At 45.5% G+C, this 57,671-nt stretch carries 43 protein-coding genes, 1 pseudogene and 1 riboswitch (2 of these 45 cut by a window edge); of the genes and pseudogenes, 14 read left to right on the plus strand and 30 right to left on the minus strand.

Annotated elements, in window-relative coordinates; all coding sequences use genetic code 11:
* Window positions 1-1,732 carry the 3' portion of an excinuclease ABC subunit UvrA gene (gene uvrA / locus NI455_RS03890; RefSeq protein ID WP_253112514.1) on the plus strand. It extends 1,100 nt beyond the left edge of the window, so 1,732 of the gene's 2,832 nt are visible here — the last part of the coding sequence; its start codon lies beyond the left edge, outside the window; its stop codon occupies window positions 1,730-1,732.
* Between the two features lie 116 nt (window positions 1,733-1,848).
* Window positions 1,849-2,715 carry an AbiJ-NTD4 domain-containing protein gene (locus tag NI455_RS03895; RefSeq protein WP_253112517.1) on the plus strand — a complete coding sequence of 289 codons (867 nt, stop codon included), beginning with the start codon at window positions 1,849-1,851 and terminating at the stop codon, window positions 2,713-2,715.
* Window positions 2,716-2,837: 122 nt separating this feature from the next.
* Here the strand turns inward: NI455_RS03895 and NI455_RS03900 are convergent, their stop codons facing one another.
* On the minus strand, window positions 2,838-4,544 hold the full coding sequence (locus NI455_RS03900) for a GGDEF domain-containing protein (RefSeq protein ID WP_253112522.1): 1,707 nt from the start codon (window positions 4,542-4,544) through the stop codon (window positions 2,838-2,840).
* 1,131 nt (window positions 4,545-5,675) lie between these two features.
* On the opposite strand from NI455_RS03900, the gene omp33-36 reads away from it, so the two are divergent.
* Window positions 5,676-6,551, plus strand: coding sequence for a porin Omp33-36 (gene omp33-36, locus NI455_RS03905; protein ID WP_253112663.1), 876 nt, complete (start codon window positions 5,676-5,678; stop codon window positions 6,549-6,551).
* Between the two features lie 68 nt (window positions 6,552-6,619).
* Here omp33-36 and NI455_RS03910 read toward each other — a convergent pair whose 3' ends face one another.
* The 4 genes from NI455_RS03910 to NI455_RS03925 all read right to left on the minus strand — a co-directional run bounded on the left by NI455_RS03910 (window position 6,620) and on the right by NI455_RS03925 (window position 11,766).
* Window positions 6,620-8,590: a glycine betaine transporter gene (locus NI455_RS03910; RefSeq protein WP_253112525.1), complete on the minus strand. Its 1,971-nt coding sequence runs from the start codon at window positions 8,588-8,590 to the stop codon at window positions 6,620-6,622.
* 172 nt (window positions 8,591-8,762) lie between these two features.
* Window positions 8,763-9,479, minus strand: coding sequence for an ion channel (locus NI455_RS03915; RefSeq protein ID WP_253112527.1), 717 nt, complete (start codon window positions 9,477-9,479; stop codon window positions 8,763-8,765).
* A gap of 246 nt (window positions 9,480-9,725) precedes the next feature.
* Complete coding sequence (locus tag NI455_RS03920) at window positions 9,726-11,432, minus strand: cation acetate symporter (protein WP_253112530.1); 1,707 nt, start codon at window positions 11,430-11,432, stop codon at window positions 9,726-9,728.
* Window position 11,433: 1 nt separating this feature from the next.
* Complete coding sequence (locus tag NI455_RS03925; protein ID WP_155861672.1) at window positions 11,434-11,766, minus strand: DUF485 domain-containing protein; 333 nt, start codon at window positions 11,764-11,766, stop codon at window positions 11,434-11,436.
* 181 nt (window positions 11,767-11,947) lie between these two features.
* Between NI455_RS03925 and NI455_RS03930 the strand changes: the two genes are divergently transcribed.
* Window positions 11,948-15,439: a hybrid sensor histidine kinase/response regulator gene (locus tag NI455_RS03930; protein WP_005108125.1), complete on the plus strand. Its 3,492-nt coding sequence runs from the start codon at window positions 11,948-11,950 to the stop codon at window positions 15,437-15,439.
* 410 nt (window positions 15,440-15,849) lie between these two features.
* Window positions 15,850-16,611 (plus strand): hypothetical protein, encoded by a 762-nt coding sequence (locus NI455_RS03935; RefSeq protein ID WP_253112532.1) that lies wholly within the window; start codon window positions 15,850-15,852, stop codon window positions 16,609-16,611.
* 89 nt (window positions 16,612-16,700) lie between these two features.
* Here NI455_RS03935 and NI455_RS03940 read toward each other — a convergent pair whose 3' ends face one another.
* Window positions 16,701-17,351, minus strand: a complete 651-nt coding sequence (locus tag NI455_RS03940) for a response regulator (RefSeq protein ID WP_004281370.1) — start codon at window positions 17,349-17,351, stop codon at window positions 16,701-16,703.
* Window positions 17,352-17,727: 376 nt separating this feature from the next.
* Here NI455_RS03940 and msuE point away from each other — a divergent pair, with 376 nt between their 5' ends.
* The 3 genes from msuE (at window position 17,728) to NI455_RS03955 (ending at window position 21,158) form a co-directional block, all read left to right on the plus strand.
* The gene (msuE, locus tag NI455_RS03945; RefSeq protein ID WP_253112535.1) at window positions 17,728-18,462 is read left to right on the plus strand and encodes an FMN reductase; all 735 of its coding nucleotides are present in this window, start codon (window positions 17,728-17,730) and stop codon (window positions 18,460-18,462) included.
* Window positions 18,463-18,488: 26 nt separating this feature from the next.
* Window positions 18,489-19,601: a dimethylsulfone monooxygenase SfnG gene (gene sfnG / locus NI455_RS03950; RefSeq protein WP_253112538.1), complete on the plus strand. Its 1,113-nt coding sequence runs from the start codon at window positions 18,489-18,491 to the stop codon at window positions 19,599-19,601.
* Window positions 19,602-19,748: 147 nt separating this feature from the next.
* Window positions 19,749-21,158, plus strand: a complete 1,410-nt coding sequence (locus tag NI455_RS03955) for a cryptochrome/photolyase family protein (RefSeq protein ID WP_253112541.1) — start codon at window positions 19,749-19,751, stop codon at window positions 21,156-21,158.
* A gap of 61 nt (window positions 21,159-21,219) precedes the next feature.
* Here NI455_RS03955 and NI455_RS03960 read toward each other — a convergent pair whose 3' ends face one another.
* Both NI455_RS03960 and acs read right to left on the minus strand, forming a co-directional pair.
* Window positions 21,220-22,401 carry an acyl-CoA dehydrogenase family protein gene (locus NI455_RS03960; RefSeq protein ID WP_253112543.1) on the minus strand — a complete coding sequence of 394 codons (1,182 nt, stop codon included), beginning with the start codon at window positions 22,399-22,401 and terminating at the stop codon, window positions 21,220-21,222.
* Window positions 22,402-22,529: 128 nt separating this feature from the next.
* Window positions 22,530-24,476 (minus strand): acetate--CoA ligase, encoded by a 1,947-nt coding sequence (acs, locus tag NI455_RS03965; protein ID WP_004647260.1) that lies wholly within the window; start codon window positions 24,474-24,476, stop codon window positions 22,530-22,532.
* A 270-nt stretch (window positions 24,477-24,746) separates the two neighbouring features.
* Here acs and NI455_RS03970 point away from each other — a divergent pair, with 270 nt between their 5' ends.
* Complete coding sequence (locus NI455_RS03970) at window positions 24,747-25,325, plus strand: DUF805 domain-containing protein (protein ID WP_253112545.1); 579 nt, start codon at window positions 24,747-24,749, stop codon at window positions 25,323-25,325.
* Between the two features lie 106 nt (window positions 25,326-25,431).
* Window positions 25,432-26,412 carry a mechanosensitive ion channel family protein gene (locus NI455_RS03975; protein ID WP_004281355.1) on the plus strand — a complete coding sequence of 327 codons (981 nt, stop codon included), beginning with the start codon at window positions 25,432-25,434 and terminating at the stop codon, window positions 26,410-26,412.
* Here NI455_RS03975 and NI455_RS03980 read toward each other — a convergent pair.
* The 5 genes from NI455_RS03980 to prfB form a co-directional block, all read right to left on the minus strand.
* A complete protein-coding gene (locus NI455_RS03980; RefSeq protein WP_253112546.1) occupies window positions 26,386-27,099 on the minus strand; it encodes a 16S rRNA (uracil(1498)-N(3))-methyltransferase in 714 nt (237 codons plus the stop codon). The two genes, NI455_RS03975 and NI455_RS03980, sit on opposite strands and share 27 nt — an antisense overlap.
* Before the next feature lie 257 nt (window positions 27,100-27,356).
* On the minus strand, window positions 27,357-28,637 hold the full coding sequence (locus tag NI455_RS03985) for a 3-deoxy-D-manno-octulosonic acid transferase (protein WP_253112547.1): 1,281 nt from the start codon (window positions 28,635-28,637) through the stop codon (window positions 27,357-27,359).
* Window positions 28,638-28,719: 82 nt separating this feature from the next.
* Window positions 28,720-29,805, minus strand: coding sequence for an alkene reductase (locus tag NI455_RS03990; protein ID WP_004729181.1), 1,086 nt, complete (start codon window positions 29,803-29,805; stop codon window positions 28,720-28,722).
* 15 nt (window positions 29,806-29,820) lie between these two features.
* On the minus strand, window positions 29,821-30,120 hold the full coding sequence (locus tag NI455_RS03995) for an ArsR/SmtB family transcription factor (protein WP_004281346.1): 300 nt from the start codon (window positions 30,118-30,120) through the stop codon (window positions 29,821-29,823).
* A 146-nt stretch (window positions 30,121-30,266) separates the two neighbouring features.
* Window positions 30,267-31,362 (minus strand): peptide chain release factor 2 gene (prfB, locus tag NI455_RS04000; RefSeq protein ID WP_101627160.1). Its coding sequence is split into 2 segments (ribosomal slippage): window positions 30,267-31,289 and window positions 31,291-31,362, totalling 1,095 coding nucleotides; the frame shifts between segments, so codons are not numbered across the junction.
* A 500-nt stretch (window positions 31,363-31,862) separates the two neighbouring features.
* Between prfB and NI455_RS04005 the strand changes: the two genes are divergently transcribed.
* A complete protein-coding gene (locus NI455_RS04005) occupies window positions 31,863-32,642 on the plus strand; it encodes a putative porin (protein WP_004647252.1) in 780 nt (259 codons plus the stop codon).
* Window positions 32,643-32,817: 175 nt separating this feature from the next.
* Window positions 32,818-33,696 carry a putative porin gene (locus NI455_RS04010; RefSeq protein ID WP_253112548.1) on the plus strand — a complete coding sequence of 293 codons (879 nt, stop codon included), beginning with the start codon at window positions 32,818-32,820 and terminating at the stop codon, window positions 33,694-33,696.
* Between the two features lie 51 nt (window positions 33,697-33,747).
* On the opposite strand, the gene recJ is transcribed toward NI455_RS04010, so the two are convergent.
* The 10 genes from recJ to NI455_RS04060 all read right to left on the minus strand — a co-directional run bounded on the left by recJ (window position 33,748) and on the right by NI455_RS04060 (window position 47,372).
* Window positions 33,748-35,448 carry a single-stranded-DNA-specific exonuclease RecJ gene (recJ, locus tag NI455_RS04015; protein ID WP_253112549.1) on the minus strand — a complete coding sequence of 567 codons (1,701 nt, stop codon included), beginning with the start codon at window positions 35,446-35,448 and terminating at the stop codon, window positions 33,748-33,750.
* A 2-nt stretch (window positions 35,449-35,450) separates the two neighbouring features.
* Window positions 35,451-36,107 (minus strand): pyridoxamine 5'-phosphate oxidase, encoded by a 657-nt coding sequence (gene pdxH, locus NI455_RS04020; RefSeq protein ID WP_253112550.1) that lies wholly within the window; start codon window positions 36,105-36,107, stop codon window positions 35,451-35,453.
* Window positions 36,108-36,121: 14 nt separating this feature from the next.
* The gene (glmM, locus tag NI455_RS04025; RefSeq protein WP_253112551.1) at window positions 36,122-37,453 is read right to left on the minus strand and encodes a phosphoglucosamine mutase; all 1,332 of its coding nucleotides are present in this window, start codon (window positions 37,451-37,453) and stop codon (window positions 36,122-36,124) included.
* A gap of 123 nt (window positions 37,454-37,576) precedes the next feature.
* Complete coding sequence (gene guaB / locus NI455_RS04030; RefSeq protein WP_004281332.1) at window positions 37,577-39,043, minus strand: IMP dehydrogenase; 1,467 nt, start codon at window positions 39,041-39,043, stop codon at window positions 37,577-37,579.
* A gap of 225 nt (window positions 39,044-39,268) precedes the next feature.
* On the minus strand, window positions 39,269-39,634 hold the full coding sequence (locus NI455_RS04035) for a YkgJ family cysteine cluster protein (protein WP_080591854.1): 366 nt from the start codon (window positions 39,632-39,634) through the stop codon (window positions 39,269-39,271).
* 96 nt (window positions 39,635-39,730) lie between these two features.
* A complete protein-coding gene (locus tag NI455_RS04040; RefSeq protein ID WP_071850272.1) occupies window positions 39,731-40,528 on the minus strand; it encodes an oxygen-binding di-iron domain-containing protein in 798 nt (265 codons plus the stop codon).
* 184 nt (window positions 40,529-40,712) lie between these two features.
* Window positions 40,713-41,288, minus strand: a complete 576-nt coding sequence (locus tag NI455_RS04045) for a TMEM165/GDT1 family protein (protein WP_004729168.1) — start codon at window positions 41,286-41,288, stop codon at window positions 40,713-40,715.
* A 72-nt stretch (window positions 41,289-41,360) separates the two neighbouring features.
* A riboswitch (yybP-ykoY riboswitch) is annotated at window positions 41,361-41,502 on the minus strand.
* Between the two features lie 128 nt (window positions 41,503-41,630).
* Window positions 41,631-43,655 carry a 2-oxo acid dehydrogenase subunit E2 gene (locus NI455_RS04050; protein WP_253112553.1) on the minus strand — a complete coding sequence of 675 codons (2,025 nt, stop codon included), beginning with the start codon at window positions 43,653-43,655 and terminating at the stop codon, window positions 41,631-41,633.
* 2 nt (window positions 43,656-43,657) lie between these two features.
* On the minus strand, window positions 43,658-46,360 hold the full coding sequence (gene aceE / locus NI455_RS04055; protein ID WP_253112556.1) for a pyruvate dehydrogenase (acetyl-transferring), homodimeric type: 2,703 nt from the start codon (window positions 46,358-46,360) through the stop codon (window positions 43,658-43,660).
* A gap of 328 nt (window positions 46,361-46,688) precedes the next feature.
* Window positions 46,689-47,372, minus strand: coding sequence for a M23 family metallopeptidase (locus tag NI455_RS04060; protein ID WP_005245719.1), 684 nt, complete (start codon window positions 47,370-47,372; stop codon window positions 46,689-46,691).
* A gap of 107 nt (window positions 47,373-47,479) precedes the next feature.
* Between NI455_RS04060 and NI455_RS04065 the strand changes: the two genes are divergently transcribed.
* Window positions 47,480-47,920, plus strand: a complete 441-nt coding sequence (locus NI455_RS04065; protein WP_004647242.1) for a DciA family protein — start codon at window positions 47,480-47,482, stop codon at window positions 47,918-47,920.
* A gap of 99 nt (window positions 47,921-48,019) precedes the next feature.
* On the opposite strand, the gene lpxC is transcribed toward NI455_RS04065, so the two are convergent.
* The 7 genes from lpxC to murG form a co-directional block, all read right to left on the minus strand.
* Window positions 48,020-48,922: a UDP-3-O-acyl-N-acetylglucosamine deacetylase gene (gene lpxC, locus NI455_RS04070; RefSeq protein WP_004647241.1), complete on the minus strand. Its 903-nt coding sequence runs from the start codon at window positions 48,920-48,922 to the stop codon at window positions 48,020-48,022.
* Window positions 48,923-49,048: 126 nt separating this feature from the next.
* Window positions 49,049-50,242, minus strand: coding sequence for a cell division protein FtsZ (gene ftsZ, locus NI455_RS04075; protein ID WP_253112559.1), 1,194 nt, complete (start codon window positions 50,240-50,242; stop codon window positions 49,049-49,051).
* A gap of 159 nt (window positions 50,243-50,401) precedes the next feature.
* The gene (gene ftsA / locus NI455_RS04080; RefSeq protein WP_004647239.1) at window positions 50,402-51,664 is read right to left on the minus strand and encodes a cell division protein FtsA; all 1,263 of its coding nucleotides are present in this window, start codon (window positions 51,662-51,664) and stop codon (window positions 50,402-50,404) included.
* 70 nt (window positions 51,665-51,734) lie between these two features.
* On the minus strand, window positions 51,735-52,589 hold the full coding sequence (locus tag NI455_RS04085) for a cell division protein FtsQ/DivIB (protein ID WP_005108153.1): 855 nt from the start codon (window positions 52,587-52,589) through the stop codon (window positions 51,735-51,737).
* A 2-nt stretch (window positions 52,590-52,591) separates the two neighbouring features.
* Window positions 52,592-53,521, minus strand: a complete 930-nt coding sequence (locus NI455_RS04090) for a D-alanine--D-alanine ligase (protein WP_195725300.1) — start codon at window positions 53,519-53,521, stop codon at window positions 52,592-52,594.
* Window positions 53,522-53,578: 57 nt separating this feature from the next.
* Window positions 53,579-55,027, minus strand: coding sequence for a UDP-N-acetylmuramate--L-alanine ligase (murC, locus tag NI455_RS04095; RefSeq protein ID WP_253112561.1), 1,449 nt, complete (start codon window positions 55,025-55,027; stop codon window positions 53,579-53,581).
* A 12-nt stretch (window positions 55,028-55,039) separates the two neighbouring features.
* Window positions 55,040-56,137, minus strand: a complete 1,098-nt coding sequence (gene murG / locus NI455_RS04100) for an undecaprenyldiphospho-muramoylpentapeptide beta-N-acetylglucosaminyltransferase (protein WP_253112564.1) — start codon at window positions 56,135-56,137, stop codon at window positions 55,040-55,042.
* Window positions 56,138-56,560: 423 nt separating this feature from the next.
* On the opposite strand from murG, the pseudogene NI455_RS04105 reads away from it, so the two are divergent.
* Window positions 56,561-57,671: pseudogene (locus NI455_RS04105) on the plus strand (MFS transporter) (it continues 92 nt past the right edge of the window).

The following is a 57,671-nucleotide window of genomic DNA, read 5'->3' on the forward strand; positions in this document are numbered from 1 at the left end:
TCGCCACAATCGGGTCATTCCTTTTGAAGGAATTTTGCCACATCTGGAACGTCGTTACCGCGAAACTGAAAGTAATTATGTGCGTGATGATCTGGCCCAATATCTGTCCAATGCAGCCTGTGATGCCTGTGATGGTTCACGTCTGAATGAAATTTCGCGTAACGTGAAAATTCTGGACAAGACCATTGCTGACATTACCCGTATGTCGATTGGCGATGCTGAAAGCTATTATCAAGGTATTCATCTGGAAGGTGCACGTGGTGAAATCGCTGACAAGATTTTCAAGGAAATCCGTGAACGTCTGCACTTTCTGGTTTCGGTCGGCCTGAACTATCTCAGCCTGTCACGTTCAGCTGAAACTCTGTCTGGTGGTGAAGCGCAGCGAATTCGTCTGGCCTCGCAGATCGGTGCCGGTTTGATGGGCGTCATGTATGTGCTGGATGAACCATCAATTGGTTTGCATCAACGTGATAACGACCGTCTGTTACAGACCCTGATCCGTCTGCGTGATCTGGGCAATACCGTCTTGGTGGTCGAGCATGATGAAGATGCGATTCGTGCCGCCGATCATATTATTGATATCGGTCCGGGTGCCGGTGTGCATGGTGGGCATGTGATTGCCGAAGGAACGTATGATGAAATTCTGGCCAATCCGGACTCGCTGACCGGAAAATATTTATCCGGAAAATTAAAAATTGAAGTGCCGAAAAAACGGATTCAACCGCCTAAGCCTAAAGAACAGATCAAGCTGATGGGAGCATCCGGGCATAACCTGAAAAAAGTCGATCTGACCATTCCTTTAGGTATTATGACCTGTGTTACCGGGGTGTCCGGTTCGGGTAAATCGACCTTGATCAACCGTACCTTGTTACCTTTGGCGGCGACCCAGCTCAATGGTGCCACCACTTTAACTTCGGAAAAGTTTGAATCGATTGATGGTTTGCAGTTCCTCGACAAAGTCGTGGATATTGACCAGAGTCCGATCGGCCGTACCCCACGTTCCAATCCGGCGACTTATACCGGTCTATTCACCCCGATTCGTGAACTGTTTTCACAGACGCAGGAAGCCAAGGCACGCGGTTATGCCGCCGGCCGTTTCTCTTTTAACGTAAAAGGTGGCCGCTGTGAAGCCTGTGAAGGTGACGGCATGATCAAGGTGGCGATGCATTTCCTGCCGGATATGTATGTGCCATGTGATGCCTGTCATGGCAAACGCTATAACCGTGAAACGTTGGAAGTGAACTATAAGGGCAAGAATATTTCCGATGTCTTGCAGATGACTGTTGAAGATGCGATGCATTTCTTTGATGCCATTCCGGTGATTCACCGCCGTCTAGAAACATTGCATCAGGTGGGTCTGGGTTATATTCGTCTGGGTCAGTCTGCGACCACTCTTTCTGGTGGTGAAGCACAGCGTGTCAAACTGGCACGTGAACTGGCCAAACGCGATACTGGTCAAACCCTGTATATTCTAGATGAACCGACCACAGGTCTGCATTTTCATGATATTGCCAAACTGCTGGATATCCTGCATCAGCTCCGTGACAAGGGTAATACCATTGTGGTGATTGAACATAATCTGGACGTAATTAAAACTGCCGACTGGGTGGTGGACTTAGGCCCTGAAGGCGGTTCGGGGGGCGGTATGATTGTCGCGGAAGGCACGCCTGAACAAGTCGTGAAAGTGAAAGCCTCACATACCGGTAAATTCTTGAAGCCGTTGTTGAAATAAAAAATCTCCTCCCAACCTCCTCTTTGATAAAGAGGAGGAATTCCCTCCTTTCGCAAAGGAGGGTTAGGGTGGATTAAAAAAATAAATCTATTCTTAAATTTGTGTAGGGAAACAAAATGCGCTTTTCAGAAAGATATGATTATAAACCTGTTAGAGAAATCATTCAAAAAGAAAGCATGGATGATGCTTTGAAGAATTCCATTTGGAATGTTTTTAAACAAATTATTATTGAACAAGGAAAATTTACCAAACATTCATCATTGCCAAATATACAAGATTATAATCTATACACTTTTTTTAGAGCTTATTGGATCACTTTTCTAAAAAAACCACTCGATGAAATGCCAAATACTGTTTCCAATATTCAAAAGGATATATATCAACACTTTTTCAATCAATTAAAATGGTATGAAATTTACGATCTTATTGAGTTTACTATCGACCATTTGCCATCTGATTGGAAAAAAACTAGATATCAAGAGACCCTTATAAAACTCATAAATGCTGTTTTAGAAAGAGAAAATAGTGCTTATCGAATTATTGAGAATAAAATTATTCTTATCACCTCAGAACAAGAAATCCAATCCATCGAGGAAGCATTAGAAAGTACAAATCCATATTCAGGTGTTCAACAACATCTTAATCAAGCCTTAAAACTGATGTCTGATCGTCAAAATCCCGATTATCGAAATTCAATTAAAGAATCTGTTTCGGCATTAGAAGGTATGTGTCAAAAAATATTAAAGAAAGACAAAGTAACTTTAGGTGATGCAATTGGTCAAATTGAAAAACAATATCCAATACATCCTGCATTAAAAGCCAGTATTAAATCTTTATATGGTTATACATCAGATGCAGATGGTATTCGCCATGCAATGTTAGACGAATCAAATCTTTCTTATATCGATGCAAAATTTATGCTTGTTGCCTGCACAAATTTTATTAACTATCTCATCGACAAAACCAAAAATGATCCAAATTAGATCACATGACTGGCGACGTGGATGTCGCCCGTTCGACTATGCTAAAGGGACTTAGCATCAGTCGAACAAATGCATTTTGCTACTTTTGTGCAATTCAAAAGTAGAGAAAGCAGTCTTTTGAACTAAACCTCTGCCACCGCATTGCGTCCCTTGGCCTTTGCTGCAAACAAAGCATCATCTGCATTTGACAATAAAGCCATCCAGGACATGGCACCAATCGCGACTCCGATACTGACCGAAATCTGAATCTCGTCTCCTGCTGCAGTCACAATATGACGCTCAGCCACTTCAGCCCGGATTTTATCAGCCACAATCAGTGCCTGCTGCATCTGGATATTTTCAATCAATACCAGAAATTCATCGCCGCCATAACGCACCAGCAAATCTGTAGCACGGACATTAGCTTGCAAACGCTCGGCCACCAGTTGAATCACCTGATCGCCAATAATATGCCCATATTGATCATTCACCTGTTTAAAATGATCAATATCAATAATCATCAAACAGGTTTGGCTCAATTGGCCCGGCTGATTTTCCATAAAGCGGATATATTCTTCCAGCGCGAAACGGTTAGATAATCCGGTCAAAGAATCGGAATGGGCAATATTCTTTAAACGGAATTCCAGCGCATCACGTTCTTGCAACATCTGTTGCAATTTCTGAATGGCAGCGAATAAAGAATCAGAATGATTCACTTCACGCAGCCGCATATCAATTTTCTGACGACCCGAGTTTTTAGACAAACTCAACAACATGCGGCGTGCCTGAATCAGCGGCAGAAAAACCTGTTTACGTGCAAAAATCATGGTTGAAATCGCGGTCAGTAATGAAATCAGCGATACCAACACGCTCCAGATCAAACGCTGCATATTGCTGTTCATCTCTTGAATAGCGGCATCTCTGCTATATTGCAGCAGGTAAGTTTGCAGGTCTACCACAGTCGCAAATTTATCTACGATCGCTTCAGTCAGCTCTGTTCCGCTCAAACGGTAGTCACGTTGCTCCAGACTGTCACTGATCAGCTCACTCACAATCGGTAAGCCTTGCTGAATAAACTCGGTTTCTACCCGCCGATGTAAACGGATGAATTCCTCAGTCTTATCTTTAACAGGTTGAATGGTATCAATCAAGGCCCACAAATAACGCACCTGATGTTGGGTCTGTAAAGAGCGGGTAATATTTTCAGTGGGAAGCGGAGCTTCAAAAGTCACATGCGCCATGATAGACGAGGCCACACGACCGGCCTGATCACGTAAATCAGATAAAAATAGAATCTGGCTAATATAGTTATTCAGAGGGGTCGATGAGCTATCTGAAGCTACTGCCACGTCACGTAAAAGTTCGCGGCAACTTTCCCAGGCAGCAAACATGGCCAAAATCGCCTGATCAAGTTCTTGCGCACTACGTTGCTGACGTGGCATCCGGGTATAGGCATCAACCTGTGCACGCCCTTTTTTCAAACTATTTTCAAGCTGTGAAAGTTGCTGACTCAGGTTGTTAAACCTGACCTCCGTCAATACATCCGCGGTCTGGGACAATTGCCGATCCACCTGTTGACGATAGCTGATTAACTCTTGCTGATGCTGGGAAAATTCCTCGGCCGAACTGGACATGGCTTTATTGGCAGGCGCACGCTCACGCGAAATTTTATTTGCCAGATCAGCGACCTGCTGCAAGGCATTCAATTGTTGATAGGTTTGTCTGGATTTTAAATAACTTTGACTACTACTCACAATTAAGGGAATACAGATGCAAAGCAAACATAAAATAATAATCGACATCGACCAGTACAAACGTTTACTGATCCACTCAGAGCGTAAGGTATTCATGCTGTTGTATTACGCCCCAATATGACAAGCAAAGCTAAATAGATTGATTATTATACAAATAAAACAGGATGGTCTTAAAGCCTTTAGTCTTACTTCACTTATGTTTTTAATGAATTTTTATCATCTATTATTTTCAGATACTTAAGTTAGTTCATTTGAAACTTTAATGCAGGGTTTCATAACCACAATTCCCTATAAAGTCTTACAAAAGCAAGGGAATTTAAGCAGCTAAAAAATATAAAAACTTGCTTTCTGCACTATTTACACCTGCAACAAATAGGTGCATAATGCACCGCATTAGGGCGAGTTAAATTATTCCTCAGCAGATATTTTAGTTTACCCGCAAATTTTGGCGAAAAAAGCCCGATTTTCTATGAAAATCGGGCTTTTTTTTAGCTATTGAATTTTAGACCTCTATTTTTACTTTTCAATATGCACTATTTTGGTGCTTAAAATTATTCTAATATTTATTTTTCTCATCTTGTTTTGAGTTGAAGGTTTTTTCAGAAACAGAATGATCTGAATTAAAAAATGCGGGACAAAAAAAAGCCCAACCTTGGGGAAAGCTGGGCGATAAAACAAAAAATTGTGGAGAATCAGGCTAAATCACTATGAAAATGTGAACTCTAACTTGATTTTCATATTATGTAAAATTCCCCTGAAAATGTAAAGCCGATTGCTTCAGTCAAGATTATAAAACATGCCCATTTAGCTCAAAAAACAGACATCTACTCTAAAACCCAAGCTGATGATGCTTTAAAATCAAGCAATCCAATCAAGACATGAGGCGCCAGACACCTTGCACTTCTTGACAAATTTATGAATTAGCTCACCTATTATTAATTGTTTTAATAGATAAATATATTATAATTAATCGTATTAATTGATTAAAATAACAACATAATTTCTCCTTAATCTTTAGTCCCGATTCTATATTTAAAGTCTAGATTTTTGTTATACAAGAGTTTTTATATAAAATACCTTCGGAGCCTAATACTTGAATTTTACACAAAATTAATACAATGATTTAGCTTAAAAAAATAGCGATTTCGAATTGGATTGACTTAATAAATTGTTACAATACAATATGTTCAAAAGTTGTACACATCTTGTAACAAAACGGTAAATATCATGAAAAAACTCGGTTTAGCCACTGCTTTATTATTAGCCATGACCGGTGCTCAAGCATATCAATTTGAAGTTCAAGGTCAATCAGAGTTCATCGACAACACTGCAAATGAACAAGACTTCACTGGTGCAGTTCAAGGTACTTACTACTTCAACAATGTTGATGCTTCTAAAGGTCCTTTAGCTGAAGCTGCTTTTTTAAACCAAGCATCTAATGTTTCTGCTGCTTATACATACGGCGAAGACGGACAAGAATTTGGTGACCGCACTGTACACCATACTTTCGGTGTAAAAGGTGAAGCGTATATCCCGACTAACGTTGTTCCTGCTTATGCAAGCGCTTCTTATAGCCATACCATCGCGGATAACAAAGCGGGCGACGTAGACGGCAATGGTGACCGTTATGCATTAGAACTAGGTGCATTACTAATCCCTAACTTCTTGGTTGCTGTGGGTTATACCAGCGTTGCTGACCAAACTTCTTATGATGCTTTCAACATGTTTAACAACGGTGTTGCTAAAGCTGCTCTTGAATCTGGCACAATCAATGAAGACCAAGACGCAATCACTGCCCGCACTAAATATGTAGGCGCGATTGACGGTACTAACATGTCAATTGGTTTTGAAAGTGGCCTGGTTTATGGTGAAGATACTGCCTACAACTTAGGTACAACTCTTTTCCTTAACCCACAGTTAAGCGTTGGCACATCTTATATGGAATCTAGCTTTGCTGGTTCTCCAGACAAAGCTTGGGGCGCGAACGTAAACTACTTCATCACTCCTGCTGTTGCAGTTGGCGCATCTTATGTAAATGCAAATGCTGAAGGCCAAGCACTGGATACACAAACGATTGGTGTAAATGCCAAATTCCGTTTCTAATTTCTGATTAGATTCTGAATCAAAAAAGGACGCATATTGCGTCCTTTTTTATTGTTTTATGACTTCGTTTACTCAGGCGTACGTACCAGACTTAAGAAGTGCAAATGACGTTCATATTGGTCAATGATGTCCTGTAATAGATCTTCTTGCGTCCATTCCATCACATCATAGCCCTGCCCGCCTTCTCTTAAAAAGACTTCTGCCTGATAGGAATCTACGCCCGCATTCTCCAGTTCAGACATAAAGCTTGGACTTAAAGTCTGGGTGGCATTGACCTGATAGATAAAATTAATTTCATCCTGATGATCAACACGGAGCTGTATACCGTCTTCTAGCGGGCTAATCGCCACGTGTAATCGGCGCCGTTTCAATTCACTTTGAAAGCTGAGAAATGCCTTATTCACTGTATTGTGAATATACTGCTGCACCTCTTCCTGAGTGTGCGGATAATGCATAATCAGGCCTAATCGCTGTTGCCAGCTGCGTGGATTCTGGATTGCACGCGGGGTGATCCGTGCAGCTTGCAGCGCATGCATTTTGGTGACATCCAGATGTAAGGCTTTGATTAATCCCCAGCACATCAGCAGCATAATGAATGTAAATGGCAAAGCACTCATGATCGTGGCCGATTGCAAAGCCTCTAAGCCTCCTGCCAGTAAAAGGATGATAGCCAGTAAAGCCATGAGTACGGTCCAGAACAGACGCTGCCAGGTCGGTGAATTTTCACTTTTTGCTGTCAGATAATCAGTCACCAATGCTCCTGAATCGGCAGAAGTCACAAAGAACAGCATCACCAGTAAAGTCGCAATGATACTGGTCACTGAGCTGAAAGGCAGATTAGCTAAAAATTCGAATAGAGCCACAGAGGAATCACGTTGAACTGCTTCTAGCAAGCTGGTATTGGCTTCATGCATAATGCTATACAGCGCAGCATTGCCCATAAAGCCCATCCAGATCAGGGTAAATCCAGTCGGGATCAGCAATACACCCACGATAAATTCACGAATACTGCGCCCTTCCGAGACCCGGGCAATAAACATCCCGACAAATGGCGACCAGGAAATCCACCAGGCCCAGTACATGATGGTCCAGCCCCCAATCCAGCCACTTGGCTGATAGGCATACAGATTAAAGGTCATACTGAACAGATTTGAAACATACTGGCCGGCATTCTGAATAGTCGTCTGTAACAGATAAATACTCGGACCTGCCACAAAAACAAAAATCAGCAACAGCAGTGCAAGTACCAAATTTAGTTCAGATAAACGTTTAATTCCTTTGTCTAATCCAAAAAATACGGAAGTCGCCGCCATGGCACTGACCACAATAATCAAAATGACCTGAGTACTGGGTGCCTGTTCAATGCCAAACAAATAGTTCAAACCTGAATTGATTTGGGTCACCCCGAAACCAAGCGTGGTGGCGACACCAAATACCGTACCAATGGTGGCAAAGGTATCGACGCCATCTCCAATCGGGCCATAGATCTTTTGACCAATCAGTGGATATAAGGCCGAACGGATTTTTAAAGGCAATTGATGCCGATAAGCAAAATAAGCTAGCGACAGGCCAACAAGCGTATAAATGGCCCAGGCATGTAAGCCCCAGTGGAAAAAGGTGACCCGCATAGATTGTTGTGCAGCCAGCACGGTTTCAGGTTCACCGGCAGGTGGCGTGACATAATGCATCACCGGTTCGGCCACGCCAAAGAACATCAGGCCAATCCCCATCCCTGCGGTGAATAACATCGCGAACCAGGAGGCACTGCTATATTTCGGCTGGCTATGGTCGGGCCCCAGTTTGATTTTGCCCATATCCGACAGGGCAATATACACCAGAAGGATGAGAAATATCGCCACCGACAATACATAGAACCAGCTAAAGGAGGTGGTAATCCACTGGTTCATTTGCTGGGTGAGAACTGAAAAAGTATCGGGTGCAAATACGACCAACGCTAAAAATATCGCAATAATGGCGACAGTACTGATAAAAACATTTGGATTGATATTGGCAAACCAAGATGGTTTTGTGGAAGGCATACATCCTCCATTTTTTAAAAATTGGATCGACAAACAGCGTCAAATAATTATTGGTAAGGTCAAAATGATCAGACAGATTCAGTCTATGGGAGCTAGATCTCCTGCTATTTTAGGGTGTGACACGAAATAAAGCCGTTAAGTTACTGTAACAAATACAATAAAAGAATGAGCTTCATTGCTCAGGCGGGTTTTCTCTATTTTTCACATTCTTTTTATGCGGTAGACGTGCGATATATTGCAAGGCAATTAAGCGGGATACAATCAGCGCCAGATACATCACCCCGACAAACATCTGGATAATCGCCAGCATCCGTGCGACCGGACTGACCGGCATGATATCGGACAGTCCTGTTGCAGACTGTACACTGAAACTGAGAAAAATCAGATCCAGCCAGGGTTGATAGGCTTGCAGATCGGAGTCTGAAAAGCTGTACGGCACCAAGAGCTGGCAGATACTGTAAAGGAAGGCAAAGCCCCAGGCCAGCAAGGTAAATACTGCGCCAGCGGCAAAGAGTTCATCCTTGGTCAGATAACGGTCATGGAACATATAACGTAGCAGGCCATAGGCTGCACTGAAATAAGCACCGGCTTCAAACAGGTTGGCGGTAACATGGATCCAAGTATAATGCAGCCCCAGCACAATCAGGGAGGAGAAGAAAATCGCGCCGGCGACAAAGCTGAGTCCTAAAATGGTAAACATCGGAGTCTGGCGAATGACTCTGGCAATCACCAGTAAAACCAGAACACCCAGCACCCAGGTTCCCGCCCGATAAGACACGCTTCCATAACTCAATACCGACAAGATCAGGATCAGCAATTGCAGGCACAACAGCCATGCTGAAGGCAAATGGATAAAGCTGTTCCAGAACTGCTGCAGAGATTGCTTCATAATGCCCTTCTTGTTGCTCTTCTTGTCACTATCTTTATGTAGGGAACACATTGTTATGGTTAGCAGCTTTTAACATAGCATGCTCAAAGCCGCTTGCAGAGATGCGATTTGTATGAAAATTACTGAAATAACACTGCACAAATCCAGCCAGCTCAATTCAATACGGCGTTTATACTAAAGAAAAAACTTGATGATATCTCCATAAAAAAAGCCCCTGACGGGGCTTTTTTTAGCGTAGCGCAGATCTTAGTGATCCGATGCGCCTGAGATACCAATACCGGTTTGTGAGCGTACAAACTGCGCATCAAAGGCTTTGCGTTCTGCCTGAGCCTGTGCCGAATTATCCGTCACAGAGAACAACCAGCAGCAGAAGAATGACAATGGCATCGCGAAGATTGCAGGACCATTGAACGGGTTTACTGGCGTATCAGAAATACCCAAAGTATCGACCCATACTGCTTTAGACAGCACAATCAAGGTTACTGCGGTTACCAGACCTGCAACACCACCAATCACTGCACCACGTGTCGTCAAGCCTTTCCAGAACATAGACAATACCAGTACCGGGAAGTTGGCACATGCCGCAACCGAGAATGCCAGACCGACCATGAAGGCTACGTTTTGTTTCTCGAACAGAATCCCGAGAATCATTGCAAAGATCGCAAGACCTAAAGTCGCAATCTTAGACATACGTAGTTCAGATTCAGGCGTGGTTTGGCCTTTCTTCAACACGTTGGCATACAAGTCATGCGAAATTGCTGAAGCACCTGACAGAGTCAAACCAGCAACGACCGCAAGAATCGTGGCAAATGCAACTGCAGAAATGAAGCCCATGAACAGGTCACCACCGACTGCATCAGACAGATGAACCGCAGCCATGTTATTACCACCCACCAGTTCCAGCTTGCCAGTCACAGCCATTTTTGCAACATCAAGGAATTGCGGGTTGTTCGATACATACAGAATCGCACCGAAACCAATGATGAAGGTGAGCAGGTAGAAATAACCAATAAAACCTGTCGCAACCACGACTGATTTACGCGCTTCTTTGGCATCTTTTACCGTGAAGAAACGCATCAGGATATGTGGAAGACCTGCTGTACCAAACATCAATGCCAGACCTAAAGAAATCGCATCAATCGGATTAGACGCTAGACTACCCGGACCCATGATCTTGGTGGCATCTGTCAGGCTCAAGTCATGTACTTTTGAATAAACACCAATCGCCTGTTCAAACATGTTGGTAAAGCTGAAGCCCACGCCTTTCATGACCATGAATGCCATAAAGGTCGCACCAGACAGCAACATTACCGCTTTGATGATCTGTACCCAGGTGGTTGCCAACATACCGCCGAAAATTACGTAGGCCATCATCAGCAAGCCAACGATCACGACTGCAATGTTATAGTTCAGACCGAATAGAAGTTTGATCAGCTGACCTGCACCCACCATCTGTGCAATCAAGTAGAACGCAACCACCACCAGCGAGCTTAAAGCGGCCAAGGTACGTACCGGCTTTTCCTGCAAGCGGAAAGACACTACGTCTGACAGGTTATATTTACCCAGGTTACGCAGACGTTCTGCCACCAGGAACAATACGATCGGCCAACCGACCATAAAGCCCAGTGAGTAAAGTAAGCCATCAAAGCCTGACAGGAACACCATCGCGGAAATACCCAGGAATGATGCTGCTGACATATAGTCACCGGCAATGGCCAGGCCATTCTGGAAACCAGAAATACCGCCACCGGCCGTATAGAAATCTGTGGTGCTGGTGGTTTGTTTCGCTGCCCATTTGGTAATGAACAGTGTTGCACCGACGAAAATCACAAACATGATAATCGCGTGCCAGTTGGTCGCCTGCTGTTCTGCGGCACCCAGATCAGGACCAGCGAAAGCCATACCTGAGGCCATTGCGGTTGCAGCAAGGGTAATAAGAGAATTCCATTTCATCTTAGTGGTGTCCTTTTTCATGAGCAATCGCTTCGACTTCACGGATTGCTTCTGCAGTCAATTGATCAAGTTTGTTATTGGCAATGTATGAATACACACCACACAAGATAAACGACAAGACAATGATACCCAGACCGAGTGGAATACCCCACGTGGTCACACCACCTGAAAGTGAAGACAATAGAAATTCTTTGTTGTAACCAACCAGCAACATGAAACCCACATAGATAAATAGCATAATGCCGGTCAACGTCCAGCTGAGCATACTTTTCTTGCGGACCATTTCCTTGAATTTTGGATTTTGTAGAATTCGATCTACTTGTACCTCATCCATAGTTACACTCCTGTAGCCCAACCATGGGCCTACTATTTTTAATTTGAATTATCACTATCACAAGTTAACAAGATTCGTATGTGCTTGTAATTTAGACTTTGGTCGTTAAAAAATGATCAATTTAAACTGCAGCGTTCATGATGCGCTATCATAGCGGCATGCTCAGCACACATCAGGCTATATGAACAGTTGGCTCATCATAGGGGTACTTGCCCTCTATATCGCATTACTCTTTATCTGCGCTTTTTACGGAGAAAAACATGCCAGCCGGCTGAGTACCCGTGGGCGCATGTTATTGTTCAGTTTAACTTTAGGAGTGTACTGTTCCTCCTGGACCTTTTACGGGGCCACTGGTGCGGCGGTACGTGAAGGCATTATTTTCCTGCCGATCTATCTGGGCCCGCTGTTATTCGTGGCTGTGGGCTACGATATCTGGCGCCGTCTGGGACGGGTACGCCAGCATCATGCCATTTCCTCAATCGCGGACTTTGTCGCTGCACGCTATGGTAAAAGTGGCCCACTGGCATCCCTGGTGACCATTCTGGCGGTGGTCGCCATTGTGCCTTATCTGGCCTTGCAGTTACGTGCGATTGCCTTAAGTGCCGCCGTCATTCTGGAACCTTCCGCAGGGGTAACAGGCACGACCAATGGCGTACTGTTTCTGACTGGGGTTCTGGCAATACTGGCGATGATGTTTGGTACCCGGCAGATTGCCAATACTGAACAGCATGGCGGCCTGATGCTGGCCGTGGCATTTGAGTCTTTTGTCAAACTCTTCGCCCTGCTGGCAGTTGCCTGTTTCTTTATGTTTGAAGCACCAGAAAATCTGGCACAGATCAGTAGCGATATCAGCACTACTTTTCATGATGTACAACTGTTTGGCGTGCCACAAAGTTTCTGGATTCAGACCCTGCTCGCGGCACTGGCCATTATCTGCCTGCCGCGTCAGTTCCATGTAGCTGTGGTTGAGCTACGTGATGAAAAACATATTCGTGGTGCGCGGCGTTGGTTTGCAGTTTATTTGATTCTGACTACCTTGGCGATTATTCCAATTGCCAGCTGGGCGCTACATGCTGCACCGCAATATCTGGCCATTCCGGATGTGGCGGTCCTGTCCTTACCACTTAGCTATAATCAGGACTGGTTAACCTTATTGGCATTTCTGGGTGGTTTCTCTGCCTCTACCGGGATGCTGCTGGTGTCTTCCGTGGCACTGTCAATCATGCTCAGCAATGACCTGATCATGCCGGCGTTGTGGCGTTTAAAGCTGATTTCCCGGCATGACAAACGCTTGCCGCTGGTGCTGAAATTTACCCGCCGGGTCTGTATTCTGGGCGTGATGTTGATGGGCTTCCTGTTCTTCAATTTCTTTAATGATATTGACCAGTTGTCGGTTTTTGGTCTGTTGGCATTTAGTGCGGTGGCACAATTCGCCCCTGCCCTGATCGGTGGCCTGTACTGGCGTGGCGGTAGTAAACAGGGTGTCTATGCTGGACTCCTGACTGGTTTTGCCTTGTGGGCTTATACCCTGCTGTTTCCAACCATTTTGCGAAGCCTGCCAGAAGCCTATAGCAGCTTTAGCCAAAGCTTGCTGAATCAAGGGCCTTTTGGCTGGAACTGGTTAAGACCGGAAGCCCTGATCGGTTTTGAGTCTTTTGATCCACTGACGCATGGCGTAGTTTGGGCACTGGGCTTAAATACCCTACTGTATATCTGGATTTCCCGTATTTTCCGCCCAAGTATTGCCGAACAGATTCAGGCCGAAAGTTTCTTCTATTATGAAACCAAGCCACTACCCTCGCAGAGTCCTTCTACCGAGGTCAGCTATTCGCATCAGGATGTTGCCCGTTTAAAAGTCGGCGATCTGATTACCCTGGCCAAACGCATTACCGGCGAAGGCCCAACCACACGCGCTTTCCAGCAATTCTGTACCCAAAACAGCGTTGAGCTGAATGAAAACAGCAGTGCCAATGGCATGTGGTGGCGTTTCACTGAACAGTATCTGGCGGGGACTATCGGGGCAGCTTCAGCACGTACCCTGCTTACTACCGCCATGGTCAATAATGGCCTGGCCTTGGGTCAGGTCGCCAATATTCTCGATCAGGCCTCGCAATGGCAACGCTTCAATCAGAATCTGATCATGACCATGATTGATCACATGACCCAAGGGGTCAGCGTAGTCGATGAAAACATGTGTCTGGTCGCATGGAACAATCAGTATCTGAAACTGTTCGATTATCCGACCGATATTGTCTATGTCGGTTGTCCAATCGCAGACCTGATCCGTTATAACGCTGAACGTGGTGAATGTGGCCCGGGCTCGGTTGAAGAACATGTACGGAAACGGATTCACTGGATGCAGGTCGGCAGTGCCCATGAATTTGAACGGATTCGTAAAGATGGCCGCGTCATTCAGATGCGCGGCAATCCGATCGAAGGCGGCGGGTTCGTTACCACTTTCGCCGATATTACTGCCTTCCGTGAAAATGAAGCCGTGCTTGAAGCCCGCGTTCAGGACCGTACCCAGCAGCTGGCCGATGCATTGTCCGAGCAGCAACTGGCGCGTGAACAGGCCGATAAGGCCAATATGTCAAAAAGCCGCTTCATTGCAGCCGCCAGTCATGACCTGTTGCAGCCAATGCATGCCGCGCGCCTGTTCAGTACCGCACTCGAACAAAGCGTGCAGAATGATGAAGACCGCAAGACCTTACAACAACTGGATCGTGCTTTGCATGGTGCAGAAAGCATGTTGTCTGCCCTGCTGGATATTGCCCGACTGGAAGGCGGCACCATTCAGCCGAAACGTCAGGCTTATCCGCTGCATGACCTGCTCAGCGATCTGGAACTCCAGTTCAAATCCATCGCTGCACAGCGTGGTATCAAGTTCAGTGTGCATGATGCACAGTTCTGGATTGATACCGATCCACAATGGATTCGCCGCATTATCCAGAACTTTGTCAGCAATGCGTTGCGTTATACTGCCAGAGGTAAAGTGGTGGTCGGTGTATTACGTTCGAGCAGCAGACCGAATCATATCCGTATTGGCGTCTGGGATACTGGCCCGGGCATTGCCGAAGAACAGCGCATCAAACTGTTTCAGGAATTTGAACGTTGCGGCCACACCTCGCCTTGGGGTGAACAGGGTCTGGGCCTAGGTTTGGCGATCGTACAACGCATGACCAGCATGCTGGACTATCCGGTACATGTGTCTTCTGCGCTGGGTAAAGGTTCCTGCTTTATGATTGAAGTGCCTGTGATCGAAGCACCGAAAGTGGTCGCAGCACCGGTTCAGGCCGTACCTTTAAAGAGCAAAGCCTTTAAGATTCTATGTCTGGATAATGATGAAACCATTCTGGAAGGCATGTCGACCTTATTGACCAAATGGGGTTATCAGGTGTTTAAAGCCACTGAACCTGAACAAGCAGCCATGCTGATTCAGCAGGAAAATATTCAGGTCTGGCTGGTGGATCAACATCTGAATCAGGACAAGATCGGTCTGGATTTCATTCTGGAACATCGTTCGAAGGATATTCCGGTCGCGTTGATTACCGCCGATTCCGATCCGGAATTGCCGCAACGTCTAAAAGAGCTAAACATTGTTCTGCTGAAAAAACCGCTGAAACCGGCCTCATTACGTTCATGGTTATCTGGACTGAAAATTTCCGACTCCTAAGTAGATAACGATCTGATCAATGCCCATTTCACACCCTGAAATGGGCATTTTTTATACTCAACTGCCACATAAACTTACCTAGCTTGCATAAAATTTATTCTAATGTGCTAAAAGCAGCAAATATGCCGAAAATACAGCTGAATAAATTGACCAAAATGCTCATTTTTTAATTCACTATGGCAAAAACTGACGAATGTATTAATGTACATGTGTACACTTAGTTACAATTAATTATCTTATTGTTTTTAATAAAAATTAAAGAGTAATTTTCCACTACTATAACTTTAGTCGTATTTTTATCCCTTGTACTTGGCTCTAAAAATAGAGGAATAAGAAACGATCAGTTTCCATCTCATGTAGCCTTAATTTTTTTGGTCGCTGATCTATTTCTGCATATCGGAGTTCTTCACATGAACATAGATCAAAACCAGGGCCTGAATCAGACCCAGCAGTTTCACCGTCAATATGGCGCCAACGCCTTATTGCCAAGCATTGACTGGGCACAGATCTTTAAATACAGCAAGCTGAATGATGCCCAGTATCAGGCACTGGAAACGCTGTATCAGAGTGCAGTACCCCTGGCACTGCAAGTCTTTGATGAATTACATTTTGATGTCTTTGAACCTTATGCCTACAAGCCGCAAGGTCTGGGACTATTTGAAAAGATTGCTGAACAGGAAGACAAGCTGATTCAGTCTTTAGAAGCTGAAACAGAGGACCTTCCAGCAAAAACCCGTCATCAGATCTGGAGCATGTTGCTGCGTGGTGGCGCGGTACTGGTCTTTAAGGCCTGGCTGGGTAAAGTCAAAAATGAAGAAGATTGTCTGGACACCAGCCAATTTGATGAGCTGTCTGATCTGTTATTTATCAAAACCTGTCCACATGAACTGGCGCAGCGTTTACATGTCGACCCGAATACGCGCGACGAACATGTCTTCCTGATGTATGACAATGACGTTTATCTGGATCGTTTTAACAGTCTGGAAACTGCAGCGCTGTTTGTCGATCTCGGTGTTTATGATGCGACTTTCCTGAGTCTGCGTGATGATCGCGTGGCGGAATATCTGAAATCGAAAGGTTATGTCACCGAAGAGCAGATTGACGAATTGCAATGTGCCTTAAATCCATTGTTTTGCGATGATTTCACTCGCAAGCAGGATTATATCGCCTAGCTGATTCATGTCTTTTCACTCAATTTTGCAGATTTCGCCCATAAAAAAAGACCTCCTTGGAGGTCTTTTTCAATTCGGTTATGCAGAACTTACATTTTACGGTCTTCAATATTCAGTGCATTGATGGCCAATACCGCTTGTGTGCGGTTTTGTACGCCAAGCTTACGGAAGATTGCAGTCACATGCGCTTTAATCGTCGCTTCTGATACATCCAGCTCATAAGCAATCTGCTTGTTTAATAAACCTTCAGCCACCATCATCAATACCCGGAACTGTTGCGGCGTCAAAGACTGGATCCGTTCTGCCAAAGCCGTTTCATCGGCAGCACGCGGATCAAAGTTCATATTGGCTGGCAGATTTGGCGGTAACCAGATTTCACCTTCCAGCACTTCACGAATCGCTTCACCGATATGACTTGGATGGGCAGATTTAGGAATATAGCCCATCGCACCATGTGCAATGGCACGCTGGATGATACTGACTTCTTCATGTGCAGACACGACAATAATCGGTAAAGACGGATATTGTGCGCGGACATGCACCAGGGCAGAAAAGCCGGAAGCGCCCGGCAGGTTTAAATCCAGCAGCACAAGATCAGGCTCAGGGCCATTTTCTAGACGTTCATAAAATTCATTGACTGCCGCAGTTTCATGAATCTGGGCTTGTGGCAGGCTATAACGTACAGCTTGAATCAAGGCATGACGAAATAGTGGATGATCATCAACGATTAAAATATTCATAGGCAACGTGAGAGAGATCTTGGCACGGTAGCCCCTATTCTAACCACACAACCCGGTTAAGGATATGCAAGACACTACAATTTTTAAAATAATATGCAGTTTTTCTTCAAAATTGCCCATTTTTGCACTATTGCAATAATTGTTTAATTCTCATCACTTTTTTATATATCACTTATTCCTTACTGAAAAAGCTTATCTCTATTCAATATAAATATAAAAATCACTCACTTATCCACAAAGCCCTCCTTAAAAATCAGGCCTTTGTCGTATATCGCAAAATCAGATAACTTTTCAGCTTTTCGTTATTTTACAGCCCTTCGCTGAATCGGGATTAATAGGGCCATTCCGAGATTATCCCTATTTTCAGGTTCTAAATATGTCTAATTTTAATGCGCAAAAACCCTTAAATATTGTTGCCGTATCTGGCGGTTTAAATTATCCCTCAAAAACCGAAGCCTTGGTTCAGGCCATTCTGGATGAGCTTGGGGAAGCGACACCAATCAATGTACATTTCATTAAATTTAGCGAAATTGGTTCGCTTTTGGGCGGCGCGATTTACCGCAATCAGTTGCCGCAACGTGTTCAGGATGATCTGGCAGCCGTAGAAGCCGCAGATGCGCTGATTGTCGGCACTCCAGTTTACCGCGCTTCATTTACCGGCCTGTTCAAGCATTTCTTTGACTTTGTCGAGCAAACGGCGCTGGTCGATGTTCCGGTATTACTGGCGGCTTCCGGTGGCAGTGACCGTCATGCGCTGGTGCTTGAACATCAACTGCGTCCATTATTCAGCTTCTTCCAGGCACAAACTTTACCGATTGGGGTCTATGCCACCGACAGCGATTTCACCCCTGCATATACCATTCACAGTGAATTGCTCCGCGACCGGATTACTCTGGCTGTGGCGCGTGCATTGCCGATTCTGGAATGGGCACCGGCCAAGGGACAACGTGCTGAGGTCATTAAAGAAAAAACCATTCAAGCCAGTCAAAATCTGGGCATTAACAAGCAGATCGAACAAGAAGAAGTATTACCTTCTGCAGCCGTGCCGAGCCTGGATGCCGCAGAATCGCGTTTACATAGCAAAAAAGCACCAAAGACTCAAGTGGCTTGAACACTGCATTGCAGAGGGTGATGAATATGTCGAATGATAAAAATATCGTATTTGCCTATTGGGTACCGAATGTCAGTGGTGGCTTGGTGGTCAGTAACATCGAGCAGCGCACCGACTGGAGCTATGACTATAACGTGCGTCTGGCACAAACCGCTGAACAGGCAGGCTTTGATTATGCTCTGACCCAGATCCGTTTTACTGCCGGCTATAATGCAGAAGGCCAGCATGAATCGGTGAGTTTCAGTCATGGTATTCTGGCCAAAACTGAACGCCTGAAAGTCATTGCCGCGATTCTGCCGGGTCCTTGGAAGCCGGCACTGGCTGCCAAACAACTGGCGACGATTGACCATCTGAGCAATGGCCGGATTGCGATCAATGTGGTCAGTGGCTGGTTCCGCGGTGAGTTTGATGCCATTGGGGAAGAATGGCCGGAACATGATGAGCGTTATGCCCGTTCGGAAGAGTTTATCCGTAGCCTGAAAGGGGTCTGGACCCAAAACAACTTTAATTTTGAAGGTAAATATTATCAATTCAAAGACTATACCTTAAGTGCTAAACCGTTACAAAAACCGCATATTGAAATCTTTCAGGGCGGCAGTTCCCGGGCAGCACGTGATATGGCATCCCGTGTATCTGACTGGTACTTTACCAATGGCAATACCCCGGAAGAACTGAAAAAACAGATCGATGATATTCGTGAAAAAGCCAAGGCCAACAACCACTCGGTGAAAATTGGTGTAAATGCCTTTGTGATTGCACGCGATAGCGAAGAAGAAGCCCAGGCCGTATTGCAGGAAATTATTAGCAAGGCCAATGTGCAGGCGGTGAAATCTTTTGGTGAAGCCACCCGTGAAGCCGGCGCAGCAAGTCAGGAAGGTGAAGGCAACTGGGCCCAATCCACCTTTGAAGATCTGGTGCAATACAATGATGGTTTCCGCACTAATCTGATCGGGACACCGCAGCAGATTGCTGAACGGATTATCGAACTGAAAAAAGTTGGCGTAGATTTGATTCTGTCAGGCTTCCTGCACTTTATTGAAGAAGTCGAATATTTTGGCCAGAAGGTGCTGCCTTTGGTCCGTGAGCTTGAAGCACAACAAGCAACGCCTGTGCAGCAAGAAGAAGCTGAGCCCGTATAATTATTCAAATAAATCTCAGCAGATTCACTCCCTCCCTCAAGGCTCGGCTTGGGGGATTTTTTTATGTGATAAAATTGTTGTCTGGCTAGGTTTAAGACCATCAATTCCTTAAAATTCTGCACTAACGACTTTCCAAGAATTTTAACAATGCAACTGATCTGGTTTCGTCAAGACCTCCGCATTCATGATCATGCCGCGCTCTGGCATGCCACCCAGCAAGGCAGCTGTATAGCACTGGTGGTGCTCTCTCCCGAACAATGGAAGCTGCATCAGGATGCCCGGATTAAAATCGATTTTTATCTGCGCCGCCTCGACGTTTTAAAGCAGCAGTTAGCGCAGTTGAATATTCCATTTATCATTTTAAATATTCCCTTATGGCAAGACCTGCCTGCTGAAATGCGAAGCCTGTGCCAAATACTGCAGATTGATACGCTACATGCCAATATTGAGGTGGGTGTCAATGAACTGCAACGTGATGCACAGCTACAGCAGATGCTGGAACAGCAGCAGATCCGGGTCGAGCTGTATCATGATCGCAGCCTATTTCCACTGACCAGTATCCGTAATCAGTCCAATCAACCCTATCAGGTCTATAGCGCATTCAAGAAAAAATGCTATGAACGACTGATTCAGGATATACCGGGCTGCTATCCCGCCATTCAGCCTCAAGATCCGCTTGAATTACCAGCTCAACTGACCAGCTTTGATCTGGGAAAATTTGCAGTTGATTATAAGGTCGATCATGTTGCCCAGTTCTGGCCTGCGCAGGATCAAGCTGCCTTAGAGCTGCTCGATGATTTTATCGAGGAGAAAATGGCTCACTATAAAACCGAGCGTGATTTACCTGCAGTCGATGGTACCAGCCGCCTGTCACCATATCTGAATATCGGTATTCTCTCGATCCGTCAATGTATGCAGATCCTGTTTAAGGACGGTTATTTCCAGATTGATGATATCGGTCAGCAGACCTGGCTGGATGAACTGCTCTGGCGCGAGTTTTATCTGCATACCCTGTTTGATTTTCCCCGTGTATCCAGACATCGGCCTTTTAAGGAAAATACCGATAATATCCAGTGGCGTAATGCACCTGAAGATCTGGCTGCCTGGCAACAAGGACACACCGGGATTCCGATTGTCGATGCCGGTATGCGGCAAATGCAGGCTACTGGCTGGATGCATAACCGGGTGCGCATGATTACTGCAATGTTCCTGTGTAAAAACCTGCTAATAGACTGGCGCTTGGGAGAAAGCTGGTTCATGCAGCAGCTGATTGATGGTGATCTGGCAGCGAACAATGGCGGCTGGCAATGGTGTGCTTCGACCGGCATGGATGCCGTGCCCTATTTCCGGATTTTTAACCCGGTCAGCCAGTCACAAAAGTTTGATCCGAATGGGGATTATATCCGTCAATGGGTGCCGGAACTGGCGCATCTGAATGCTAAATTTATTCATGAACCTTATGCCAAAAATCCGGATCTTGCACTGGATTATCCAAAACCGATTGTGGATTTAAAAGCCTCTCGTGTAAGAGCGATTGAAGCGTTTAAGCAAATTTAAAACCAAACTTTTTCATCCCGAATAAAACAGCCTCCGATAAAGAGGCTGTTTTATTTTTAGATCAGGAATAAAAACTCGGATCAGGCACTTTTCCAGTCAGCACCCATTCCCCCACTTCCTGATATTTATAATCGATCGGGTCATGCAAGGTCTGGGTGCGGACATTGCGCCAGAGACGGTCAAGATTGAGCTTGGCCATGGTGGCCCGCGCACCCATCACCTGGAAAATATTCTGGGTAATATAGAGAGAGGTATTGGTTGCGGCAATTTTGGCTGTGGCAATGGCAACTGAGACTTCACCGCGCTGCTCAGCTGTTAAATCATTCCCAAGCTCCCAGGCTGCCTGTAAAGTCTGAACCGCTTTATCTGCCAGTAAGCGTACACTTTCCAGTTGTACATAAAACTCGGCAAAATGCTTCTGGATAAAAGGATCATTCACTGCATCGTCTGCCAGTGATTTGGACCAGGCTTTTTGGGTTTGTACGGTCTGCTTGGCGACGTCAAATGCCCCTTCTGCCACGCCCAAAAACAGATGCACAAAAATCAGCTGGGCAATCAAAGGCCGTAGACTGGAATATGGCGTACTCAGTGGACCGGGATTTAACAGCAATTCATCTTCATGAATTTTGACCTGCTCAAAATGGCTGGTACCACTGTCGGTCTGGCGTTGGCCCATATTGTTCCAGTCGCCCAGAAAGCTCACGCCCTCTCGCCAGGTAGGAATCACTCCTATCAGTAATTTTCCTGCTTCGTCATAACCTGAACACAGCAACATATCCGAATCAATCGAACCTGAGCAGAAGCTTTTATCACCATGGAAAATATATTCGTTTTCTGAAACTTTTGTAACTGTGGTGCGATGGTCCAGCGGATTTAGAGTATTACCCCAGAATAGATTATTTTGGGCAGTCTGTTCAAACCACGGGCCATATTGTTCCGATTGGGAAAATAATTGCACGGTCGCAATCAGCAAATGATGAAAGCCATAGACATGCGCCAATGAACTGTCGACTTGGGCTACAATTTGAATAGTTTTAAAAATGGTCTGCCAATCTGTCTCCTGACCGCCATACTGTTTTGGAATGGACAGGCCCAGCAAGCCACTCTGGCGAATCAGGTCACGTTCGGCTTTAGGATTCCCACCTTGCCGATCCCGCTCTGCTGCAGTCAAAGCAAAAATTTCAGCAAGTTTCTGGGCAATATCGACAGGAGACTGATTTAAATATGGGGATTGTGCATTCATTATTTTAACTCATGTTCAGCATGGAAACAGCCTAGCAGATCAGGGTACTGACCTATATCCGAAAGCATGCAGAGCTTATGACTGATATAAAAATACCGGCAGAATGCCGGTATTGGAACCGCTTGAATTTAAACTTTATTACGCTGTACCTCTGCGATCAAATGATCCACCACCTGCGGTTCAGCCAGGGTTGAAGTATCTCCGAGACTATCCAGCTCATCGGCTGCAATTTTTCGCAGGATCCGCCGCATGATTTTGCCGGAGCGGGTTTTTGGCAAGGCCGGTGCCCAGTGCAAGGCGTCTGGTGTAGCCACTGGACCAAGAATCTTGCGTACCCAGCTGACCAGTTCTCCACGTAATTGATCTGAACTGGCAACATCAGCCTGCAAAGTCACAAAGGCACAAATGCCCTGACCTTTAATGTCATGCGGCATACCCACTACAGCGGCCTCAGCCACCGATTCATGCGCCACCAGTGCACTTTCAATTTCTGCCGTACCTAGACGATGTCCGGACACATTCAGGACATCATCGACACGACCGGTAATCCAGTAATAACCATCTTTATCGCGACGCGCCCCATCTCCGGTAAAATAAGTACCGGGATAGGTAGAGAAATAAGCTTCAATAAAACGCTCCGGGTCTCCCCAAATGGTACGCATCTGACCCGGCCAGGAATCCTTAATCACCAGATTTCCCTCAGCTTCACCCTCCAGTTCCTTGCCATCGGCATCGACAATAGCCGGTTGTACCCCGAAGAAAGGCCGTGTCGCAGAACCTGGTTTTAAATCAGTCGCACCCGGCAATGGCGTAATCATAAAACCGCCAGTTTCGGTTTGCCACCAGGTATCGATGACGGGACAGCGGCTTTCACCGACCACGGTGTAGTACCAGTTCCAGGCTTCCGGATTAATTGGCTCACCGACCGATCCTAAAATTCTCAGGCTGCTACGGTCACTTTCCCGTACAAAAGCATCGCCCTCACGCATCATGGCGCGGATCGCGGTCGGTGCAGTATAGAGAATGGTCACGTTATGCTTATCAACAATATGTCCAGTACGCGCCCAGCTTGGATATTGCGGGACCCCTTCAAACATCACGGTGGTGGTCCCATTCGAGAGTGGTCCATACAGCACATAGGAATGCCCGGTGATCCAGCCCACATCTGCGGTACACCAGAATACATCATCCTGCTTGATATCAAACGCTTCACGGAAGGTGCAGTTAACATAAGTCAGATAACCGCCAGTGGTATGCATCACTCCCTTGGGCTTACCGGTGGAACCTGAGGTATACAGGATAAACAGCGGATCTTCGGCATTCATCGGTTCCGGTGGACAGATGTCATTCACTGACATAATTTCTGTGTGATACCACAGATCACGCCCTTCCTGCATTTCAATCGGGTTACCGGTGCGGTGTACCACCATTACATTTTGAATCGAGTCTGTACCCGCCAGTTTCAGTGCTTCATCGACATTGGCTTTCAGTGGAATGGCCTTACCGCCGCGCATGCCGGAATCCGCAGTAATCACCATTTTCGCCTGACAGTCTTCAATCCGGCTGGCCAAAGAATCTGGCGAGAAACCACCAAATACCACGCAATGCACCGCCCCGATCCGGGCACAGGCCAACATAGCAATCGCAGCTTCAGAAACCATCGGCATATACAGCATGACCCGGTCGCCTTTCTGGATGCCATTTTTCTTCAGCACATTGGCAAAACGGCAGGTTTCATCATGCAGCTCGGCAAAGGAAATAATCTTGTGCCGCGAAGGATGATCCCCTTCCCAGATGATGGCCGGTTTATAAGGATGTTCTTTCAGGTGCCGATCCAGACAGTTGGCACTGACATTGAGCTGACCATCGGCAAACCATTCGATTTTAAAATCGTCTTTGTTAAAACTGGTATTTTTGACTTGGGTAAAGGGCTTGATCCAGTCCAGACGTTGCGCCTGTTCTGCCCAAAATTTATCTGGCTGTTCTATAGAATACTGATAACGTTCGAAGTACTGGTCTTCGAGCGTACGTGCTGTTTTTTTAAATTCTTCGGGTACTGGATAGATCTCTTGCATAGGTCACTTCCTTGATTTTGTTCTATCTCATCACGAGAGGTTAATGCTGCGTTGTTGATTGTTTTTTATGCATAATGGCAGTATGGCCTGCTTATTTCAAATCCGGCAATCATGCTTTCGTCGTAGATTATTTATACAAATTCAATCAAAATAAACCACAACTTACAGTACAGAATCTTCTGCGCAACTGTGTATGATCTGTAGCACAGCCCTTTAAAAATAAAATTGACCGCTTGTGGTTATTTCATCTGATTTAGCAGGATACACTTTATGAAATCGCCTGAATCTCCCTACTTTAACCCGCCTGCGCTGCCTGCAACCGATCATCCCCTGTCAATGAAAGGCCGCTTCGGACGTTTGAGCTTTATTGCCTGGTCGGCATTTCTGTATTTCATCTTTTTATTTGGTAGTATTGCACTGGGTCTCAGCATTGATATAGTGAATATTTCTATCCACTCCATGGATCCCAACTGGCTGATTTCATTGCAAGGCTTGGCCAGTATCGGTGTACTGGTCATGGTTCTGGTCTATGTGTATTTCGCTTTAGTGGTGACTGTTCGCCGTTTGCATGATATGAACCGCAGTGGCTGGTGGGCGCTATTATTTTTACTGCCGCTAGTCAACATTTTTGTATGGCTTTATATCGTTTTTGGTTCGGGCGATCGAGGCAGTAATCAGTATGGTCCGGCACGGATGACCTTGCTCTGGGAAAAAATTCTGGCCTGGCTGATGATTATCCTGACCCTGCTTAGCTTGTTGGGATCTATCGCTTTATTCAGTTATATGAGCGGTGAAGAACAAACACCTACCCCTACTGAAATGATGCAAAAAACCACCAAATACTTTTAACAACAGCGCCGTTATTTTTAAAATTATCCACTGGTGACTTCAAGCCCTTATTAATTTTTTGCTAAACATCAGGCAAAATAGGCAAAATTTGAATTGTGGAATTTTTGTGGCAGAGCAAAACAATACCTTAAGCCAGGTAACTGAGGGCACCACGGAGTTGTTACATCAGGCAACTGAAAAAACGACCCAGACCGTGATTGAACATACCGCCAAGTATAATGATGCCTACAGCACCATTGACAAGATCATGGAAGGTTTCTGGGAACGTGTGCCTTATTTCTGTATCGCACTGATCGTGATTACGATTTTCTGGTTACTCTCCAAAGTCTTCAAGTTTTTCGTACGTAAAACTTTGGAAAACCGTTCTTATACCCGCCAGAATCTGGTGTTGGTACTCAACCGTGTCGGCAGTACCTTTATTATTTTCTTTGGTATTCTGATTGGACTGGTGATTGCGGTTCCTGGCTTTACCCCGGGTCAGCTGATGAGTGCCCTCGGAATTGGTTCGGTCGCGATCGGTTTTGCCTTCAAGGATATTTTCCAGAACCTGCTTTCTGGCGTGTTAATTCTGCTCAGTGAACCGTTCAAGATTGGCGACGATATTATCGTGAATGGCATGGAAGGGACGGTTGAAGATATCCAAATTCGTGCGACCTTTTTACGCTCACCGGATGGCCGTCGTATTGTAATTCCGAATGCAACGGTCTACACCAGTGCGGTCACGGTGAATACTGCCTATACCCGTCGCCGCTGCGAATTCGTGGTTGGTATCGGCTATGAAGATGACATCCAGAAAGCCAAGGACCTGATCACCGCTATTTTAGATAAAGATCCAACCATCCTGAGCCAGCCTGGCTTTAGTGTCAATGTCACGGCGCTGGCTGACTTTTCTATTACCCTAAAAGCCTTCTGGTGGGTCGATACCACTGAAACCGGCACCGGAACTTCAATCAGTGCGGTGCAGGAACGGGTGATTCAGGCTTTTGCCGAGCATAATATTTCGATTCCTTATCCGGTACAGGAAGTTAAAGTCTATCGTGGTGAGGGCAATGAAGAAGCTTCAGCACGTGCTAAACAGTCGACCTAAAACATAAGGAATCACAGTTTCTGTACGGATAATACGGTTGCCCAAGCTCACAGCCTGGCAGCCGTTTTTTATGAGTAAATCAACTTCATAAGGAATAAATCCGCCTTCCGGACCAATAACAATCGTACAGGGATGCTCAATCGCAAATGGCATCGCCTGCTTTGCATAAGGATGTGCCACATAAGCCGGACCATCCGTACGAATCAATCCTGGCAAGATATCTTCAACAAAGGGTTTAAAGCGTTTATACAGCTCGATTTCCGGAGCAACGGTATCCCCTGCCTGTTCCAGTCCCAGCTCGATAAAATGATTTAACTGCTGTAAAAATGGAGTTTGCCAATAACTTTTATCGACGCGGTAGCTATGCAGTAAAATGATTTTTTCAACACCCAAGGTGACACTGTCCATGATCAGACGGCGCAGCACTTTCGGACGTGGCAAAGCCACAATTAAAGTCACTGGCAATTTTTCTGGAACCGCTTCTTCTTGCAGCGGTTTCAAGCGCACTGCTTTTTCAGAGATTTCGACAATCTCAGTTAGATAACGCTGACCTTCCCGAATTCCGACTTTTAATGTATCTCCCACCTGAATCTGTAGATGTTGCTGTAAATGTTCCAGTTGCCGAGTTGAGGTAATGGACCAAAGTTCAGTTTCGGTTTGACGTGGATCAAGCAGGACGATATTCATAAAATTAAAAGAAACCAAAAAAATTTAGAATAGGATTATGACCAAAACTGCAGATACTAAAAAAACCTTATTAGAATCTCAGACGACATCCACTATTTAGACCGGCGGCAAGGATGCCGCCCGCGGTACTGAGGTACAGGAAGTACCTTCAGTACCGCAAAGGATTTTTGCTACTTTTAATCCCTTAAAAGTAGAACTCCTCTACAAATGACCAGTTATCCCAGAAAGGTAGATTGGAGAGTATGACTAGCACACACTTAGAGATACTGATCAATCACCTGAATATGCTTAGCAAGCGATCCCGTATTTAACTGCATAATTTGCTGCGCTGCTGCATTCAAATTTTCCGCCTTGACCTGATCTCGTAAAAGTTCCAGTAATATATCTGTAGCCTGCTGGGCATCCTGCACCACTGCGACTGCGTCTGCCTGAACAAACTCATCTACGATCGTCTGAAAATTAAAATAGTTTTTGCCTAAAACAGTCGGCACATTCAGCGCAATCGGCTCCAGAATATTATGTCCACCACCTGGCTCGTTCAACGAACCACCGACATAACAGGCCTGGCTCAAAGCATACCAGAGCCACATTTCACCCATCGAATCGGCCAGATAAACTTGGGTATCTGCTTCAATACGTTGCCCTAGACTACGACGCTGGATTTTTAATCCCAAAGACTGTGCGGCCTGAAATACCTCATCAAAACGTTCCGGATGACGCGGCACCACAATACAGACCAACTTGGGATCAGCCTCTAAAGCAGCTTTTAAAGCACTCAGAATTTCTTTTTCTTCAGGAGCATGAGTACTAGCTAACGTGATGATCTTTCGCCCTCCTAACTGCCACTCCTGTTTTAACTGATCTGCCTGCTTGATAAAGCGCTCGGGCGCAGTAATATCAAATTTGATATTACCCAAAACCTGGGTTTTTTCGGCTGCGATTCCCAACTGGATATAACGTTGCTGGGTGGCTGTATCCTGTGCCAAAAGACTAGTTAAATTCTTGAGCATGCCTCTAGTCAAACCTTTGACCTTGGCATAGCCTTTGGCGGATTTTTCGGACAGACGCGCATTCAACAATACACTTGGCACATTAAACTGGGGTGCCTGATCCAGCAGATTCGGCCAAAGTTCAGTTTCCATCAGCAATAAAAGTTTCGGCTGATATTTTTGATAAAATTCACGAATTAAAGTTTTCTGGTCAGCAGGCAAATACACGGCTTGAAACAAATCGAGATAAGGCGCTTTTAAAAAAAGTGATTTAGCGCGTGCCTGACCGGTTTTGGTGGTATTGGTGACCAGCACCGGATGGCCAAGTTTTAAATAATGTTCAATTAACGGTTGGGCAGCATTGGTTTCACCCACCGACACCACATGAAACCAGATGGCATGCAGGTTTTTGGGTGGCTGAAACGGGCCGAAACGTTCTGTCAGTTCTTGTTGTAATTGTTCAGGATCGGTCGCACGTTTACGGACACGCGATTGATATAAGGGTTTAACCAGCGCCAAGGCTGCGTTATACCAAAATGGAGTGGCCACATTGCGCCCCTGTCCAAAGATTCAATGGGCAGAATATAGCAGAGCCACATCAACATGTTAATCAATGTGGCTCATTTTTAGATTATTCTACTGTAGTTAAAGCTTCTGCTTCAGCCAATGTCGGATAATCAATATAGCCTTCCGCGACATTGGTTCCGATCATATTTTCCAGCTTCAGTTCATTCAGCGGCGCATCTTCGAGCAGACGTTCGTATAGATCCGGATTGGCAATATACGCCTTACCAAAAGCCACCGCATCAGCCTTGCCTGAAGCCAGTAATTCAATGGCATCTTCACGACTTAATTGCATATTGGCAATATAAGGCACTCCATTTGAGCGCTGTTTCATATATTCAGAAATACTGTCTTCTGCCAGATATTCACGGGTAAAGAAGAAGGCAATCTTGCGCTTACCCAGCTGCTCCATGGCATAGCCAAATGTTTCACGTGGATCATTGTCGCCCATGTCATGGTCATCACAACGCGGCGCAAAATGCACCCCTACACGATCTGCGCCCCATACTTCAATCAGTGCATCAGTTGCTTCTAGCAGGAAACGTGTACGATTTTCCACTGAACCGCCGTATTCATCTTCACGCTGATTGGTTTTGCTTTGCAAGAACTGGTCAATCAGATAACCATTGGCAGCATGTAATTCAACACCATCAAAACCGGCTTCTTTAGCACGAATCGCGGCTTGCTTATATTGCTCGGTAATGGCATGAATTTCCGAAATTTCCAGCGGACGCGGCAACACATAAGGACGTTTTGGACGTAACAAGCTGACATGACCCGCCTGTTGTACTGCACTTGCAGAGACTGGTGTTTCACCATTTAACAGATCCGGATGCGATACACGACCAACATGCCAAAGCTGGGCAACAATCAGACCGCCCTTCTCATGAACCGCTTGAGTAACCTTTTTCCAGCCTTCGACCTGAGCATCGGTAAACAATCCTGGAGTATTTAAATAGCCATTGGCTTCTTCAGAAATCACTGTGGCTTCAGAAATAATCAGGCCAGCACTTGCACGTTGCGCATAGTACTCAACCATCATTGGGGTTGGAACGCGATCAGCAGTTGCGCGGTTACGGGTCAGCGGCGCCATGATGACACGGTTTTTAAGCTCTAACGCACCGAGCGTTAAAGGAGAATTTAATTCAGCCATCGTTACTCCCACCTGTTAAAGGTGTTGTTGTAGGTGTTCGATAAATTGTTGAATCAAAGTTTCATTGCGGGAGAAATATGACCACTGTCCATGCTTGGTCGCAGTGATCAGGCCAGTCTGCTGTAATACAGACAAATGATTGGACATGGTGGACTGGGAAACCTGGCCCAAACGTTCAATTTGACCTGCACAGACCCCACGTTGAAAGCCACCACACTCTTCCGCAGACAGATATTGCTCCGGAGATTTTAACCACTCCAGAATTTGTCGACGGGTCGGATTGGCTAAGGCTTTAAAAATTAGATCAAGGTCCATAGGCACATCACAATCAGTGGCGCAACGAAACTTTATTCACCATGTGCGACCATTATATCGTATTTTTTCGATTTATATATCGAAAATTTTAGATATAATAATCACAATCTGCACAAGCTTTGTTACGCCAGCTTTTAAACGATTTCTTACAGGCCCTGTTTCAGGCTTGCTTCGATAAATTTGTCCAGATCACCGTCCAGAACTGCGCCAGTATTGGAATTTTCCACACCTGTACGCAAATCCTTAATACGTGAATCATCCAGGACATAAGAACGGATCTGACTACCCCAGCCAATGTCAGACTTGGAATCTTCCAGTGCTTGTGCCGCTTCGTTACGTTTGCTCATCTCGAGCTCATAAAGTTTGGCACGTAACTGCTTCCAGGCGTGGTCACGGTTGGCATGTTGTGAACGCTGGTTCTGACAGGCCACCACAATTCCGGTCGGTGCATGGGTTAAACGCACGGCAGAATCTGTTTTGTTAATATGCTGACCACCCGCCCCTGATGCACGATAAGTATCGGTACGAACATCGGACGGATTGATTTCAATTTCGATATTGTCATCAACTTCCGGTGACACAAACACGGCAGAGAACGAGGTATGACGACGGTTGCCCGAGTCAAAGGGCGACTTACGCACTAAACGGTGTACACCAGATTCGGTACGTAACCAGCCGTAGGCGTACTCACCTTCCACACGAATCGTCGCAGATTTAATCCCGGCAACATCGCCATCAGATTCTTCCATCACTTCTGCTTTAAAGCCATGACGTTCAATCCAGCGTAGATACATACGTAGCAACATAGACGCCCAGTCCTGTGCTTCTGTACCGCCTGAACCAGCTTGAATTTCCAGATAGCAAGGATTTGGATCCATCGGATTATTGAACATACGGCGGAATTCAAGCTTGGCCAGTTCTTCTTCAGCCGTGCTCAGTTCAGCCTGTACATCTTCTAGCAAGCTTTCATCATCCGCTTCAACCGCCAGATCAAGCAAAGCCTGTGCATCTTCAAGCTGGGTACTTAAGCGATCCAGCACATTTAATACATTTTCAAGCTCGCCTTTCTCTTTGGCCATCGCTTGGGCACGACTCTGGTCATTCCAGATGGTTGGATCTTCTAATTCACGCAGGACTTCTTCTAAACGCTCTTTTTTCAGATCGTAGTCAAAGATACCCCCGTAGTGTTTGACCACGTTCGTTTAAGTCTTTTAATTGGTTTAGATACGGATTAATTTCCACGTGAATTACTCTCAATCAAAATTAGGCACAAAATTCTTAGCTCGATATTATAGCACAGTCTGTTTCCGCTATTTTAACGATCCATTCAGTCTAAGGCTCGAATGTCTTGAGCATTTAGACCTATATTTCCCTCATTCAATTTTCAACATCTCATAGACTCTTTTGCGTCTTTTTATCCGAAATTTTTATCGGCTTTTTAGCCCCGTTTTATGACCGAAATATAATTTTGCAATTGATTTTATAATTTAGGATTTCTTATTGACCTGTATAAAAAATCAGCGAATTCAATAGATTCCACAATATCTACACACTTTTAATAAAACACTACATTATAAATTTAATTTTATTATTCAGTCACTTGTTCAGCAAAAATTACACAAGATTACGCTATTCACATTACTGTAACTTTCCTTTGATTGACGATCTTTGGAATTGCTCTAGACTGAAAGTTGTAACAAAAAGTGTAATGTTTTTAACTCACGATTTGAGGGGTAGTAACCATGAAAAAATTAGCGATTGCTTCGGCACTACTTTCAGCAATAGCAATGACTGGTACAGCAGCACATGCTTACCAAGCAGAAATTGGTGCATCAGCAGGAGTGGTTGATCCTGACAACGGTGGAACTAGCGGTTCTTTCGGCGTTGATGGTACATATTACTTCAATCCAGTTCAAACACGTAATGCACCATTAGCAGAAGCAGCATTCCTTGATCGTGCTAGCAACGTGAGTGCGCAATATCAATATAATGAAATTGGTGATTCTGAAGCGCATCGTTATGGCGTAGGTGCAGAGTACTTCGTACCGAATTCTGACTTCTACTTAAGCGGTAACGTCAATGGCCATGATCTGCAGGACAATGATGATCTAGAAAATGATTTAACCACCTATGCAGCTGAAGTCGGTTATCTGCCAGCGCCAGGTCTATTGATTGCGGCTGGTGTGAAAGGTTGGGATAACGACAATGATGATGGCGTAGATCCAACACTTCGTGCTAAATATGTGACGACATTAAGCAATGGTAAAGATATCAACCTGGAAGCAGGTGCAGCGTTTGGTGATCTAGATGAATACAATCTGGCAGCAGATTATTTCATCGACAAAACCTTGAGTGTCGGTGCTGATTATCACAATAATGATATTACCGACAAGAGCGAATTTGGTATCAATGCACGTAAGTTCATTAACCAGCAAGTGAGCTTAGAAGGCCGTGTCGGCTTTGGCGAACAGTTTAACAATGACTACAATACCTTTGGTGTAGCAGCGAAGTACCGCTTCTAATCTAAAACCAAAAGTTAGTCATGCATAGAAACCCATCCTCGGATGGGTTTTTTTATTGCACTCTTAACAAGCATTTAGGTAGTTTTTACACATTGACGGGGCGGATATAAACTGTACAATTTGTTACAACTGTTCATCAAACAGTCATATTTTTATAACAAAGAGAGAAACCTAAATGCTTAAGAAACTTGCTCTTGCTACAGCACTTCTTGCTGGCCTGGGAACTGCACATGCTTACCAAACTGAACTTAATGTTGGGTATGAAAACACTGACTTTGAAAATAATCTAGGTGGATTTGAACTTGACTCTGATGGGGATTTATTTTTTGTTAACGGTAAATACTACTTAAATACCGTAAATACTAAAAATGCTCCTCTAGCTGAAGCTGCCTTTTTAAATAAAGCTAGTAATATTGGTTTAGGATACGTTAATGCTCAAAATGAATTGAGCGAAGCTGGTATTAATGCAGAAGAAGAGTTTGAGATTATTGGTGTTAATGGTGAATTCTTTATTCCTAACTCTCAATTTTATATTTCTGGTAGTTTAAACCAAGTGGATTATACAGCTAGCGCACGTGCTCCTGGGTTTACTTATGATGAATCTGATGACACTACTGGCTATTCTTTAGAAGCTGGTTACTTACCAGTTAATGGGTTATTGTTGGCTCTAGGAGTTGCTAAAGAAAGTGTAGATCCTATGCTTGCTTCTAAAATTGGATTTGCTAGCACCCTTGGTTACGGTGTAGCTGTAGGTGAAGACACCGCTGTTTCTTTGCGAGCTAAATATGTGACTCAAATTGGTAATCATTTTACTAATTTCGAGGGAGTAACATATTTCGGTGATGAAACTGCTTATCGTTTAGCTGCTGATCTTTATATTGATCCTACACTTAGCGTTGGTGTTTCTTTTGCTGACTCTACTGCTGATGAATCAGATACTATTTTTAGTGTTCGTACTCAAAAATTCTTTACCCCTGCAATTGCAGCTGGCGTTAACTACACAACTACTGACGGTGCTGACTCTTTCGGTATTAACGGTACTTTCCACTTCTAATCTCTCCGATTAAAAGCAAAAAAACCGCTCACTTGAGCGGTTTTTTATGGCCTATTGTTCTAAATGGATAATCCGCATTTGCAGACTGACATTACCATTAAAGACATTTTTATCAAGCTCATAGACCAAGCGCGTATCTTTCATCGGGTCAAAGTCATATTTATCCGCTGCATTGAAGGCAATCGCATCCACGACCTGCCCATTCTCCAAAGCCACGCGCAATTTAAGATGCACGTCTTTGAGCCAGCGATAGTCCATGATTTTGAACACACCATCAAAAATCGGTTGGGGAAATTTTTGCCCCCATGGACTTAAATTTTGTAATAAATCGACTGTTTCAATGTGAAAAGCAGAAGCTGGCAGCTCTCCATCCGTCCATAAAGTCGCAGTGAATAAATCCTCATCCATCGCAGCAATTAGTGCTTCAAAGACCTGCTTAAACTCGGCGAAATTTTCTTTTTTCAGGGTTAAACCGGCTGCTGCTGCATGTCCGCCAAAATGACTGACTAAATGAGGATATTGCTCCGCCACCTGTTCAATCGCATCCCGGATATGAATGCCTTCTATCGAACGCGCCGAGCCTTTGATATGAAGCCCATCCTGGTCCGCGGCAAAGACAATACTCGGACGATGAAACTGCTCTTTCAAACGTCCTGCAACAATTCCAATCACTCCCTGATGCCAATGCTGTTCGAACATGATCAGCGCAGCAGGCAGTTCAGTTGCATCCCACTGAATTTTATCCAGCTCAAGCAAAGCTTCCTGCTTGATTTTACCTTCCACCTGACGGCGTTCGACATTGAGCTGATTGAGTTGTTCAGCCAGTGGGTAAGCAGTTGCCAGATCAGAAGCCAGTAGACATTCGATGCCGATATCCATAGTTTCCATACGTCCAGCCGCGTTAATCCGTGGGCCCAGAACAAAACCGAGATCTTGGGCTTTTAGACCAGCAGGGTCACGTTTGGCAATATCCAGCAGTGCACTGATTCCTGCACGGCACTGCCCTTGCTGAATGCGTTTCAGACCTGCATCAACCAGAATCCGGTTGTTATAGTCCAGACTGGCGACATCGGCATAGGTACCGAGCGCTACCAGATCAAGATAATTGGTAATTACCGTAGAGGATTTTCCAAGTTTCTTTCGATGGGTAGACAGATTGGCCAATACATAAAAAGCCACCCCGACCCCGGCCAGCGCTTTGCTTGAAAAGTCGCAACCCAGCTGATTGGGATTGACCACCGCTTCGGCTTGTGGTGTCGGCTTGGTCGTCAGATGATGATCTGTAATGATCACCTGCATGCCGTGATCTTGGGCCTGTTTGACTCCGTCATGACTGGAAATGCCATTGTCCACGGTAATCAGTAAATCAGGTGTGAAACTGACAAAGGCCAGATCTGCAATTGCGGGCGTCAATCCATAACCATATTTAAAACGGTCCGGTACCAGATATTCGACATTGGCACCCATATCGCGCAATGCCAGCACCATGAGTGCGGTACTGGTCGCGCCATCGGCATCATAATCGCCAACAATCACGATTTTCTGGCCACGATCAATTGCCTGATCCATCAATTGAATTGCTTCGGGCAATCCTTTCATGGTGGGTGCCAGCAAATGCTTCAGCTTGAGCTCAAGCTCCTGCTCGGACTCCACCCCGCGACGGGCAAGAATCTCGGCTACAAATGCAGGAACACCCGCTAAGTTTTCAGAACGGGTTAGCAATGGCCGTTGTTTGATTTCCAGTTTTTGCATGGTTATGGCATTAAGCGCTCTAAAGTCCAGCCATCATCGCTTTTACGATAACTCAGACGGTCATGTAAACGGTTCGGACGACCCTGCCAGAATTCATAATAATCAGGTTCGAGACGATAACCGCCCCAGAATATTGGCTTGTCCAACTCTTGCTGATTCGCGACCTGGGTATGCAAATCCCAAAAACGTTGCTGCAATTCTTCACGACTGGCCACAACGCCACTTTGCGGGGTACTGATATGCGCGGCAATTTGGCTTTCCCGTGGACGTTTATGATAATAATCGGTCGATTCTTCTTCCGATATTTTCTTTACACGACCCGAAATACGAATCTGACGTTCCTGATCCTGCCAGTAGAACAACAGTTCGGCATAAGGATTTTCAGCCAGATCCAGACCTTTTTGACTATCATAGTTGGTATAAAAGTCATATCCCGCTTCAGTCGCTCCACGTAGCAATACCGTACGCACATGCGGACGGCCTTGTGCATTGGCTGTTGCCAATGACATGGCATAGGGCTCGTACAATTTTGCTTCCAGTGCATGGTTAAACCATTGCAAGAACTGCATATGCGGATTCGGATTGACTTGCTGTTCCTGCAACTCGCCTTTTTCATAATTCAGGCGTAGTTCACTCAGATCCTTGATCAGATCACTCATTATCTATGTTCCCGTTAAGCGGCATTGGCACGCACAGCATCTGCCAGGCTGTTTGCAAGTGTGGTAACTTCGACCAGATCATCACCTTCGACCATCACACGAATGACCGGTTCTGTGCCGGATTTACGAATCAATAAACGGCCACGACCTTTAAGCTGCTGTTCGGCTTTTTCAAATTCAGCTGCCAGTGCAGGCACTGAATAAGGATCAAACATGGCATTTAAACGTACATTGACCAGAACATTTGGCAACAGTTTAAAGTCAGCCACAAGTTCATGCAGGGCTTTTTTCTGCTCGACCATCACGGTTAAAACTTGCAGGGCTGCAATAATGGCGTCGCCTGTGGTGCTCTTGTCTAAAGTCAGAATATGACCAGAAGGCTCACCGCCAATTACCCAGCCATTTTCTTCCAGACCTTGCAATACATAACGGTCGCCGACTTTGGCACGTAATAACGGCACTTGTGCTTTTTCCAGCGCCAGTTCCAGCGCCATATTGCTCATTAAGGTACCGACGATACCTGCCGGTTTTTTCGAGCTTTGAGTCGCAAGAATATAAAGAATATGGTCGCCATCAATCAGATTACCGGCTTTATCTACGAGAACCACACGGTCAGCATCCCCATCAAAGGCAATACCCAAATCCGCTTGATGTTGAACCACAGCTTGTTGCAAGCTTTCCGGATGGGTTGAACCACAGCCCTCATTAATATTTAAACCGCTCGGCTCATTGTGAATCGCAATCACACGTGCACCCAGTTCACGGAACACTGCAGGCCCCACGTTATAGGCTGCGCCATTGGCACAATCCACTACAATGGTAAGTTCATTCAGATCCAGATGATACGGGAACGTCGATTTACAGAATTCAATATAGCGACCATTAGCATCTTTAACCCGGATACTTTTACCCAGATTCGCCGTATCTTCAATCAAAAAATCTTTTTCAAGCTCCTGATTAATTTCGTCTTGTAAAGCATCTGGCAGTTTTTTACCTTCTGCAGAGAAGAACTTAATGCCATTATCAAAATACGGGTTATGCGAAGCGGAAATAACAATACCCAAGCTGGCATGTAAGGCACGGGTCAAGTGAGCAATCGCCGGTGTCGGTAGTGGACCTAAAAGATGAACATAAACGCCAGCGGCATTCAAACCTGCTTGCAAGGCTGCTTCCAGGATATAACCAGACAAACGGGTATCTTTACCCAGAACCACCAATGGTTTGGATTTTTTACTATGGCGTTTTAAAACTTTTCCGGCTGCAAATCCCAGTTTCAGGGCAAACTCAGGGGTAATCGGCAATTCGCCAAACTTTCCACGAATACCATCCGTACCAAAATAACTCATCTTTATCTCACTTCTTAGCGGATGATTGATATCACCCATTTTTTTCCTTGAGTCACACTTTACACCAAAATAAAAAAGCCGTCATTTGCATGACGGCTTTTTAAAATTTTAAATCACAGGAAATTAACCCACGCGATAGTTTGGTGCTTCTTTGGTAATGGTCACATCATGTACATGCGACTCAGACATACCGGCAGAAGTGATTTTCACAAACTTGGCATTCTGACGTAGATCTTCAATCGTCGCAGAACCGGTATAACCCATCGAAGAACGTAGGCCGCCCATCATCTGATGTACGATATTACCCATTGGGCCTTTGTACGGTACGCGACCTTCAATACCTTCAGGAACCAGCTTCTCGGCACCTGCCTTAGAGTCCTGGAAATAACGGTCTGCAGAACCAGTTGCACCTGCCATTGCGCCCAATGAACCCATACCGCGATAGGCTTTGTAGTAACGGCCCTGGAAGAATTCAACTTCGCCTGGTGCTTCTTCAGTACCGGCCATCAATGAACCAACCATAATCGTGCTCGCGCCCGCACCAATCGCTTTGGCCATATCGCCAGAGAAACGGATACCGCCATCTGCGATTAAAGGAATCTGATCTTTCAGTGCATTGGCAACAGAATCAATTGCAGAGATCTGTGGCATACCAATACCCGCCACAATACGTGTGGTGCAGATTGAACCAGGACCAATACCAACTTTAACAGCATCCGCACCCGCATCAAGCAACGCCAGCGCAGCATCACCTGTCGCGATGTTACCGCCAATCACCTGAACTTGTGGATAGTTGGCTTTAACCCAACGCACGCGTTCGATCACACCCGCAGAATGACCGTGTGCAGTATCGACTACAATCACGTCCACACCTGCGTCAACCAGGGCTTCTACGCGGCTTGGCGTTTCTGCACCGGTACCAACTGCAGCACCAACACGCAGACGACCCAAGTCATCTTTACAGCTGTTTGGATAAAGTTCAGCTTTACGGAAATCTGTTACCGTAATCAAGCCTTTCAGCTCTTGCTGATCATTAACCACCAATACTTTTTCAATACGATGCTGTTGCAATAAAGCTTGGATATTTTCTTTCGATTCGCCTTCACGAACCGTCACCAGACGATCCTGACCAGTCATGATATTGCTGACTGGCTGCTCAAGATTGGTTTCAAAGCGTGTATCACGACCGGTCACGATACCCACCACTTTGCCATCTTTCACAACGGGTACACCACTGATATTGTTGGCTTGAGTCAACGCAATCAGTTCACGTACTGTGGTTTCAGGAGTGACTGTAATCGGGTCTTTGACCATACCCGCTTCGAATTTTTTCACACGGCGCACTTCTGCAGCCTGAACCGCGATATCCATGTTCTTGTGCAAAATACCGATACCACCATTTTGCGCCATTGCAATTGCCATACGGGACTCAGTCACCGTATCCATTGCTGCAGACACAAGAGGAATATTCAGGTTAATGCCACGAGTTAAACGTGTCTTTAGGGAGACATCTTTTGGAAGAACAGTAGAATAGGCAGGGAGTAATAGGACATCATCGAAGGTTAACGCGTCTTGAACGATGGTCAACATAACAGTCTCACTGGTAATTTCCGTGCACTATTATAAACAAATATCGGCTTAAATTTCATTGCAATTGCAAAATTATTTTTTTATTCAAGCTTCGTACACGCAGATCTATGTGGGTGCTAAAACAGTATCAATAATACGTCCGATCATGAAGTTCCCTATTTTAAAATATACCCCGATCATTTTAATGAAGTGAAAAGCAGAGCCTAAGCTCTACTTTGGATGGATTTAGCTGACATATTCAAAACTGTCATCATTGTCGGCTTCATCAGTTTCAATCTGGACAAAGGGCAACATATTGTGTGCAATACGTGCCTTATTGCATTGCTCATCGGCAATCTGCACTTCTTTGCAGGATGAACTGCGCTGCTCATACATGCCGCAGCTCACCTGCTGGCCGATGGTGCCATCAAGTGCGATACAGCGTGGATTTTTTTGATTGGTTCCAGCCATACATGAATAGACTGCTGTCACAGGTTCGGTATAGTGCTCAGGCATATGAATACCTTCAGCCCAATAGAACGAAACCCTGAAATAGGCGCAGCACGCCCCGCAGCTTAAACACGCATCCGGTTTTGGAACTTGAGACAACATTTCTTATAAGTTCTCATTATCAAAAAAAGTTTTTTGGAGAAGAAATATAAAAAATGTTGTTTTTCCACACAAGAAAAAAATTATTTTTTGTGTGAACTATTCAGGACAAGTAAAAACCGTTTCATCCATCAGGTCAGTTCCGCATTGCAGCGTTTCAATCCAGTCCAGAAACTGATTAATCTGCTCTTTACCGATAAATGGTGTACCATGTTGCGGCACAATCATCTCGATCTCCATGCTGCGTACCATTTGCACCCAAAGACGAATGACCTTGTTATTGCACATATAGCGTTGATGGAAGCTTTTCATTTTCGGAATATGCGCGGCAAAATTTTCTAGTGGCTTGGCGGCATCTTCGACCATAGACGCGCCCATATCACCTGAAAATAAAATCTTGGCAATCGGATCATAAAACTGGAAATTCCCCACCGAATGCAGAAAATGCGCCGGCACCGCCACAATATTTGATTGGCCCAGCGGAATGATTTGACCATGATCCGGAAGCTCCACCAAGCGGTCTAACCAGTTACCTTTCATCCGGTCACTCATAAAGGCTGAGTTTAAGTGCGGCAAGAAGCGTGCCCACAGTTTGGATGCCACCACTTTGGCGTCCGTATAGACCAGCCAGCGCGGCATCGAGGTGATGATATCCGGGTCCTGGTGCGAGGCCATGACATAATCCAGATTGGTCAAACGGGTATATTTATTCAGCTCCATAGTCAGCGGCACATAGGTTAAATCACCACCCGGATCAAGTACCGCTGCGCGCTCATGATCAATGATCAGAAACTGGTTTGCCTGAACGCCTTCACCTTTAACCAGACTGGTAAAACTGATGCACTTATGTGTCCCGTTATCAAACAGGACCTGCGATGTGGTGCGTTCAAAAGCCATGTAAATTCCCCAATTTATAATAAAAATAACGTTTTTATACCCGTATAAAATATAAGGAATTAATCAAACTTACAATCAATAAAACTAGCCATATCACACTATTTACCAAGGTTTTGAGAGAATTTTAACCATAAAAAATCCTGAGTTTTTAGCTCAGGATTCATGTAATTTATTATTTTATGATTTAAAAGAAATAATGTTGAGCCAGTGTTGCGACACCAATCACCAGGAAAATCGCCGCCCCAATTTTATGAATCAGGCTGATCGGGAGTCTATTCGCCAGCTTATCTCCCAAAAATACTGCAGGTGCATTGGCCAGCATCATGCCCAAAGTGGTCCCAAGCATCACCCAGAATACGCTATCGAAACGTGCTGCTAATGCGACCGTAGCAATCTGAGTTTTGTCACCAATTTCTGCCAGAAAGAACAGAATAAAGGTCGCACCAAATACCCCGAATTTTTGCCATTTATTGATACTGGCATTTTCATCCCCGAGTTCATCCGGAATCAGCATCCAGACAGCCATTGCGATAAAGCCAATCGAGACGATCCACAGCAGCACCTCCGGCCCAATCACCGTGGTCACCCATTGCCCTAATACCGCAGAAAGGCCGTGGTTAATCAGCGTCGCCAATAAAATGGCAACTAAAATAGGAACAGGTTTGCGAAAACGTGCAGCAAGCAGCAAAGCCAGCAGTTGGGTTTTATCACCCATTTCAGCCAGCGCTACGATTGCAGTCGACAGTAGGAATTCATACATGAGGTTTTTCTCTGGCTAGCATCCAATACCAATGACTCACCGCTCCTGCTAGCCAAAATCTGCAGAGTGGTAAATCAAAGGTCTTGCCAACAAAAGAAAGCTTGGAAAAGCTGACTTGGTTCTTTGCTATGATGACCATGCTCGGTTGAGCAAATATGTTGACCATCACCCTTCTGCTTTGCGCAAAAAGCGGCTACTCCCCAATGAAGTGCGCCAAGTATAGAATCAAATAGATTATTTTTCAATGCAGCAGCAAAAAACCCTGCCGAAGCAGGGTTTTCTCTTTACACCCTCTTTATATTTCTCCCAGAGAGAGAAAATAAAGGGCATATACATGATTTTTTAGATCAATAAAGTACGGATATCTTTGAGCAGCTTGGTCAGCTTGTTGGTGAAACGAGCAGCATCTGCACCATTGATCACACGATGATCGTAGGACAATGAAAGCGGCAGCATCAAACGTGGATCAAAGCCTTCACCATTCCAAACCGGCTGCATGGTTGCAGGTGAAATACCCAGAATTGCCACTTGCGGCCAGTTCACTAATGGCGTAAATGCTGTACCACCAATTGAACCCAGGCTAGTGATAGTGAAGTTCGCACCTTGCAGATCTTTCGGCGACAATTTCTTGTCACGCGCTTTTTGACCCAAGGCGCCTAGCTCAGTGGCAATCTGTTTAATTGACTTCTGATCTGGATGACGTAGCACAGGCACGGTCAAACCATCTGGCGTTGCGACCGCGATACCCATATGGATCTCATTACGTAGCAATACTGACTTACCCTCATCGGCCAAGTGACCAGCAAATTCACGCTCTTCTTTTAACAAGTGCGCAACTGCTTTGATGATGAACGCCATAATGGTCAGGCTAAGACCTTCTTTCTTGAAGTTGCCTTTCAGTTCATTACGCCATGCTTCCAGTTCAGTAATATCTGCTGCATCAAACTGGGTCACTTGCGGAATGAAATTATTCAGCGACAACTGTGGAATAGACACTTGTTGCAAACGCGTCAAGGCTTTCTCTTCCACACCACCAAAAGCGCTAAAGTCTGGTAGTTTTGGCAGACCTGCGACTTGAGCAGCAGCGGTGACAGGAGCCACCTGCGGCGTAGTAAGACGCGTTTTGACATACGCTTTCAGATCTTCTTTCATAACGCGCGCATGTGGGCCAGATGCTTTGACATCTGCCAACACGACGCCCAGTTCACGTGCCAGTTTACGCACAGCAGGACCGGCATAGACTTTCGAGTTAGCGACATTCTGCTCTTTGGTCAGCTTATCGGCATTATCCGACGTCGCGACTGTTTGAGTAGAAGATGCAGCAGGTGCCTGTGCTGCTTTTGCAGCAGGCGCTTTTAGTTCTTCTGCTGCTTTCGGTGCTTCTGCTTTGGCTGCAACAGGTGCAGCAGCTGCTTGCGCTTCAGCTTCGATTGTCACCAGTGCAATGCCTTGAGAGACATTTTGACCCAGTTCCACATGAATGGCTTTAATCACGCCGGCTGTAGTGCTTGGCACTTCAACAGTCGCTTTATCTGATTCCACCACGATGATGCTCTGGTCTTTTTCAACCGTATCACCGACCTGAACCAGAATTTCAGCCACAGCCGCCTTGTCTACACCCAGGTCAGGCACCATCAATTCAACATCACCTGTAGGTGCTGCTGGCGTTTGCGGCGCTTCGACTGCTTTCTCTTGGGCCGCCGCTTGAGCAACTGGTGCTTGAGGTGCTTCTGTCTGTGCTGACGCTGCCGAAACAGCCGTTTTCACTTTCAGAATGACTACACCTTCTTTAATGGTATCGCCTTCTTTAATCTCGATGGATTCCACCGTGCCTGAAACCGTACTTGGCACTTCAACAGTCGCCTTGTCTGATTCCACCACTACGATACTTTGATCTACCTCAATTTCATCACCGACAGCGACCAGGATTTCACCTACAGTGGCTTTTTCTACGCCAATATCGGGGATTTGAACATCAACCACTTGTGAGTTTGCTTGCGCCTCAGGAGCAGCAGAAGCTTTTGGCTGATGCGAAGCCAGTTCCTGCATGATTTCCTGATCCGGCAATGAAGTCGGGGTATTTTCTGAAGTTTTTTCAGATGCATCTGCTTGCTGTGGCTCGACCACATCAGTACTGCCGTCTTCAGCTTGTAGCTCAATCAGTACCGCGCCTTCAGCGACTTCATCACCCTGGCTCACCAGAATGCTTTTTACCACGCCTGCTGAAGTGCTAGGCACTTCAACAGAGGCTTTATCAGATTCAAGTAACACAATGCTGTCATCGATCGCGATCGTATCACCGACTTTGACCAGAATTTCGGCCACGGTTGCCTGATCTACACCAATATCGGGAGTCGTAATTTGCATGCTTAGTTCTCCTCTTTGTAGTCAGCAACAGCATGTACAGATGGGGTGTCTTGCGGTGCCCAAGCCACCGGACGATCGGTATCCAGCTCAAACGTCGAGATCGCGTCTTTCACCAGGCGCGGATCAACTTCACCTTCATCTGCCAGTTTTTTCAGAGTTGCCACCACAATATGGGCAGCATCGACACCGAAGTAGCTACGTAAATTACCACGTGTATCTGAACGGCCATAACCATCGGTACCGAGTGCCACAAATGGGCGGCCATCTGGAAGATAGGCACGAATCTGTTCGCTATAGGCACGCATATGATCAGTTGCAGACACCACAATACCTTCGGTACCGCGTAGCTGTTTCGATATCCATGCTTCTTTCACATCCTCAGCAAGTGGATGCAGGCGGTTGTATTCTTCACATGCCATACCATCACGTGCCAGTTCATTGAAGCTGGTGACACTGTAGACATTTGAGTGAATTTGATATTCCTCACGCAGAATCTTCGCCGCCTTGATCACTTCACGCAGGATCACACCCGAGCCCAGTAACTGAACCGTGGCTTTTTCATCTTCTTCCAGTAAGTACATACCACGCTTGATGCCTTCTTCAACACCTTTTGGCATTTCCGGATGCTCGTAGTTTTCGTTCATCACAGTCAGGTAATAGAACACACGTTCCTGGTTCACATACATACGCTGTAAACCGTCATGCACGATCACTGCCAATTCATAACCGAAACATGGGTCATAAGAGACACAGTTTGGAATGGTATTGGCCAAGATGTGTGAGTGACCATCCTGATGCTGTAAACCTTCACCGTTCAGTGTAGTACGACCCGCAGTTGCACCCAGCAAGAAGCCTTGTGCCTGTGCATCGCCTGCTGCCCATGCAATATCACCAATACGCTGGAAACCAAACATCGAGTAGTACATGTACATCGGAATCATTGGCAGGTTATTGGTTGAATAACTGGTCGCCAATGCTGCCCATGCACTCATCGCACCGGCTTCGTTAATCCCTTCCTGCAACATGTGACCGTCTTTGGCTTCACGGTAATGCATCAGCTGTTCTTGGTCTTCCGGGGTATATTTCTGGCCATGCGCGGCATAAATACCGAGCTGACGGAACATCCCTTCCAGACCGAAAGTACGGGCTTCATCAGGCACGATTGGCACAACACGGTCTTTAATCGCTTTCTCTTTAAGAAGTGCAGAGATTAAACGCACCATCACCATCGTGGTCGATTGCTCTTTACCATTTGAACCGGCCAAGACCGAATCAAATACTGAAAGTCCAGGAATCGCCAGCTGTTCGCTTTCTTTACGACGTGCAGGCAGGTAACCACCTAAAGCTTCACGACGTGCCTTCATATATTTCAATTCAGGTGAGTTTTCGCTTGGACGGTAGAATGGTACTTCTTCAAGCTGTTCATCAGTGAAAGGAAGATTGAAACGGTCACGCACGTATTTCAAAGAATTGATTTGCATCTTCTTGATTTGGTGAGTTTTGTTGACTGCTTCGATTTCCTCGGACAAACCATAACCTTTCACGGTTTTCGCCAGAATCACGGTCGGCTGACCTTTGGCCGTACATGCTTCGGCATAAGCAGCAAAGACTTTGTACGGGTCGTGACCACCACGGTTCAGATTATCAATATCTTCGTCACTTAAGTCTTTAACCAACTCAGCTGCTTCTGGATATTTTCCGAAGAATTTTTCACGTGCATAAGCACCACCTTTTACCTGGTAACGCTGGAAATCGCCATCGACGGCTTCTTCCATCACTGCTTTCAGTGCGCCGGATTTATCTTTATCTAGTAGTGGATCCCAATGACGGCCCCACACAACTTTAATCACACGCCAGCCTGCGCCGCGGAATAGTGACTCAAGTTCCTGAATGATCTTGCCATTACCACGTACCGGACCATCCAGACGTTGTAAGTTACAGTTTACTACCCAAATCAGGTTGTCGAGCTTTTCACGACCTGCCAGAGAAATTGCACCCAGGCTTTCCGGCTCATCCATCTCGCCATCGCCCAAATACGCCCAAACCTTACGATCTTCTTCTTTGATCAGGCCACGGTTCATCAGGTACTTTTGAATATGTGCCTGATAAATCGACATGATTGGGCCCAGACCCATCGATACGGTTGGGAACTGCCAGTAGTCCGGCATCAAATAAGGATGCGGATAAGATGGCAGACCTTTACCGCCTACTTCACGACGGAAATTATTTAGATGCTCTTCAGTCAAACGGCCTTCTAAAAATGAACGCGCGTAAATACCCGGTGCACAGTGACCTTGATAATAGATCATGTCGCCGCCAAAGCTGTCGCTGTTGGCACGGAAGAAGTGGTTAAAGCCCACATCATAAAGGGTTGCGGAAGAAGCAAAACTCGCTAGGTGACCACCGAGATCGTCACCGGTTTTATTCGCGCGTAATACCATTGCCAAGGCATTCCAGCGGATCAGCGCGCGAATACGGCGCTCCATGTCCTGGTCGCCTGGCATTGCAGGCTGTTCTTCAACAGAAATCGTATTTAAGTAGGGAGTATTTAAACGCTGAATAGGAACATGCTTTGCAATTGCGCGTTGATAAAGTTTTTCTAACAAAAATGCTGCACGCTCAGTGCCCATGTGCTGCAAAACAGAGTCAAATGCATCTTGCCATTCTTGGGTTTCTTGCGCGTCTGTATCGCCATAAAACGCCATAATCTACAGTTCCTAAAAGCCTAATCTAATGTCTTATATGTACCATATTTGAGACCTCAGCAGGTATGGCCTCAGCTGAATGCGATTTAGCAGTACTATTTAGGAACTAAATGATGAGTGACGTATAATTACACAACATAACAAAAAATAGTCAATAAAGGCGATTTATTATACAATCATTATAATAGTTGGTGATAATATGATATCTAAAAGCGATAAAACAAAAAGCCCTTCAAGTTGACTTAAAGAGCCTTCAGCTTAAACGCTTTAAAATGCTTATTGGAGATTTTTTATGTATAGAGATGCATCTTGTTATTCGGGTCTATACTTAAGGTAACATGGCCAAATAAGTAGATGGGTTTTTACGTTGACCGTCTTTTACTACTTCATAATGCAAGTGTGGACCGGTGCAGCGACCAGTACAACCAACGTTGGCAATATGATCACCTGCTTGCACCTGCTCTCCCACACGTGCAATAAGACGTGAAGCATGAGCATAGCGCGTTAAATAGCCATTACCATGATTGATTTCAACGTATTGACCATAACCTGTACCCCAACCTGATTTGGTCACAATCCCTGGACCTGTTGCATAGATTGGTGTACCACTTGGCGCTGCAAGATCAAGGCCTGAATGATTTTCAGCACGGCCACCCATGGTACGGCCACCGTAATTTGAACTTACGCGAGAATTAGGTAAAGGATGAGAAATTAGCCAAGAATAAGCACTGTTTGCTGCCGCTTTATTGGATGAAGTATTGGCATACTTCTGAGCAAGCGTTCGATTGTTCAGTTCAACTGGTTTCTCACGAAGTTGAACATTCAATTTAGTCTGTGCTGGAATATCGATATCATCTGGATGAGTATATGCACCCTGTGCCAGAGTACGCGTCAATTGCTCGATACGATCTGTTGAACCATTTTCTTGATTTAGATTGACTAAATCTGCGAACGCAACCGAAGCCGCTGAAACTGATAAAGAAAATGCCAACAAAATACGTCGCATATGCATAAAAAACCTCTCTAAACTGCTTTAATCGAGTTCCTTGAAGATCTCTATCCTTGATATCCACTAAAAGAAGCGCATAAGATTAAGACATAAATATGTAGGAATTATGTATGTCGGAACCTGTCAACGTTTTTCAACAAACAAGAAAACAGATAAAAACAGGAAACTTTTCGTTTCTCTCATCACAAGTCGCTGCCTGGCAGAAACTTACGAAACTCGTACAACCGCTATTGCCCCAACCGGAACGCTGGCAAGTTGTCTGCTATCAAAATGGTGTGTTAACGATTACCGGTGAAAACCAGGCCATGATCAGTCAATTGGCCTATCTTCAAAAGCAATACATTTCACAACTCTCTCAAATAAATGAATTAACAGATCTCACTAAACTTCAAGTTTGCTTGCGGAATCCTTCGCAAACATCACCTGTTTCAGCAACACCTGAAAGAGCCTTAAATGCAGAAACACAGGAATTACTTCGTAGTGCTGCTGACTTTATAAGCGACCCTAAGCTTAGCCAAGCTTTACTACGTTTGGCAAGCAATAAAAAGTAACATAGCAATCAAATGTAATAAATTAAAAAGCAAACATTATGTGATGTGTATCACAGTATTAAAGCAATAACAAAAACATAAAGACACAAACACAATGACTTATGTCACATTCACATACATGATTGGACAATTGGCTTCGTCATCAAATGTTACAATTTCATAGCAGCTTGGATCACTTTTCACATTGCGTAAAAGTTGATTATTCAAGGCATGTCCAGATTTGTAACCATCAAATTTGGCAATAATCTGATGTCCGAGCAAGTATAAATCACCCACGGCATCCAGAATTTTATGCCGTACAAATTCGTCCGAGAAACGCAAACCTTCTTCATTAACGACCCCAGTTTCATCCACACCAATGGCATTTTCCAGACTGGCACCCAACGCCAGATTATTGGCTTTGAGATAATCGAGATCTTTCATAAACCCAAAGGTACGCGCTTCACTGACTTCATAAACGAAGGTTTCAGTAGAAAAATCGATACTGGCGGACTGATGTTCTTTTTTAAAGGCAGGATGATCAAAATCAATGGTGAAATTCAGCTGAAAGCCCTCATGTGGGCTAAAAATGGCACGTTTGTCATCAATCAGCGCTTCAACCGGTTTAATAATCTTGACGAATTTTTTGGCGGCATCCAGCTCTTGCAAACCACCCTGCATTAACAGGTAAATAAACGGACCTGCACTGCCGTCCATAATCGGCACTTCAGAGGCCGACACTTCAATAATCAGGTTATCAATGCCCAGACCAGCAATCGCACTCATGACATGTTCAATGGTGCCTACTTTGGCATTTTCCTGAACCAGGTTCGAGCACATGAAGGCTTCCTGAATCAGCATGGCATCGGCAGGAATGTCGACTGGCGGATTCAGGTCAATACGACGAAACACAATTCCCCCATCGGCATGGTGCGGCACAAAGTTAATCATGACTTTTTGCCCACTGTGAAGACCGATTCCGCTCGCTTTCACGACACGTTTCAGGGTACGTTGTTTCAACATGCTTTTATCATCTGTTCATCTATAAAACCGCTATACGTTAGCATATTTGGCCATTGATAAAAAACAAAAAGGTGGCTTAAAAGCCACCTTTCCTGTCTAATCCAGCTAAACACATGATGTTACATGTTATTTACGCTGTTGATTCTTAAGATAATCCTGAATGCTCATTGGCGTTGGGCGCGGGCTAGAAACCGAAGCCGACGCCGGATTCGCTGCTGCACCTGTTTCATGCTGCTGACGCTGAATTGCCGGTACATCATCATCTTCCACCACAGCCTGTGCAGCTGCTGCTGGACGAGTTGCCTGTACGTTAGTACGTTTGGTCGGTTCAACTGAATCCGCTGCATGACGAGTGAGACCTGTTGCAATCACAGTTACGCTGATTTCATCACGCGCATCCGGATCAAAAACGGTACCGTAGAACACCTGACCTTCATCTAAATCGACAATCTGGTTCACGACATCGGTAATTTCTTCAATTTCACCGAAAGTCACATCATCACCACCGGTCACGTTGATCAGAATACCTTTGGCATTCATGATAGTTACGTTGTCGAGTAATGGACTACGGATTGCCTGCTCAGCAGCCTGACGTGCACGGTTCTCACCACGACCCAAACCGACACCCATCATGGCATAACCACGTGTGCTCATCGCTGTTTTCAAGTCAGCAAAGTCAAGGTTGATATGACCAGGACGGACGACTAAATCAAAAATACTGCGTACTGCATTCAGTAGAACATCATCCGCTTTTTTATAGGCATCTTTCATTGAAATATCACGGAAGACTTTCAATAGACGCTGGTTTGGAATAATGATTAATGAATCTACATGCTGCTCAAGCGCTTCAATACCTTTTTCAGCAGACTGTAGACGGCGTTTGCCTTCAAAGTTAAATGGCGTGGTCACGACACCAACGGTCAGGATACCCATTTCTTTCGCAATTTCAGCAACCACTGGCGCTGCACCGGTACCGGTACCACCGCCCATACCCGCAGTTACAAAGACCATATCGGTCCCTTCAAGCTGTTGGCGAATCAGTTCACGGCTTTCTTCTGCTGCGGTCTGGCCGACTTGCGGATTTGCACCTGCACCCAGACCACGGGTACTTTGCTCGCCCAGCTGAATTTTAAATTCGGCTTCCATGCGATCCAATGCCTGTTTGTCCGTATTGGCACAAACAAATTTTACGCCCTGGATATCGGACTGCAACATATGTTGTACCGCATTACCACCCGCACCACCTACACCAAATACAGTGAAACGGGCTTGACCATTGCTATCGCTATGATCGTCTTCGAAAAATTCAAATGAGGCCATGACCTATAAAATTCCTAATTCATAATTGGCAGTCACTAAGCCCGTATACTGCCTTAATCTTAATAAAATTGTTTTTAAGAATGCTGCTCATGCGTTCACTTGTCAAGTACAAGCCCGATTAACTACATCTTCCCAACAATATTCACAATAAAAATCGACTTAAAAGATTGATTTCAGGGTGTCATTAAAGCCAAACAAGGCTCTTTTGACCCGCTTAGCCAATGACAACCGCTCTACATCATCCTGTTCCACAATCGTGTCCTGGGTATCACTCTGACTAAACATCAGCAAGCCAGCCACCGTACTATATTGCGAGCGACGTAAAGCAGCCTGATGTTGTTCGTCTGCATACACCTGAGTCGGCGGATTACCTAAATGCGCCGAGACCCCCATGGTACGGCGAACAAAACTCACCATCCCTTCGATATGACTGGCATCACCGGTCAATACCACACCATGATACAAGCCCTGGATGGCACCATTTTTCACCAGCTCATCACGTACCAGACCCAGAATTTCTTCATAACGAGCCATAATAATTTCAGTCAGTTCAATCCGGCTGATGGTTTGTGGTCCATCAATCCCCTGGAACTGAATCATATGATCCGGCTTGACCACTTTCAGGTCGACACAGCCATACAATAATTTCAGACGTTCAGCTTCTTCGGTCGTGGTTTGCAATACTGCTGCAATATCGCGGGTCACATGTTCACCGCCACGCTGAAAGGTATGGGTTAAGGCCAAACGACCATCTACATACACCGCAACATTGGTCGTGCCAGCACCGATATCCACCAGACACACGCCATATTCTTTTTCGTCTTTCAGCAGGCTGGCTTCAGCAGTGGCCAAGCTCGACACCACCATTTTTTCCACGCCAATATTGGCACCTTTCAGGGCGCGATCAATATTCTGCATGGTACTGATTGGCAGCATCATTAGATGATAATGCCCGGTCATGCTATGTGCCGACATACGAATCGGATTTAGCACCCATTCCGGTGAATCATCCAGCTCAAAACCCAGAGGCACAGCACTGACCAGATAATGATCTGAAGTCAAATGACTGGCTTTGGCCAATTCCAGTGCACGCACCACTTCACTGGTGGTAATCGCATGCTCGCTATTGTCGATCGAGGTGCGACCTGAAGCATAAAAGCTTTTTAATTCGGCACTTGGAATAGAGACCCAGGCAGAATGTACACGACATTCCGCCATATCTTCTGCTTCTTGAACGGCATTTTTAATTGCAGTAATAACTTTATCGAGACTGACAATTTTCCCTTTACTCATGCCTCGGTTACGAGCGGTGGCCATACCAATCACTTGGATATTGTCTGGCGCGTGTACCTTGCCAATCAAAACTGAAACTTTGTGTGTCCCAATGTCAATCGCCACAACCGAGGGAACAGCTTCACTCATTATTCACTACTACCATTACGTGTTTGTTAGATTTATGGCTTTAAATGCCTCTATTTTTTAAAGCCGGTCATTATGGCTTTACTGTTACCTTATTCTCAACGCCCGTGTCATCAATGGTTACAATAAAATGTCCATTTACAATTTTAGGCGGAATTGAATTTTTCCACTGGATCGACAATCCATTGCGATAACGCAGGTCGATGGCCGAAATTTTAGACCAGACCGGCTTCAAATCACTCTGAGACAGATGGCTCAGGCGTTGTAATTTGCTCATGGTCTGATCTTTATCCACAATTATTCTTAAACCCGAATCAAACTGCATAAACCAGGTCATTCGCTCGGTGAGATATAATTCTTTTAGACGAATGCCTTGTGGCAAAAATAATTGATTAATTTCATTATAACGACGCATCATGGTTTCTGCATGGCTCGCCGGCCCATGTAGTAACGGTAATGCCTGATAATTCTTGGGTGTGACTTCCGTGAAAATCACACCACTGTCACTCAATAAACGTCCCGTTCCCCAACGCGCAATCGCATGATGCGGCATCACCCGCACCCGAATGCCATTTGGCCAGGCTCGGGAAACCACAACCCGATCTACCCAGGACAATTCCAGGGTACGATCACGGATCGCTTCCAAATCCGAAGTAAAATAGTTTTCGGTCACAATCGGTGACACATACTGCATGACCTGACGCTGTTCAGCAGCCGAGCGCGTACCCACGACACCCAGCTCTGCCACATCACTATTGGTCATGACTTTATATAAGCCCAATATTCCAAAGGCCAGCACCAGTAGCGCAATACACAACAATAACCAGCCACCAAAATTGGTCAGCTTTTCTTTGCGTGTTGGCGGCTTGTCGTGAATTGAAGTAATCGCAGCACGTTTACGGCGCATGGAAACAGGAAGTTGAGCCATATTTAGTGTGCCGAACCAGTCAAGGTCTGTTCCAGTATCGCCACACACAGCTCATCAAAACTGTAACCGACTGCAGCTGCCGCCTTTGGCACCAGTGAATGACTGGTCATTCCCGGCACGGTATTCACTTCAAGCAACCAGAAGTTGCCCTGTTCATCCTGCATGGCATCAATCCGGCCCCAACCGCTGGCACCGACTGCCTGGAATGCGCGCAAACTCAAGGCTTTTAACTGCTGCTCTTCAGCTTCACTTAAACCACATGGAATGCCATATTGCACATCATTACGCTGATATTTCGCTTCATAATCGTAGAAGGCAACATCTTGAGGCGGTTCAAGACGAATCACCGGTAGCGCCTGACCATTTAAAACCACAATGGTGTATTCACGGCCGGTAATCCATTTTTCTGCCATCACCACGGCATCATGTTCAGTTGCCTTGGTAATCGCTTCGGCAAAGTCTTCAATTTTCTCGACCTTGCTCATGCCGATACTGGAACCTTCATGCACCGGCTTGATAATCAAAGGCAAGCCTAAAGCATTAACAATGTCGGTCGCATCAGAATCTCTGGTGACAATACGATACGGCGCTGTCGGTAATTCCGAACCCTGCCAGACCTGCTTGGTCTTGACCTTGTCCATGCCGATCGCAGAACCTTGTACACCGGTACCGGTATACGGCACGTTTAACCATTCCAGTGCACCCTGAATTTGGCCGTCTTCCCCGCCACGTCCATGCAATACAATAAAAGCACGATCATAATTTACCAGTTCTGTGACACTACGCTCCTGCGGGTCAAACGCTTCCGCATTAACCCCTGAACGCACTAATGCCTCAAGTACCGCCGTACCACTGTCTAGAGAAACCTCACGCTCTGCAGATTTACCACCAAGCAACACGGCAACTTTTCCGAATTTTGAAGCATTTGACACGTTTATATCCTTAAACTTTTTTCAATCTGGTCAATTCAATTCAGTCATGCAAGATGACTATTTTATATATAAGTGATTTTGCGCAAGCTCGACTGAGATTGCTCCAACATTACCTGCGCCCTGGGTTAATAACAAGTCATTTGCTTGCAATACTTTTCTCATGATCTGATTCAGGTTGCCGTCCGCCGCATCGACCAGAATCGGCTCGACTTCACCACGTAGACGAATGCTGCGGGCCAAAGTACGACTGTCCGCCCCGACAATCGGTTTTTCACCGGCAGGATAAACATCCAGCAACAATAACTGGTCTACAGTAGAAAGTACTTCCACAAAATCATCGAAACAGTCACGGGTACGGCTATAACGGTGTGGCTGGAACATCATTACCAGACGACGGTCCGGATGACTCTGACGCGCAGCTTTAATCGTCGCTTCGACTTCTTTTGGATGGTGACCATAGTCATCCACCAGTTTCACATTACCACCGTCAATTTCAAACTCACCCTGAACCTCAAAGCGACGCCCCACACCACTGAAACCTTCCAGTGCACGGCAGATTGAAGCATCAGACACGCCTTCATCGGTCGCTATACCAATCGCGGCCAGGGCATTCAGCACATTATGCAAACCTGGCTGATTCACGGTTACACGCAATGGCTCACGCTCTTTACGCAATACGGTAAAGTGGGTTTGCATGCCATCCTGATCAACATCTACTGCGCGGATGTCATTGTCCTCATTGAAGCCATAAGTCAGTAACGGACGTGCAATCCGCGGCATGATTTCACGGATATTGGCATCATCACCACAGACTACAGCCAAGCCGTAAAATGGCAATTTTTGCAGGAACTGGATAAAAGTATCTTTCAGGACATCGAAGCTACCGCCATAGGTATCCATATGATCGGCATCAATATTGGTCACCACGGCAGCCATCGGTTCTAGGTGCAGGAAAGAAGCATCTGACTCATCGGCTTCGGCCACGATATAACGGCTGGCGCCCAAGGCTGCGTTCATACCGGTACGGTTCAGCAAACCACCGATCACATAGGTTGGATCCATGTTTTCTTCAGCCAGCATACAGGTGATCAGACTGGTGGTGGTGGTCTTGCCATGCGTGCCGGCAACGGCAATACCATGACGGTAACGCATCAGCTCACCCAGCATTTCCGCACGGCGAACCACAGGAATACGGTTTTCAATCGCGGTTTTAATTTCCGGATTTTCTTTATCAATCGCGGTAGAGACCACGATCACGTTGGCGCCCTTAATATTATTTGCAGTATGCCCGATATAGACTTTAATGCCATTCGCTTCCAGCTGTGCGGTGGTATTGGATGCCTTGATATCTGAACCGGAAACTTTATAGCCCTGGTTTTTCAGCACTTCCGCAATACCACACATGCCTGCGCCACCGATCCCCACAAAATGAATGTGTTTGATACGGCGCATTTCCGGCACTTTAATTAACTTTTTCGCTTGTTCAGCTGGGGTTGTTGGAGACATAGTTTACTCGGATTACAATTCTTGAATTAAACGGACCACATGTTGAGTCGCATCGGGTTGAGCCTGTCGACGTGCTTTCACGGCCATTTCCATTAACAGCTGGCGATTCAGCATCGGCTCTAATAATGTTGTTAAACTTTCCGGGGTCATCGTGGCCTGCGGGCAAATCTTTGCCGCATTGATATTGGCCAGGAAACCGGCATTGGCCGTCTGGTGATCATCCACTGCGCTTGGAAGCGGCACAAAAATCGCAGCCACCCCGGCAGTGGCAATTTCAGTTACAGTCAATGCGCCAGCACGGCAAATCACCAGATCGGCATCAGAATAGGCTTTGGCCATATCTTCAATAAAGGGCTGTACTTCTACTTGCAGACTGGCCGGTGCATTTCCATAGCGTGCCCGGGTCGACTCGGCATGGTTTTGCCCACACTGATGATAGACGCTTAATGGCACATTGAGTTGCTTTAAAGCTTCTGGAACACGTTCATTTAAGGCTTGCGCCCCCAAAGACCCACCAACAATCAGAATACGTAAAGGCAGTCCTGCCTTGTCACGCTCCTGATAACGCCAAGACGGATTTAAAATTTCGCTAATTTCTTGTCGTACCGGATTACCTGTAGTCACGACTTTTTCTTGGGCCGGAAAGGTATTTGGAAAAGCCTGACACACCATCTTTGCCACACGCGACAATTGGGTATTGGTAAAACCGGCAACTGCATTCTGTTCATGGATCAGCACCGGAATGCCTAAGATACGTGCGGCCAAACCACCCGGGCCTGCCACATAGCCGCCAAAGCCTGCCACGGCATCGACCTGAAGCTGTTTCATGAATTTCATGGCACTTAAGGTGGCTTTCATGATTTTAAAAGGCGCCAAGGCCTTACGTAGAAAACCGTTGCCACGCACACCCTGAATATCAATCTGATAAATGGGAATATTCTGGTTTTTTAATAGACGGTTTTCCATGCCTGCAGGGGTGGCCAACCAGGAAACCTGTATACCTTGTTGTTGTAAGTCTTTGGCAACAGCTAACGCTGGAAACACATGTCCACCTGTACCTGCGGCCATCATCATGACATGTTTAGGCTGTTTTTGCTGAGCGTCGGTCACGGTTTAATTCTTCAATACTAAAAATGGAGCAGGAAATCTGATTTAAGTAATCAATTGTAATCACAAACCTCAGGCCATGAAAGTTTATTTACTTTATTTCAACAAGGCTTTAATTGTTTTTTTCACGCAAATTTCAAGTTTAGACTCGTTTTATTTATAAGGTCTGCACTTTTCCTTAGACTTAAGTGAAGCATCATATCAATTTTAAACTCACTTTTCATTATATTATCAATGATCTTGCCAAGGACAGGGCTTATTTAGAACCATTTACAGCCCACTCCCGGTCAATCCATGCCCTATCATCGACTAATGAGCTTAGGCTTAAATCCTATAAATTTTATAAAACTTTCATGTTATTCCTATCTATATATGAATGATGCTTGATATACAAGCAGATGCTTTAAATGGACTCAGTTCGGATAGATGTCAAAAATATCATTTCGTGATGTATGGATTATCTTGGCCGGTTATCTGGCTGCGATCCATGTCGGCAAACTTTCGGCCGTGATTCCTCTGTTGCAGCAGGATTTAAACCTGAGTTTTACTCAGGCTGGTTTTTCATTAGCGTTGGTGCAGGCTGCCGGAATGCTGTTTGCGCTATGCATTGGCGCCTTCTCGGAAAAAATGGGATTAAAGCGCTGCCTGATCATGGCCTTAATCATTTTAGAGCTGAGCAGTCTTGCCGGGCTTTGGATTACGCAGCCTGCCACTTTATATGTATTGCGTTTTATGGAGGGAATCGGGTTTTTAACCATCTCCTTGTGTGCGCCAGCAATTTTAAAACGTACCAGCCGCGCTGAAACACTGAATTTCAAGATGGGACTCTGGAGTTCCTATATGGGCATCGGTGTCAGTCTGGCCGTATTGATGATTCCTCTCCTGCTTGAATATCTGGACTGGCAAACGATCTGGGGGCATTTTGGGCTGCCTGTGCCTGGTCATTGCTGGAATGGTCAAACAATATTTAAATATTGAACCTGTCCTGGTAACACAGCCAGACTCTTCTCAGCCAGCTACGGAAAATACCTCATTCTGGCAGATTGTTAAAATTACCCTGACCCATCCTCCCATTATCTGTCTGGCGATTATTTTCGCCTGTTATACCAGTCAATGGATTACTGTCACGGGCTTCCTGCCTACACTGTATGTTGAACAGGGGCTGGACTTAAAACGTGCAGGGATGCTGGTCTCGATGGTCGTTCTGGCCAATCTGGGGGCACTTTTGGCGCAGGCATGTTGCTGCAACAGGGTTATAGACCGCCCACCTTATTGAGCACCGGATTTGTGGCAGTGCTCTGTTGCAGTTGCTTGGTATTTGCTGCAAATTCATGGCTCTCATTTGAATTTCAGGTTGTCAGTGCCGTGCTGTTTTCACTGATTGGCGGGATGATCCCGACCACTGTTTTTGCGATTACCTTGCACTATGCACCACGCGCCTATGCAGCAGCGGCCAGTGTGGGTCTGGTTTTACAAATTTCAGCCTGCGCACAGTTTTTTATACCGACCCTGAGCGCTGCGCTGATATCTGCCACCC

Source organism: Acinetobacter lwoffii (genome assembly GCF_024129435.1).
In the GTDB taxonomy this organism is placed as follows: Bacteria; Pseudomonadota; Gammaproteobacteria; order Pseudomonadales; family Moraxellaceae; genus Acinetobacter; species Acinetobacter lwoffii_F.

Excerpts from the sequence above, each read along its gene's own strand:
- NI455_RS03895 (WP_253112517.1), top strand. The coding sequence starts at position 1,849 with ATGCGCTTTTCAGAAAGATATGATTATAAACCTGTTAGAGAAATCATT.
- NI455_RS03900 (WP_253112522.1), bottom strand. The coding sequence starts at position 4,544 with ATGAATACCTTACGCTCTGAGTGGATCAGTAAACGTTTGTACTGGTCG.
- omp33-36 (WP_253112663.1), top strand. The coding sequence starts at position 5,676 with ATGAAAAAACTCGGTTTAGCCACTGCTTTATTATTAGCCATGACCGGT.
- NI455_RS03910 (WP_253112525.1), bottom strand. The coding sequence starts at position 8,590 with ATGCCTTCCACAAAACCATCTTGGTTTGCCAATATCAATCCAAATGTT.
- NI455_RS03915 (WP_253112527.1), bottom strand. The coding sequence starts at position 9,479 with ATGAAGCAATCTCTGCAGCAGTTCTGGAACAGCTTTATCCATTTGCCT.
- NI455_RS03920 (WP_253112530.1), bottom strand. The coding sequence starts at position 11,432 with ATGAAATGGAATTCTCTTATTACCCTTGCTGCAACCGCAATGGCCTCA.
- NI455_RS03925 (WP_155861672.1), bottom strand. The coding sequence starts at position 11,766 with ATGGATGAGGTACAAGTAGATCGAATTCTACAAAATCCAAAATTCAAG.
- NI455_RS03930 (WP_005108125.1), top strand. The coding sequence starts at position 11,948 with ATGAACAGTTGGCTCATCATAGGGGTACTTGCCCTCTATATCGCATTA.
- NI455_RS03935 (WP_253112532.1), top strand. The coding sequence starts at position 15,850 with ATGAACATAGATCAAAACCAGGGCCTGAATCAGACCCAGCAGTTTCAC.
- NI455_RS03940 (WP_004281370.1), bottom strand. The coding sequence starts at position 17,351 with ATGAATATTTTAATCGTTGATGATCATCCACTATTTCGTCATGCCTTG.
- msuE (WP_253112535.1), top strand. The coding sequence starts at position 17,728 with ATGTCTAATTTTAATGCGCAAAAACCCTTAAATATTGTTGCCGTATCT.
- sfnG (WP_253112538.1), top strand. The coding sequence starts at position 18,489 with ATGTCGAATGATAAAAATATCGTATTTGCCTATTGGGTACCGAATGTC.
- NI455_RS03955 (WP_253112541.1), top strand. The coding sequence starts at position 19,749 with ATGCAACTGATCTGGTTTCGTCAAGACCTCCGCATTCATGATCATGCC.
- NI455_RS03960 (WP_253112543.1), bottom strand. The coding sequence starts at position 22,401 with ATGAATGCACAATCCCCATATTTAAATCAGTCTCCTGTCGATATTGCC.
- acs (WP_004647260.1), bottom strand. The coding sequence starts at position 24,476 with ATGCAAGAGATCTATCCAGTACCCGAAGAATTTAAAAAAACAGCACGT.
- NI455_RS03970 (WP_253112545.1), top strand. The coding sequence starts at position 24,747 with ATGAAATCGCCTGAATCTCCCTACTTTAACCCGCCTGCGCTGCCTGCA.
- NI455_RS03980 (WP_253112546.1), bottom strand. The coding sequence starts at position 27,099 with ATGAATATCGTCCTGCTTGATCCACGTCAAACCGAAACTGAACTTTGG.
- NI455_RS03990 (WP_004729181.1), bottom strand. The coding sequence starts at position 29,805 with ATGGCTGAATTAAATTCTCCTTTAACGCTCGGTGCGTTAGAGCTTAAA.
- NI455_RS03995 (WP_004281346.1), bottom strand. The coding sequence starts at position 30,120 with ATGGACCTTGATCTAATTTTTAAAGCCTTAGCCAATCCGACCCGTCGA.
- NI455_RS04005 (WP_004647252.1), top strand. The coding sequence starts at position 31,863 with ATGAAAAAATTAGCGATTGCTTCGGCACTACTTTCAGCAATAGCAATG.
- NI455_RS04010 (WP_253112548.1), top strand. The coding sequence starts at position 32,818 with ATGCTTAAGAAACTTGCTCTTGCTACAGCACTTCTTGCTGGCCTGGGA.
- recJ (WP_253112549.1), bottom strand. The coding sequence starts at position 35,448 with ATGCAAAAACTGGAAATCAAACAACGGCCATTGCTAACCCGTTCTGAA.
- pdxH (WP_253112550.1), bottom strand. The coding sequence starts at position 36,107 with ATGAGTGATCTGATCAAGGATCTGAGTGAACTACGCCTGAATTATGAA.
- glmM (WP_253112551.1), bottom strand. The coding sequence starts at position 37,453 with ATGAGTTATTTTGGTACGGATGGTATTCGTGGAAAGTTTGGCGAATTG.
- guaB (WP_004281332.1), bottom strand. The coding sequence starts at position 39,043 with ATGTTGACCATCGTTCAAGACGCGTTAACCTTCGATGATGTCCTATTA.
- NI455_RS04035 (WP_080591854.1), bottom strand. The coding sequence starts at position 39,634 with ATGTTGTCTCAAGTTCCAAAACCGGATGCGTGTTTAAGCTGCGGGGCG.
- NI455_RS04040 (WP_071850272.1), bottom strand. The coding sequence starts at position 40,528 with ATGGCTTTTGAACGCACCACATCGCAGGTCCTGTTTGATAACGGGACA.
- NI455_RS04045 (WP_004729168.1), bottom strand. The coding sequence starts at position 41,288 with ATGTATGAATTCCTACTGTCGACTGCAATCGTAGCGCTGGCTGAAATG.
- NI455_RS04050 (WP_253112553.1), bottom strand. The coding sequence starts at position 43,655 with ATGCAAATTACGACTCCCGATATTGGTGTAGATCAGGCAACCGTGGCC.
- aceE (WP_253112556.1), bottom strand. The coding sequence starts at position 46,360 with ATGGCGTTTTATGGCGATACAGACGCGCAAGAAACCCAAGAATGGCAA.
- NI455_RS04060 (WP_005245719.1), bottom strand. The coding sequence starts at position 47,372 with ATGCATATGCGACGTATTTTGTTGGCATTTTCTTTATCAGTTTCAGCG.
- NI455_RS04065 (WP_004647242.1), top strand. The coding sequence starts at position 47,480 with ATGTCGGAACCTGTCAACGTTTTTCAACAAACAAGAAAACAGATAAAA.
- lpxC (WP_004647241.1), bottom strand. The coding sequence starts at position 48,922 with ATGTTGAAACAACGTACCCTGAAACGTGTCGTGAAAGCGAGCGGAATC.
- ftsZ (WP_253112559.1), bottom strand. The coding sequence starts at position 50,242 with ATGGCCTCATTTGAATTTTTCGAAGACGATCATAGCGATAGCAATGGT.
- ftsA (WP_004647239.1), bottom strand. The coding sequence starts at position 51,664 with ATGAGTGAAGCTGTTCCCTCGGTTGTGGCGATTGACATTGGGACACAC.
- NI455_RS04085 (WP_005108153.1), bottom strand. The coding sequence starts at position 52,589 with ATGGCTCAACTTCCTGTTTCCATGCGCCGTAAACGTGCTGCGATTACT.
- murC (WP_253112561.1), bottom strand. The coding sequence starts at position 55,027 with ATGTCTCCAACAACCCCAGCTGAACAAGCGAAAAAGTTAATTAAAGTG.